The organism is Nocardia otitidiscaviarum, from assembly GCF_007362295.1.
Taxonomy (GTDB): Bacteria; Actinomycetota; Actinomycetes; order Mycobacteriales; family Mycobacteriaceae; genus Nocardia; species Nocardia otitidiscaviarum.
This window is the reverse complement of sequence record NZ_CP041695.1, coordinates 3,041,395-3,099,065: the sequence shown is the minus strand read 5'-3', so window position 1 is coordinate 3,099,065 and position 57,671 is coordinate 3,041,395. Positions and strand designations below refer to the sequence as shown.

Below are 57,671 nucleotides of genomic sequence, written 5' to 3'. Positions count from 1 at the left end.
TACCCGACGGCCGAGAACACCTTCTGTCTCACCCCGAATGTCACCCACGCCCGCTCCCGCGGCACCGTCCGGCTGCGCTCCCGCGACTTCCGCGACAAGCCGCGCGTCGACCCCCGCTACTTCACCGACGCCGAGGGCCACGACATGCGCGTCATGATCGCCGGCATCCGCAAGGCGCGCGAAATCGCCTCCACCGCTCCACTTTCCGAGTGGGTGGCGCGTGAGCTGTACCCGGGTCCGGAGACGAACTCGGACGCGGAGCTGGCCGACTACATCCGCCGCACCCACAACACGGTCTACCACCCGGTGGGCACGGTCCGGATGGGCGCGGTCGACGACACCATGAGCCCGCTGGATCCGGAACTGCGCGTCAAGGGCGTGGACGGCCTGCGCGTCGCCGACGCCTCGGTCTTCCCCGCGCACACCACGGTGAATCCGAACATCACCGTCATGCTCGTCGGCGAGCGCTGCGCCGAACTCGTCGCCGGCCGGTAGTTCTCTGTCGAAAGTTCTCTGTCGAAGCTGTGGCCCGGAACCGGTCGGTTCCGGGCCACACGCATCTCGAGCGCTGTCGGTCCCCCCGGTGCCTGCCCGCCGTATCGGCGCGCCAGTCGCGACGGAAGCGCGGCATCCCGTGCGGTGAGGTTTCGCCGCTCTCCCCGGTGTCACCCCGTCCGTATAGGTGGCGCAGACGGTGAGAGGCGGTGTGATGGTGCTACCGGCTATCTCGAGGGCCGCGGTGGTGGCCGTGGGCCTGGCATTGGCGATATTCGGGGTCGCGGGCTGCGCGACCGAGGACGACGAGTGCTGCTGGCCGACGGGTGCGGTCGGGACGCGCTACGCCGAGGTGTCGGGTCCGACCGGCCCGTTGGGCGACTGCACCGGAGACGAGCGTGATCGAGACGGCGGTCGGCAGCAGGACTTCGAGGAGGGGGCGATCTACTGGACACCCGATACCGGCGCCTGGGAGGTGTACGGGCAGATCGGTGACGAATACGAGAACGCCGGCGGTCCGGCATCCGCGCTGGGTTGGCCGGTGACCGGCGAGCTCTCCACGCCGAACGGAGTGGGCCGCTTCAACCGGTTCCAGCACGGGAACATCTACCACTCCCCGGCGGGCACCTACCCGGTGCACGGCGCGATCTTCGACGCCTACGCGCAACAGGGCTACGAGAACGGCCGCCTCGGCTTCCCCACCTCCGGTGAGCAGGACACCGACGAGGGACGCCGCAGCAACTTCCAGGGCGGCTGGATCGAATGGAACAGCAGCACCGGCGCGATCACCGTGGGTTGAACAAGGCCCCCGCCTAGTCGTGCGCCTGTGCCTTCACGCGACCTGCGGTGCAGTGGAACCCCTCTCGCGACGCACCGCGCACCCGCGCATCGAGCGCAGGATTGGTGTTTTTCCGGATTTTCGGAGCAGACTTCAAGGATGAACCGTGAAGATCGACCGCAGTCCGGCCTCTTCAGTCACCTCGAGGAACCCGCCAGCACCTCGTCGCCGACCGAGGAGGAGGTGGCCGCGTCCCGCCCCGTATTCAGCAGCGACACAGCTCACGAAGATCATCGCAACCCCTGATCACAGCCCCGTCCGCGGGCGTCGATCGAGCACCGGACCACCCGTCGGTTAGGGTTTACCGCCGCACTGTGAGATGCTGTGTGGTGAGCACGGGTTGTTGATGTGATCGCTCGGCTCACAACAGGAAAGTTAAAACAAAAGTATGTCGCAAGGCAGTGTGAAGTGGTTCAACGGCGAAAAGGGCTTCGGCTTCATCGCGCAGGATGAGGGCGGCCCCGACGTGTTCGTCCACTACTCCCAGATTTCCGGCTCCGGCTTCAAGTCCCTCGAAGAGGGTCAGCGAGTGGAGTTCGAGATCGGGCAGGGTCAGAAGGGCCCGCAGGCCCAGAGCGTCCGCGCCATCTGAGAGCGGATCAGCTCCGAAACCCGCGCCATCGGCGCGGGTTTCGTGCATTTCAGGGGTAATCACATCCCACCTCACCCCCAACGGGTGACGACCGGGCGCCGCGGGCGGGCCAGTATCTCCGGAAGACAGCCGACTCGTTCCGGAGGTGGGATTGGTGACGCGGGAATTCGAAGGCCGTATCGCACTGGACATTCGTGATTCGGTGGCCGATTGGGGGCCGTACGAGGAACCCAAGGCGCCGGAGGGAGCGCCCAATGTGCTGTACCTGGTGTGGGACGACACCGGAATGGGCACGTGGGACAGCTACGGCGGACTGGTGGAGATGCCGAATGTGCGGCGCATCGCGGATCGGGGAGTGCGATTCACACAGTTCCACACCACCGCGCTCTGTTCGCCCAGTCGTGCGGCGCTGCTGACCGGGCGCAATGCCACCTCGGTCGGGATGGCGACGATCGAGGAGTTCAGCGACGGCTTTCCCAACTGCTCCGGGCGGATTCCGGCCGACACCGCACTGTTGTCGGAGGTGCTGTCGGAGCGCGGGTGGAATACCTATGCCGTCGGCAAATGGCATATGAACCCGCTGGAGGAGGGGAATCTGGCCGCGTCGAAACGGCATTGGCCGCTGGGGCGGGGATTCGAGCGGTTCTACGGTTTTCTCGGCGGTGAGGCCGACCAGTGGTACCCGAACCTCGTGTACGACAACCATCCGATCTCGCAGCCGTACGCACCCGAGGACGGCTACCACCTGTCGAAGGATCTGGCCGACAAGGCGATCGAGTTCATTCGCGATTCCACGACGATAGCCCCGGACAAGCCGTGGTTCATGTACCTGTGTCCGGGCTGCGGCCACGCACCACATCATGTGCCGCAGGAGTGGGCGGACAGGTATCGCGGCCGATTCGACATGGGATACGAGAAGTATCGCGACATCGTGCTGGAGAACCAGAAGCGTATGGGCCTGCTGCCCGACGATACGGAGCTGCCGCCGCTCAATCCGTACTCCGACGTGACCAGCGCGGACGGCAAGCCGTGGCCCGCCCAGGACACGGTGCGCCCGTGGGATTCCCTGTCCGAGGACGAGAAGCGGCTGTTCCGCCGGCAGGCGGAGGTGTTCGCCGGCTTCCAGTCCTATACCGACGCGCAGATCGGTCGGCTGCTCGACTATCTGGAGGACAGCGGCCAACTCGACAATACGATCATCGTCCTGCTGTCGGACAATGGTGCGAGTGGTGAGGGCGGCCCCAACGGCAGCGTCAACGAGATGAAATTCTTCAACGGCTATCTCGACACCGTGGACGACGGCTTGGCGCTGATCGACGAACTCGGCTCCCCGCGCACCTACAACCATCACGCGATCGGCTGGGCAATGGCCTTCAATACGCCGTTCAAGCTGTACAAGCGCTATGCCTCACACGAGGGCGGTATCGCCGATCCCTGCGTACTCTCCTGGCCCGCCGGGCTGACGGCACGCGGCGAGACGCGACACCACTACCTCAATATCTGCGATGTGACGCCCACCGTGTACGAATTGCTCGGCATCACACCGCCGGACACCGTGCAGGGTGTGGCGCAGCGTCCCTTGGAAGGCGTGAGCTTCCGGGCGATCCTCGACGACCCGAACGCCGATTTCGACAAGCACACCCAGTTCTATTCGATGCTGGGCACCCGGGGAATCTGGCATCGCGGCTGGTTCGCCAACACCGTGCACGCGGCCTGCCCCTCGGGGTGGGGCCATTTCGAGTCCGATCGCTGGGAACTGTTCCATCTACTCGAGGACCGCAGTCAGTTGCGCGATCTGGCCGCCGACTATCCCGACAAACTCGAGAAGATGAAGGCGCTGTGGTTCGCCGAGGCCGAGAAATACCACGGTCTGCCCTTGAACGATCTCGACATCATCACCGCCAGCGCCCGTCCGCGCCCGACGCTCGGACGCGCGCGCGACAGCCGCGTCTACTATCCGGGCAGCGCGGAGGTGGGTCCGGGCGCGGCCCTGGAGATCAACGGCCGGTCGTTCGCGGTGCTGGCGGATGTCACCGTCGCCGACGACCAGGCGCACGGCGTGCTCTTCGCGCACGGCGGCAGGCTGGGCGGTCACACCCTGTTCCTTCAGGACGGGCGGCTGTACTACGTCTACAACTTCCTCGGCGAGGAGGAGCAGACCATTCGCTCCGAGCAGCCGATACCGTTGGGCGAGCACATCTTCGGCGTCCGATTCGAACGTCGGGGCACCCGGTCGGACAACTTCACCCCAACCGGGGAGGCCACGCTCTACATCGACGACCGGGCGGTGGGATCGCTCGCCGATATGCGCATACAGCCCAGTCTGTTCTCCTGGGTGGGGGAGGGCATCTGTGTGGGCCGCGACAGCGGGCAGCCGGTGTCGCAGCGGTATCGAACGCCGTTCCCGTTCACCGGCGGCACGATCCGCCGGGTCACCGCCGACCTGAGCGGCAAACCCTACGAGAATCTGGAAATGGCTGCCGCCTCGGCCTTTTCGCGGGACTGAGGGAAAGCGGACATGTCCCTCGCGGCTCCGACCGACAGCCGGCGCGGCATGGTTCACGTGCCCGGCGGCGTGTTCACCATGGGATCCGACCATTTCTTCCCCGAGGAGCGACCGCCACGCCGGAAAACGGTCGAGCAGTTCTGGATCGACCCGTATCCGGTGACGGTCGTGGCATTCCGGCGCTTCGTCAAGGACACCGGATACGTCACCGTCGCCGAACGCCGCCCCGACAGCGCCGACTTCCCCGAGGCCGATCCCGCACATCTGGTCGCCGGGGGACTGGTGTTCCATCCCACCTCGGGACCGGTGCCACTGGATGACTGGCGCCGCTGGTGGCGCTACGTGCCCGGCGCGAACTGGCGGCACCCGCTCGGCCCGGACAGCACTCTCGACGGCCGTGACAGACACCCGGTCACCCAGATCGCCTTCGAGGACGCGGCGGTGTACGCGCGCTGGGCGGGCAAGCGGTTGCCGACGGAGACCGAATGGGAGTTCGCGGCCCGCGGCGGCCGGGACGGGGCGGTGTACGCGTGGGGTGACGAGGCCGAACCGCGCGGCCGCCGGATGGCGAATGTCTGGGTCGGAGCGTTCCCCTGGCGGTTCCGGCCGGGTCGCGGACAGCCCGATACGCCAGACACCACGGCCGTCGGCTCCTATCCACCGAACGGCTACGGCCTGTTCGACATGACCGGCAATGTGTGGGAGTGGACCACCGACCGCTACGACCGGCCCGCGCCGGGAACATGCTGCACGTCCGGCCGAACAGCCGAGGAATCCTCACCCGCACAGCGGTTCTCCCGGCGCGTGGTGAAGGGCGGCTCCTACCTGTGCTCCGCCGACTACTGCTTCCGCTACCGTCCCGCGGCCCGGCAGGGACAGACCGAGGACACCTCCACCTGCCACCTCGGCTTCCGCTGTGTCGTGAGCGCGCCACGACGGTGAATGGTTCCGCCCCGCTATCGTGGCACCGCTGCCTCGCGATCGGCACGCGCCCGATCGGCGTCGGGCAGCAGCGGCAGGATCTCGGCGCGGGACCGGATCATGAGTTTGTGCAGGACGGCGGCGACCTGAGCGTCCACGGTGCGTGAGGAGCTGCCTCGCCGGGTCGCGATGGCGGCGTTGGTCCATCCGGCGGCGGCCAGCACCGCCACCTCGCGTTCGGCGGCGGAGAGTTGCTGCCACGGGGCGGGACGGTGCTGACGGACCGGATGGTCGGTCGGTATGCGCTGCGGCGACCAGGTGCCCAGTGCCAGTCGGGCGACTTCGTTGGTGGTCGGGTTCAGCAGTTCACCCTCCCGCAAGAACACCTCGAATTCGCGGTCGCCCAAGGTCTTTCGGGCGATCACCAGGGCACGGTCGGTGGCCGTGGCGAACGGGCGCAGGTTGGCCAGATCGACACCCATCTCTCGGCGCAGCGCCGCCGCGCCGCCGCCGAGCCAGCCGATCTCACGGGCTCGTTCCCGGGCCGCGCGACCGCCGCCGGTGCCGTCGGTGATCATTCGCGCCAGCGTCCAGCATCGAATATGCACCGCCCACAGCACGCCCCAGCGATCGCGCATATCCAGCTGCCAGCTCAGTGCGGCATGGATCAGCGATGCGGCCTCCTCGGCGTCGCCGTGCGCGGTAAGGGCGATGGCGCGGGCCAGTTCGGCCCAGGATTTCGCCCACTGTGGTCCCGAATCACCGATGCCGGCCAGGTGCCGGGCGGTGATATCGATTGCCTGCTCGGCGGTTCCGAGGAAGCCCGCCGCCAGTGCTTCGAACAGTTCCGCCATGATCGCGCCGCCGCGATCGCCGCCGGCGGTGAACTTGGACCGTGCCCGTGCCAGCACCGGGAGCGCGCGGACGTCGGCGGCGTCCAGCAGAAGCACACTGCCCCAGAGGTATTCGACGGCCGCGGGGAAGCCCGCGTCGGCAGTCGGCTGCCGCCGCCACCGGGCCGCCGTCTCCGGGTCGGGATCGAGCTCGGCCACGCACTCGTCCAGCATGCGCTCGGCCTCATCGGCGCGGCCCTGGCACAGCGCGACCCAGCCGATCATCGCCCGCGCCGACACCCGTACCGCTACCGGCCCGGCCCCCGCCGCGTGCACGGTCGCCAGGGTGCGCTCGGCCAATTGACGTGATTCCCGTAGCGACCCGCGCAGGAACGGGACGCGCAGCGCGATGAGGCCGATGGCGATCTCCAGCCCGGCGGCGCCGTCGCCACCGGCCTGGCTGCGGTCGATGGCGCATAGTAGGTTGTCCCAGGCCGCGCGGGCCCAGGTCAACAATTCCGCTTCCCGCCCATCGGCCCACTCGGCACGGGCGGCGGAGGCCCGATCACGGTAGTGGCGCAGGTGGCGTCCGGTGAGCCGGGCCCATGCCGTGGCATCCCGCTCGGCCAGCCGCTGCTGTGCGAACACCCGGCAGCTCTCCAGCAGTGAATAGCGCGGGAGATCGGCGTCGAGGTGAATGAGCACCAGTGATCGGTCCACCAGACGCTCCAGCAGCGGCTCGATCTCCCGTGCGAGCAGGCCGTCCGGCTCGTCGTCGGCGCACACCGCCGTGATCGCCGACAGTTCCGCGCCGGTGTCGGGCGTCGACCGGCCGTCCGCGTCGTCGGGGTGGACGTCGTACCCGGCGGCGAAGACCGACATCCGCTCGAAGAGCAGTTGTTCCTTCGGCTCGCACAGGTCGAACGACCAGGCGATCACATCGCGGATACCGCGATGGCGCTCGTCCAGGCCCAAGCGTGGGCCACCGGACCAATGCAGTCGACGGTCCGTCTCGGTGCCGCCGAGATCGCGCAGAATCAGCGGTAACGGCTGATAGCGCAGGCGCGCCGCCGCCAGTTGAATGTAGAGCGGATGGTGGTGCACCTGGCCGCAGATCGAGTCCACCAGGTCGGCATGCTCGTCGGCGACGGGGCGGCCGGTCAGCGCGGCACGCTGCCGGAACAGGTCCACGGCGTGGGTGTGCGCCAAGGGCGGAATGACTATGCGCTGCTCGTCGATCCAGCCGATGGTCTCCCGGCTGGTGGCCAGCACCGTCAGGCCCGGTACTTCGGCGATCAGACGGCAGATGACGTCTCCGGCCGCGTCGAGCAGATGCTCACAGTTGTCCACCACCAGTACCGGCGCGGGACCACGAGCGCGCTGCCCCGCGCCCAAGGTCTCGATCAGCGCCCGCCACGCCGAACGGCCCGAGAAGTCACCGTCGACCACCGACCGCACCACCTCGTCCGCGACCGCTGCCGGTGCCGAACCCTTGGCCAGACGGCTCAGCCGCACCCAGTACACGGGGGCGCGACGCGCCTTGCGCAGTCGCCGGGTCACCTCGACCGCCAACCGAGTCTTACCGATACCGCCCGCGCCGACCAGCGTGACCAGACGGGACGGGCCCAGCAGCGCCGTCACGATCCGATCCAACTCGTCGTCACGACCGATGAAATCGCAGGCTGCGGCCGCCGTTTCCATGTTCTGCGGGGAAGGCACCGACACGACGAAGTAGCCTACCCAGCTCGCTACCGATGCGCGTCATGATCGCTCACGCCGCTACCGATGCCGGGCGGCTACCTATCGGCCGACGATGTCGGAGCAGACACGAACCGAAAGGAGTCGACGTGACACGCGTTCAGGTACTGGGGGCCGGTGAGTGTGGACTACCCCTCGCTCGGCGTCTGCTCGACGGCGGCATACCGGTAACCCTGGTCACCGATCGCGACGCGGAGGCGGTGCTGTCCGGGTCGGTGACCAGCACCCAGTTGAAGTTTCCGCGCACGCTCGATCTGGAATCGACTGCGGGACTGGGTCATTGGCGCACCCTCGCGCCGGAGGTGCTCGGCATCCGGTTCACCATGGTGGTGGAGGGCAGCGTGGTGGATCAGTGGTCGGGACGGTTCAGCCGGCCCGCGCAGAGCGTCGACCAGCGGACGGCGCATGCCCGGTGGCTCACCGACTTCGTCGCCGCAGGTGGTGAGCTGGCCCTCGGATCTCCATCGGTGGCCGAGATCGACAGCCGCGCAGCGGGATACGATCTGACCGTGGTCACCCGGGTGTCCGGGGAACTGGCGGCCTGCTTCGCCGACGACCCGAGATGGACGCTGCCGACCGAACCGGCGCGGCGCATGGCCGTGTTCTACCTCGACGGCGTCGCGCCCGATCCGGACGGTCTCGGCACCTACGTGGCGCTTCCGGGTCTCGGCGAACTTGTTTCCGCACCCGCGCTGACCGGCCCGCCGGGCCAGGAACGGCGCTGTGAGACACTGCTTTTCGCGGCCATCCCCGGACGTCCGCTGGATATCGTGGATGTCCGTGGCACGGCCGCCGCGCGGTGGCAACAGGCTCGGGAGCTGCTCGACAGCCACCTGCCGCCGGCGTTCTCCGCTCGTTTCCGCGTCGGCGAATTGACCGATGCCGGGGCCACCCTGGTCGGCGGCGTGACACCGGTGATGCGGCAGCCGATCGGGACGCTCCCGTCCGGCCGCCCCATCCTGGGCGGGGCCGATGTGGTGTGCCGGATGGATCCCGGCGGCGCACAGGGCGCCAACAACGCCGTCCACTGCGGAACCCACTACGGCCGCGCGATCCTCGACAACCCGTGGGGACCGTTCGACCGGGACTGGATGGCGGCGGCCGCGGAACCCTGGCTCACCGATATCGCGCATCCGGCCGCACGCTGGACGCTCACACTGCTGGACCCGCCCGAATCGCTCGGACGGCTCATGCTCGCCGCGAGCCGGGACAGCTCGATCGCCGACGCCTTCGCCGAGACATTCGTGCACCCCGCGGGATCGGACCTACTCACGGGTACGCCGTCCTGATCCGCACGCCGTCCTGATCCGCAGCGCCACAAGCGATTCAGTGCCACGGCGGCGTCGCCGGAAACACCACCGGCAGCGCCGCCAACGCCCGATGGAACGGTCCGGGCCGCCACTCCAGGTCGGCCACCGGCACCGCCGGACGCATATCGGGCAGGGCGTCGAGCAACTGGTCGACGGCGTTCTGTGCGATCAGGTAGGCGGCGGGCTGCGCCGGACAGGCGTGCGGACCCGCGCCCCACGCCAGATGCGAGCGATTGCCGACCCGGCCACCGTCGGCGACCACCTCTGGATCGTTGTTACAGGCGGCCATGCTGATCACCACCGGCTGATGCGCGGGCAACCAGGTAGCACCGACCAGCATGGGCTGACGCGGATAGGTGACACAGAAGTTCGCCATCGGCGGGTCGGTGAACAGCACCTCGTCGAGCGCGTCGCGGGTGGAGAGGCTGCCGCCGAGCACATCACCGGCGAAGCGCTGATCGGACAGGATCAACAGCAGCGCGTTGCTGATCAGATTTTGCAACGGCTCGATGCCCGCTCCGTACAGGATGGCGACCTGGTGCAGCAGTTCCACATCGTCGAATCCGGCGGGATGGCGCACCAGCCGGGAGGTGATGTCGTCGCCCGGCCGTTCCCGCTTGGTGACGATGAGATCCCGCACCGCCTCGGAGAGCATGACGTTGCCGCGTTCGGTGTCGGTGCCGTCGAACAGCAGGACGGTGGCCTCCCCGACCCGGCGACCGATCTCCGGCGGACACCCCAGCAGGGCGTTCATCACCCCGAACGCCAGCGGTGCGGCGTACTGGCCGATCAGATCGGCGGCACCGGCGGCGCAGAAGTCGGCGATCAGCGGCACCGCGATCCGCTCCACCGTGGCGTCGAGGTCGTACAGGTCGACAGCGCCGAGCCCGTCCACACTGGCCTGCCGGTAGCGGGTGTGCGCCACCCCGTCGTTACGCAGCGCCATCGGCCGCCATTCCAGCACCTGCAGCACCGGGCAGTCGGCGGGCACACCGCGCTGCCACGTCCGCGGATCGGCCGGAAAGCGTTGCGGGTCGTGCAGGATCGCCACCGCGGTGCGGTAGCCCAGCACCAGCGACGCCGGGACGCCGGGCGCCAACTCCACCGGCGCGATATCTCCGTAGCGCCGCCGCAGTTCGCTGTAGGCGGTCGTCGGATCGGCGGCGAACGCCGCGGAGTACAGCGGAAACGGTTCGGCGGCGCGTCCCACCGCGTGGTGTGTGGTCACCAGCGAAACCCCCATGGTCGTGCGGAGATTCGCTCTCCGGCGTCCGCAACAGGGTCGCCGAATAGGTAGGTCGCGGGCATCGGTAGCCCCGCGCCGCCGGATCAGGGTTGGACGGTCACCTTGATGGCCGTGCCGCTCTCCACGGTCGAGAAGGCGTCGAGCACCCGGTCGAGCGGGATGCGGTCGGTGATGAGATCACGCACCGGGACCTGACCGGTGGCGATGTAGTCGAGGGCGCGCCTGTTGTGTTCGGGCGCGGAGCCGTTGGCGCCGTGGATGTGCAACTGGCGGTAGTGCACGACATTGGAGTCGCAGGTGATGGTCGGATTGGTTTTGGGCAGGCCGCCGAAGAAGGAGATGCGGCCGTTGCGGGCGGCCATGGCGATGGCCTGCTCCTGGGTGATGTTGGCGGCGGTGGCGGTGATGATCACGTCCGCGCCGCGGCCGCCGGTCAGTTCCAGGACGCGGGCGACCGCATCGGTCGACGAGGCGTCGATGACCTCGTCGGGTCGCACCGCGTTCGCCGACAGCTCCAGGCGTTCGGCGTTCACGTCGATGAGATAGACCGGGCCGCAGCGGTATACGCCGCGCGCGATGCGAATGTGCATACACCCGATCGGCCCCGCGCCGAATACGACGACCGTATCGCCCGCCTCGATGCCGAGCAGTTCCTGCGCGTTGATGGCGCAGGCGAGCGGTTCGGCCGCGGAGGCTTCGTCGTAGCCGACGACGTCGGGGATTCGATTCAGGCCGTCGACGCGCAGTACCTGACTCGGCACGATCATGTATTCGGCGAAACCGCCGTCGTACTGGTAGCCGACCGAGGTCTGGTTCTGGCACACCGCCATCCAGCCCCTGGCGCACTCGTGGCATTTCCCGCACGGCACGGCGGCGATCACCTGAGCCCGGTCGCCGACTCGCCAGTCGGTGCCGTACAGGTCGTTCACCGCCGCGCCGACCTCGACGACCTCGCCCGCGATCTCATGGCCGAGAGTCCTCGGGGGCGTGAGGTTCTGGTGCCCGTTGTGGCGGATCTTGACATCGGTGCCGCAGGTCGAGCAGTTGCGCACCCGGAGTTTGATCTGGTCCGGACCGCACTCGGGTTCCGGGATGTCCTCCAGCCGGAGGTCCTCGGGTGCGTAGTAGCGCAGGGCCTTCATGGATTCGTGTTCCTTCCGCCGTTTCGGGCCGTGAGCCGATCGCTCCAATCCACCGTAACGGCCATTCGGGCACAAATCCACAGAATTCGATGCCCATTTATGCCCGATCTCTTGTCAGCATGCCCGATTCTGCGGTCTACTACTGCTAGGGATGTGGCTGGCGTCACATGTCTGATCTACTGCTCAGAGGAAGTCACAATGTCTGTATCCCCACCGCATGCGGCCCCGGCGGAAGTCCGCGGCGGCACCCGCGTCCACGTGCAGCGCGTCGGCACGTTCCTGTCCAGCATGGTCATGCCCAACATCGGCGCCTTCATCGCCTGGGGCCTGCTCACCGCCCTGTTCATCGAGAAGGGCTGGATCACCTCCCTCGCCGGTGACGTGGGTGCGGGCAGCTGGGTCGCCCACATCGGCGGCTGGGGTGACTACGACGGTGGCGGCATCGTCGGCCCGACCATCACCTACCTGTTGCCGATCCTGATCGGCGCCACCGGCGGCCGCATCGTCTACGACACCCGCGGCGCGGTCGTGGGCGCCATCGCCACCATGGGCGTGATCGCCGGTGCGGATGTGCCCATGTTCCTCGGCGCGATGATCATGGGCCCGCTCGGCGCCCTGCTGATCAAGAAGCTGGATGCCCTGTGGGACGGCCGGATTCGGCCCGGCTTCGAAATGTTGGTGGACAATTTCTCGGCCGGTATCGCCGGTGCCGCCATGGCGGTCGTCGGCTTCTTCGGCATCGGCCCGCTGGTCTCCGGATTCAGCCGGTTGGCGAGCAATGTGGTGGACTTCCTGGTCGACAACAGCCTGCTGCCGTTGACATCGATCTTCATCGAACCGGCCAAGGTGCTCTTCCTCAACAACGCGATCAATCACGGCATCCTGACACCGCTGGGCACCAATCAGGCCAGCGAGGACGGCAAGTCGATCCTGTTCCTGCTGGAGGCCAACCCGGGGCCGGGCCTGGGACTGCTGGTGGCGTTCATGGTGTTCGGCAGGGGAGTGGCCCGCAGTTCCGCGCCGGGGGCGGCGATCATCCACTTCCTCGGCGGCATCCACGAGATCTACTTCCCGTTCGTGCTGATGAAGCCGAAACTGATCGCGGCCATGATCGCCGGCGGCATGACCGGCGTCATGATCAATGTGCTGTTCGATTCCGGTCTACGCGCTCCGGCCGCACCCGGTTCGATCATCGCGGTCTTCGCACAGACGGCCAATGACAGCTATCTCGGCGTGACACTGTCGGTGGTCGGTGCGGCGACGGTCAGTTTCCTGGTCGCGGCCGTACTGCTGCGGACCGATCGAGCGGTCGACGAACCCGATCTGGGCGGGGCCACCGCCGCCATGGAGGCCCTGAAGGGCAAGCGGTCGGTGGCCGCCGCCGCATTGAACTCGATGGGCACCGGTTCGACGGCCACCCTGACCGCCCCGGAGCAGATCTCGACCGTCGTCTTCGCCTGCGACGCCGGGATGGGCTCCTCGGCCATGGGAGCCTCGGTGCTGCGCAAGCGGATTCGCGACGCGGGCTACACGGAGGTCACGGTCGTCAATCGGGCGATCGCGAACCTGAGCGACGAGTACGACCTCGTGGTCACCCACCGGGATCTGACCGATCGGGCGCGCGAACGGACGCCCTCCGCCCTCCACGTGCCGGTCGACGACTTCATGAACAGTCCCGAGTACGACGAGATCGTCGCGCTGGTCGCCCGAGCCGACGGCGGCGAGGTACCGGCCGAATCCACGGAATCGGGCGAACTGCTCCCGGACGAGTCGATCGTGCTCTCCGGCACCGCCACCACCCGTGCCGGGGCCATCGACGAGGCGGGCGGGCTGCTGGTCGCCGCGGGGGCGGTCGCGGAGTCCTATGTCGCGGCCATGCATGAACGCGAAGGCTCGGTCTCCACGTTCATGGGCAACGGGCTCGCCATTCCGCACGGCACCAATGCGGCCAAGGACGACATCCGGCGCACCGGGCTGTCGGTGGTGCGTTACCGCGAACCCGTTGACTGGAACGGGAATCCGGTCGAATTCGTCATCGGCATCGCCGGAACCGGAGACGACCATCTGGCACTGCTGTCCCGGATCGCCCAGGTCTTCGCGGACACCGATCAGGTGGCTCGGTTGCGCGACGCGAACACGGTGGCGGAGATTCGGGCGGTCCTCGGTCCCCGCCACAGCTGAGGCGATACAGCAGAATGTTGCTCGTGGATTCGGATTCGCGGCAGTCGCAGATCTTGGAGTTCGCCCGGACGCGTGGCCGGGTGGACGTACTCGGCCTCGCCACCGAACTGGGGGTGGCGGCCGAGACCATTCGCCGGGATCTGCGCCTGCTCGCGGACCGTCGCCTGGTGAAGCGGGTCCACGGCGGGGCGATTCCGCTGGAGAGCGCGGCGTTCGAATCCAGTCTCGAGTACCGCAGCCGGGTGGATCTGGCCCAGAAGCACCGCATCGCCGCGGCGGCGGCCGATCTGCTGCACGGTGCCGAAACCGTCTACATCGACGAGGGATTCACCCCGCGACTGATCGCCGAGAAGCTCGCCGACCGGGAGTTGACCGTCGTCACCGCCTCCCTGCTGGCCGCCGAAGCCCTCGCCGACAGCGACACCGTCACCGTCCTCCTCCTCGGCGGCCGCATGCGCGGCCGCACCCTCGCCACCGTCGACCACTGGGCCCTGCGCATGCTCGACGAACTCACCATCGACCTCGCCTACCTCGGCACCAACGGCATCTCCCTGGCCCACGGCCTGACCACCCCCGACCCGGCCGTCGCGGCGGTCAAGGGTTTGGCGGTCCGCCGCTCGAATCGGCGCGTCCTGGTCGCGGCGGACGGGAAATTCGGTATGACCAGCTTCTGCCGCTTCGCCGAGATCGGGGACTTCGAGGCGATCGTCACCGGGGCGGAACTGGATCCGGTGCAGGCCCAGCCGTTCGAGGCGCTCGGGACGACGGTGGTGCGGGCCTGACCGACGAGCGTCGGCACCGGGGTTTCGGGGGGCGTCAGCGGGTCGCCGCCAGCGTGCGTGCACCCTCGGCCACGGTGGGCAGGGCGGGCTGCCAGCGTAGTTCGGATTTGGCCTTGGCATTGGCCACACGCATCGACATATCCAGCATCTGCGCTGCGGCGAGTGGAGCTGCCAGGCGGAACAGTCGCGCGGGCACACGCCGTGGCGGGCCCGCGCCGAGGGCGCTCGCGAGGGTGTCGAAATGCGCTGACCAGGTCACTGGTTCGTCGTCGACGATGTTGTACGCCTGACCCACGCGGCCGTGTTCCAGGGCGGCCACGGTGGCGGCCGCGGCGTCCTCGATGTGGATGAAGCCGATGGACCCGGTCTCGCCCCGGGGCAGCGGCATGAGCCGCCTCCGCAGCGGGCGCAGGAAGGGGTCGCTCGCACCGGGACCATAGAAGATCCCGTAGCGCAGGGCGATACCCGCGAGTCCGGGAGTGCGCCAGGCGCAGTCCTCGGCGGTGCTCAGAGCCTCGATACTCGCGTCGATGCGCGTACCCTGCGGTCGGCCGAACGGCGTGCGTTCGGTGACGGGCTCAGCGCCATGATCGCGCAGGCCGTACCCCAGCACGAGTGACTGGGTGAGATAGCGGGTGGCCCCGACCGCGGCGGCGAAGTCGACCAGGTGGCGGCTTCCGGCAGTGCGCAGTTCATTGGTCCGGGCCAGGCCGCGGCTGCGGTAGTGGGTGGGCGGGGAATCGCGGTAGGCGGTGAGTTCGTGCACGACCGCGTCGGCGGTCAGCCCGTCGGCGACGCGCAGCAGCTGCTCCCGGTCGAGCACATCCGCCAGGACCGGCGTCGCGCCCAGGGCGCGAGCCAGTTCCGCGCTGCGGCCGCCCCGCACGAGCGCGTACACCAGGTGCCCGGATCGGTGCAGAGCACCGATGAGAGGCCGACCGATGGCGCCGGTAGCCCCCGCCACAACGACTTTCACGCAACCCCTCCCGGTTGTGCGTCCTCAGCCCGAGCGTAGTCGTCAGTGCCGGAGGCCAGCCACCGTCGCCGGTTCGCGGCGGCCCTGGCAACTGTGGACTTCCCACAGCTCAGTCGATGCCCTCGTCGAGTTGATCCCAGGTGAGGACGATCGCGAAGGGGGTGAGCGTGTCGATCGCAGCGACGTGGTCACTGCGGTTGCGGTACCCATTGGATACGTACCGACCATCGGAATCGAGCGTCAGCATCTCGATGGAGACCGCCGGACCGTCGTCATTGGCCATACGAACGATCCAGTAGTGCTGGATGCCGTAGCGGGACCAGTCGAACGCTTCCGGCACGGCGGCGATCCTTCGGTATGCGGAACGGCTACTCGATCGATGACCAGACCGACGGCATGGACGCCGACAAGCATATCCAGCCGCGAGCCTGCCGGGCGGAACAGCCGTGCCGGTACACGTCTCGGGGTGCCCGCGCCGACGGCGTTTGCGCATGCGTCGAAATGCTGTTCCTGTCGCCGGTTCAGTGCCGGCAGAGCCAGTCGGTGCCGTAGTGCTCGGCGTTGCCGCCCTCGAGGTGTACCCAGTGGCCGTCGCCTTCACAGGGAGCGCCCTCGACTCGGTCGGTGGCGGGCTCTGTGGTGACGGTCTGCTCGACCGGTGGGGGCGTGGTCGCTTCCGGGCCCGCGCCGTGGTTGGGGTTGGTGCAGATCGTGCCCTCGCACGGGACCCAGGTGCCGTCGCCGTTGGGGTTCGGGATGGCGTCGGGGCCGACGTAGCTGCCCAGCGGGCATCCCGGATCCTGGTTCTTCGCACAGTATTCGGCGCTGAGCCCGTTGCCGGTGGAGCCGTCGGCGCCGCGTTCCCCGGTGGGTTGCGCGGGTACGGTTGTCGAGGCGACCACAGATGATGTCGTGGTCGCCGGTGCGGTGCTGCTGGGTGTCGGATCCGACGTCGAATCCTCCGAACAAGCCGCGGCCCCCGAGAACAGAGCCAAGCCCGCGAACGCGATCAGAAAACGTCTCATAGGTAACACCTTTCAGAGCGGCGCGGCGTTTCACTGCCATGAACGGTAGCTTGCCATTTGCCGAAACCGTGCTATTTCGGCAACTGCGCGGATCGCGAGCCTGGCGCTGTCGGCGAGGTCAGCCGCAGACCGCGGACTGGATGGACGTCGCAAGCGGAAGCAGCAGGCTGGACGCTCCGCCGGTGGCCTCGATCAAGAGAACGAGAGGGTACGAGACGAGAGCGCACTGCGGCGCGGGCGGCGGCGGGGTGGCGCTCGCGGCTCCGGCACCGGCGATCGCGACTCCGGCGGTCAGGGTCCCAGCGACGGCGGCGGTAGCGAATAGTTTGCGCATGATTGATTCCCAACTTCCTCAGACGGACTTATCTCTCCATTGGACAACTCTCAGCAACTATCGAATCTCCAGTGACGAGCATTTCGCAATCGACGCCCGGGATGATCCATGTCTCGAGTTGTCCAGTTGTGCGCTCTAGATCACTGGACCGTGACCGGCCGTGCGGCGCCGATTCCTACCAGGTCGTTCACGGCGTGCCCCGTTCGACGGTGGGTTCCGCGGCTGCTCGTCGCAGTTCGGACAGCTCGTGTGGATCGTGAGCGCAGAAGATGCGGACCTCGTCGGAGTGGTGGGCGTGCAGGGTGCGTAGGCGATGCAGGCTGTCCAGTCGAGCCCGGTGGTCGGTGTCGCTCAACCGTTGGAAGGCGGCCAGGCCGAGCGGGGCGCGGCCGTGGTCTCGGAGTTGATCGTGGTGGAAGTAGGCGTCGCCGCTGTGTAGCAGCCACCCGCCGGGCTGGCGCACCGCGACGCCGCTGTGGCCGTGGGTGTGGCCCGGCAGCGGGACGAGGAGGATGTTGTCGACGACGCCGGTAGCGGGGAGCCCGAACCAGGTTTCGCCGCCGAGCTCGTGGGCGACCCATTGCGGGCCGTGTCGCCAATGTCGCGACAGATAGCGGTTTCTGGCGATCGTCGTCGACCGCCGCCGGGCCGCATCGAGTTCGGGGGCCAGCACGTGCACCCGGGCATGCGGGAAGTCGGGGAGGCCACCCGCGTGGTCGAGGTCGAGGTGGGTCAGCACGATATCGCGCACGTCCTCGGGGCGGTATCCGTGGTGCCGCACCTGATGCAGTGCCGTCTGCTCCGGGCGCGGCATCGGGCGGGCCAGCATGCGCATGCCCAGGGGCAGCCGACCGGATGCCGCCGTATCGGCCGCGGCGAGTCCGGTATCCACGAGGATGAGGCCGTCCTTCGATTCGACCAGCAGACAGTGCGCCACCAGGGAACCGGTGATCAAGCCACCACTGCCGGTGAGGGCTCGTCCGCCGAGGGGACACATCGAGGCGCAATTCAGGTGATGGACGATCATCGTTGACCTCCGAACTGTCGGCGGACCACCCGCCGCACCCTTGCTTTTTCATTTACGTAGTCGTAAATGCAACCGTGCGTCACGGTAACCTTGCGAACCGCGCTCGGTCAATCCTCGGCAATCGTTAGGCGGTAGAGCCGCTGGGTGGCTGCGCGAATCGGTGCCCGATCACGCCTACACGGCATCGCCCGACGGGTCGGAAGGCAGGGCGGCGATCGCCGCGAATCGCAGCATGCCCTGCTTCACCGCCGCCCGACGACTGGGATCCGCCTGGTACTGGCGAGCGCCGGCTTGCATGGCCGCCAGCAGCATGGCGATCACCTCAGGGGCCGGATGCAAATTGGAATCCGCCGCCAGCGCCTCGATCATGCCGCTGTAGACGGCGTTCGACTCGGTGCGCAGACCGGCGACGACCGCCGGTGAACCCGCCTCCTCGGCACGGAACACCAGCAGCGCATCACCGATCTCATCGGACCAGTCCAGGTACGCGTCGATACCGGCATCGATCTTCTCCACCAGCTCGGACCGACCCGAGACCGCCGCTTCGATGCGCTCCCGCAAACGCCGATTGCACTCGGCGACGAGTTCCGACATCGCCGCCGCGCTACTCGGAAAGTACTTGTAGAAAGTCGGTTTGGACATACCCGCCGCGCGGGCGATGCGCTCCACGGTCAGTCCGGCGTGACCGTGCTCGACATACACGCCGGCGGTGCTCTCCAGAATCCGCTGCCGGACCTCGGCCCGCTCCGCGTCCGACTTGCGCGGACGCCCGCGAACGGCCCGCACATACCGGCAATCGTCCTTCACATGACCGAGCTTAACGCTGACGGAATGTCAACGAAATTGGTGCGAGCCACCGACGCCGAACCAACGCGAAAGGCCCGGAACCATCCGGTTCCGGGCCTTCGCTTAGTAGCGGGGACAGGATTTGAACCTGCGACCTCTGGGTTATGAGCCCAGCGAGCTACCGAGCTGCTCCACCCCGCGTCGGGTGAACACAACCTTACAGACAGTGGGCGTGGTTACCAAAACGCCTGGACAGAGGGGGTTTTCGAGGTCTGGTGGCGGGGCACGGTCAGCGGGCGAGTTCGTCGACGAGGACGTTCAAAGCTGTTGTGAGGGCGTCTTTTTGTTCGCGGTCGAGGCGTTCCATGGCGGCGGCGAAGCGTTGGATGCGGGCCGAGGTGAGGCCGTTGACGAGGTTGTGGCCGGTGGGGGTGGCGGTGAGGAGTTGGGCACGGCCGTCGCCGGGGTCGGCGGCGCGTTCCAGGTAGCCGGCGCGTTCCAGGCCGGTGACTATGCGGGACATGGTGGGGGCGCTGACGCGTTCGACGGCGGCCAGGTCGCCGAGGCGCAGGGGGCCGGAGCGGGCCAGGGAGGCGAGGGCGGAGGCGGCGCCGGGGGAGAGTGCGCCGGAGTCGCCGGACTGGCGCAGCATGCGGAGCAGGCGGCCGATGGTCAGGTAGAGGTCGGCGGCCTCGCTCAGGTCGGTGGCGACGACGTCGGCACTCGAGCGCTCGGACAGCGCGGCCTCCTCGGTCAGACGGCGAAATCGACGCTCATCATAATCGCGGCGCCGAGAAGGACGACGAGCAGCCGGCGGTGCGGCCGGATGGACCGCACGACGGTTCACCGCGCGGTGAGCACTCGCTTCAGGAAGTCGACCTGGTCGGCGAGAATCTGATCGCGGTGCTCGGGGTGGTAGATCTCGAAGTGACTGAGGGGGTAGCTGCGCAGCTCCGCATGCGGCGCGCGGTCGGCGAGCTGGGTGGTGCTGGACGCGACCGTCTCACGGTCGTGCTCGGCGATGCAGACCAGCAGCGGCATGCGCAGCTCCGGCGCGTGGCGGCCGGGTTTGTAGCGCATCATCTGCAGCAGGACGCGTGGCGCGATGCTGTTGCGCCAGGTCTTGCTGTCCATGGCGGCGATGGTGCCGTGCGCCTGCGGGCCGGTCATGACGGCGAGTTCGCCCGGCAGCCCGACGGCGGGGATGTAGCGGGGGCGCAGACCGAAAGTGCCACGCAGCCAATCGGATACCATGACCGCGAGCAGCGCTAGGGTATCGCGCGTGGAGCGCCCTTCGGCCCGGCGTGGGAAGCCGTTGAACGGCACCTGGGCCACCACGGCCGCGATCCGCTCGTCCCCGGCGGCCACGGTCACGACGTGCCCGCCGCCCAGGGACGTCCCCCAGAGCACGATGCGATCGGGGTCGATCCCCGGTCGCGTGCGAGCGAAGGCGACGGCCGCGCGGATGTCGTCGAGTTGTTCCGCTAGATCGGCGACCTGTCTGGGTTCGCCCGCGCTCGCGCCGAAGCGCCGATAGTCGAAGGTCATCGCCGCGTAGCCCGCGTTCGCGAAGGCGCGGGCGGCGGCCACCACCGCCGGCGTGTCCTGGGTACCGCTGAAACCGGGGCACAGCAGCACCGCGGGCACTCGGCCCGTCTCGGTCTCGCCGTACAGCGTCCCGGCGCATTCGGTTCCGGACGAATCGAAGGTCACCGCAGTCGTTTTCATGATGTATCTCCCGCTGTCAGGCGAAGTCGGTATCCAGGAGGCGTGCGAGCAGTTCCAGGACGGCGGCGCGATGTGCCACCAGATCCAGCCCGGTCCGATCGGCGTAGTGCTCGTGCAGCTCCCGCAATGCGCCGAGCAGGGCGACAGCGGTGAATTCCGGGTCGGCCAACCGGAATTCACCCGCGGACACCCCCGCGGCGAGCAGGTCGGCCATGACCGGGCGCAGCACGTTCACCGCCTCGTCCACGACCCGGTGATGCATCTCCCGGAATCGCTCACCGTGCAGCATGTCGACCACACCGGGCGCCGCGCCGCGCTCGGCCATCGCGTAGCTGTGGTCGATGTAGGCACGCAACCGATCCCGTGGCGACCGCGTCGTATCGCGCAGGATCTCGAGGTGACGCGCACACAATCGCTCCGCGTACACCTCGACCACCGCGGCGAAAAGCTGCTCCTTCGAACCGAAGTGGTGGTAGAAGCACCCTTTCGCCACCCCGAGTTCGCCGACGATCGAATCCACCGTGGTGGCGGCGTACCCGCGTTCGGAGAAGCTGCGTATCGCCGCGTCCACGATCTCCGCCTTGCGCACCTCGGGCTTTTTCACCTGTCGCATTACGCCTCCTGCATCGCACTCTACCGACCGACGGTCGGTCTGTACATGGGCATGGGAGGGATGGATGCGGTCAGCGGAAGAATTTCGCGTGTTCGAGGGCCCATTCGGCATAGCTGAGCGGGTGGCGGCCGATGATCTCGGAGACCGACGGGGATTGGTCGAGGGTCCAGGCGATGAGTTCTTCCAGATGGGTGGCGTATTCCTCGAGGGCGTAGAGGGTGACGTCGATGGCGCTGTCGGGCCAGCCGCGATCGCGCCAGACGGCACGGCTCTCGCCGGGGGTGAGTTCGGCGGTGGTGATGTCGCGACCGAGAGCGTTGGCGATGAAGCGGATTCGGGACAGGGTGCTGATGGGCATGCCCACGGCCTCGATGGTCATGCCCAGATAGTCGTCGGTGCGCAGGGCCGCGGCGGCGACGGCGGCCAGGTCGTCCTCGTGAATGAACGGATAGTGGCCGGTGTTCAGGAAGGCTTCGCGCACAATGCCTTCCGTGCGAATGGTGTCGGCCCAGTCCGAACCCGTGGCGGGATAGGTGCCTTCCAGAATCGATCCCATCACCGCCGAGGGCCGGATATGGGTCCAGCCGATGCCGGAGCGTTCGACGGCCTTCTCGATGGCCAGCCAGAACCAGGTCTCGCGCGGATAGGCCGCCTCGTACTCGGGTCCGTGCGAGGACAGCAGCACGATCTGACCGACGTGCGCGGTGCGGGCCAGGGCGAGCGCGTCGTCGAGGGTGGCCGGATCGGCTCCGGTGAGGAAGACGGCGTCGACGCCGGTGAACGCGTCCCAGATCTCCAGCGGTCGGGTGATCGATCCGGAGATCAGCTCGACCGGGTGCGGCCAATCGTGCGATTGGTCGGACTCGGCGACGATGCGGACGCGCTCACCGGCGTCGAGCAGTTGCCGCGCGAGACTGCGTGCGATGGTTCCGTAGGGGCTGCAACCCTCGTTCTTGCGTGCGGCCCCGACGGTCAGCAGATGCAATCGTCCGGGCTCGTAACCGATTCCGCTCATGGCTGATACCTCTGTCGCATATCAACGGTGATCTTGCGCCTACTGCGAGGTTGCGGATCCGAACGGCAGCGATACTAACCCAGACCGCGCGCCGGCGAACTCAACCCGGCGTCGCGGCGGTCTCCGCGAGATAGAAGGGTAGGCGATCGAAGATGAAGCGGCTCTGTGTGATTCGCCCGTTCTCCACCCGGATCAGCTCCGCGCCGGGAGCCGAGGGCACCGGAACCGAGGCGGTGTCGTACATGATCAGCGCGGTCGTCTCGTCACCGAAGGCGGCCAGCGGACGCACACCGGTGACGGTATCGGCGAACGGTTCGAGGAATGCCCGGAATGCGTCCGCGCCCCGAATCCGGCCCGCGGGCGTGTCGCAGACGATGTCGGCCGCGATGTAGGTCATGGCCTTGTCCATATCGTGCCCGGTCCAGGCGTCGAAGTAGGCGCGGGCCAGGTCGAGGGCGGGGCTGGTGTGCTGATTCATATCGGTCACCTCGTATCGAATGGGAACTGTCGATGGAATGGACACCGGCCGCCGCCGAAACGGACCGGTGCCAGAATGGCGACGTGACCGAGGCCCTCACGGCAGCCCGCTCCGGCGACCAGCGGGCGTTTCGCGAACTGACCGAACCGTATCGGCGCGAATTGCAGCTGCACTGCTACCGGCTGCTCGGTTCGTTCCAGGACGCCGAGGACGCCCTTCAGGAGACCCTGATGGCGGCGTGGCGCGGACTGGGGGAGTTCGAGCAGCGGTCCTCGGTGCGCACCTGGCTGTACCGGATCGCCACCAACCGGTGCCTGAACACACTGCGCACCGCACGGCGGCATCCGGTCGAACCACTGCCCTTCGAGGTGCCCGAACCGCCCGCGCACGACACCGTCGGCTGGTTGCAGCCCTACCCGGACACCCTGCTCGACACCGATCCGGCACTGCGCTATCAGCACCGCGAATCGGTGGAACTGGCCTTCATCGCCGCACTCCAGCAGCTGCCGCCCCGGCAGGCGGCCGTCCTGGTGCTGCGCGAGGTGCTGGAGTTCTCCGGTGCGGAGGCGGCCGAGCTGCTCGGCACCAGTCCGACGGCGGTGAAGGCGGCTTTACAGCGGGCCCGGGAGACCCTGGAGTCGGTGTGGCGCGGCCCCGCGGGACCGGCTCCCGCGCCCGGTTCGGCGGCCGAGCGGGCCTTGACCCGGCGCTTCGCCGACGCCTTCACCGATCGCGATGTCGACGCCGTCGTCGAACTGCTGACCGACGACGCCTGGTTGACCATGCCGCCCTGGCCGCACGCCTACGGAGGGCGTGCGGCGATCGGCGAATTCCTCCGGTACGTCCCGGCGTTCCGGCACGAGCACCCGATACGCCTGGTCGCCGTCCGGGCCAATACCCAGCCCGCCGTCGCGTGCTACTCCCTGCTTCCGGGAGCATCGGAGTTTCGGGCGACCGGGATGCTGGTGCTCGCCCTCACGGCGAACGGCGTCGCCGCACTCACCCATTTCCCACCCGAGGACGTCTTTCCACGCTTCGGGCTCCCCGTCTCATGGACCGACGGTCTCGCGGCGGCCGACGGCCGCGACTTTCGGTAACGACTTGTCGGAATGCCTGGATCGACTGAGACGGACTGGGCTATCTGACAATTCGAGACCAAAGCTTCCCCAGACAGCTGCCGCCGCAGCTAGCGTGCCGCCCTACAGAGGTCGACCGCGTGGCGGGCTGGCAGGGCCGCCCGCGCAGGCCGCAGGCACCCACGGGAAGTACCAGTTGATGAGGTTCCGGAAATCCGCCATACGTACATTGCTGACCGCGTCGGTCGGGGTGGCGCTCGCCCCGTTCGCTCCGCCCGGACCGGCGGGGGCCGCGCCCGCCACGGCGGACCACTGCGGCAGATGGACGGCCAGCACCGTGGCGTCGGGGTTCGGCATGCTGGAGAGCCTCGCTTTCGACGGGCGCGGCGGGCTGCTGCTCTCCGAGCAGTCGGCCACCGGGACCGGCGGGGCGGTGCGCGAAATCGCCGCCGACGGGCGGCGCGGAACCCTGGTCGGCGATATCGACGGGGTCGGAGAGTTGAGTGTCGTCGGTGACACGCTCTACTACACGACCGGGCTGAGCCTGCAATCCAAGTTCGCCGCCGAACCCGGCGGGATCGAGTCGGTGGATCTGGACACCGGCGCGCGCCGCAGCGTCGCGGCCGGACTCGATATGCCGAACGGGCTGGCGCTGCTGCCCGACGGCGACTTCGTGGTCACCAGCGATATGGGAGCCGACACTCGCATGACGCTGGTACGCGCCGGGGTGGACGCGGGCCCGTTCTCCTCGGCGGTCACCTCCACCAATGGCCTGGCCTACGATCCGCGGCGGCATCGGCTGTTCGTATCCAGCACCTTCGACCCGGTCACCGTGATCGCGATGGTGGAGCCGGATCGCCCGGAGGCGGCGACCATCATCGAACTGCCCGGGCCGGGGCCGCTCAACGCCGCCGATGGGGTGACGGTGGGTCCGGACGGATTCGTCTATGTCACTTACAGTCTGGGCGGCAAAGTGATCCGGGTGGATCCCGACCACGCCCGCTGGTGCACCGTGGCGGACGGTCTGCCGCTGTCGACGAGCGCCCGGTTCGGATCCGGCCCCGGTTGGGACCCCAACTCACTGTACGTCACCAGCTATCTGGGCACTGTGACGCGACTGACACCGCACTGAGTCCGCACCCGCGTTTTGCCGCGTATATGTGTACTGATTTACATTGCGCGTCAGTACAGTTCACGTGATCGACGTGATTCGCCGTGGCACCCAGCGCTACTCGTGGGTACTATCGGGCTATCGCCGGAGATTAACTGTGGTGTAACGCTTTTCGAACGCGCTACACCTGGTCGGTTACCGGTGAACGATCGGGAGAGCAGGGTACCCGACGGGCGTGGGGCTCACGCCCGCCTTTCCCGTCACGGGTTCGATGACGAACCGGGCTGGGGTGACTAGTCCCCTTATGCCGCAAGCATTCTCGGTGCTGTCGCACGTCTGACCGCACCGGATTCCGCTGATGCGCGCTCACGAGGCGGCGCTTCGCGCTACGGACGCCGGGCAATGGAGCCGAGGTACGCAAAGTGTGCCGTGGCAGTCGCATGCATCGAGCCATCGATACATCGATTGTGCTGTCGTGCACCGTTTTTCACGTGGGGATAGATCTCGATGAGTGTGGACCCGACGGTATTGGAGCGAGTCCGGGAGCTGTTCCGGGGGCGTTTGAACGCGCCCGCGCTGGAACTGGACCGACCCCTACTCGAGTACGGCCTCGATTCGGTCCGTTCGGCCGAGTTGGTGATCGAACTCGAGCAGCTGTTCGGCATCGACATACCCGATGCGGACGCCGCCGCCTTGCGCACCACCCGCCAGGTGGCCGAATACGTCGCGGTCGAGCTGCGCAAAGCGAGCTGACATGGCCGATCCGAGTGATGTGTACGGCCGCTACGCCCGGCCCGAGATAACCCGGCTGCTCCGGGCTTTCCATCTCGACGCCGACTACCGCGCGGCCGAGTACGACACGCTGGTCCCCGCCACGCTGGATGGTGGCGGCGGCGTTGCCGCCCGCGCGGTACTCGATCTCGTGGGCGGACACGGGGCCGGACTGTTCGGCCACAACCATCCCGCCCTGATCCGCGCGGCGGAGACGGCATTGCAGGCACGGCGGCCGTTCGCGGTGCAGGGCAGTGTGCGCGCCGGTGCCGCCCGGCTGAGTGCGCGCCTGTCCGCCCTGGTCGGGGCATCGACGGGGGCCGAGTACGTGGTCACACTGGCGTCCACGGGAGCCGAGGCGGTGGAGGCCGCCGTCAAGCACGCCGCGCTGGAACGGTCGCGGTACCTGTCGGCCGTGCGGGCGGACCTGGAGCGGACCCTGCGCCGCGCCCGACGTGACGGTGTGGCCGGGCAACCGCTGCCCGCTCCGTGGGATGGATCGGTGGAATCCCTTCTCGCCCAATCGATCAGCGACGTGACAGCGCTGCGGGAACGCGCGCCGTTGTTCGTGGCGCTGACGCGATCCTTCCACGGGAAGACCGCCGCGGCGGCGGTGCTCACCGACCGGGCCGCCGACGATGGCCGCCCGATGTTCGGACCCGAGGTGGTCCGGTTGGACGCCACCGCGCCGAACACCCTCGAACGGGCTCTGGACGGCGAACGAATCACGTTCTGCGATATATCCTTCGGACCATCCGGCACGCCGGTGCCGACCGTCCGGCACGCGTCCCGGCTGGCGGCGTGCTTCGTCGAACCCGTGCAGGGCGAGGGCGGCGTGTACGAGCTGTCCGACGACGTGCTGCGCGCCGTCCGCGCCCTGGCCGATCGTCACCGGGCCGCCCTGGTCTTCGACGAGATCCAGAGCGGCATGGGCCGTACCGGCACCTTCCTGGCCGCCGAGCCCTCGGGTGTGCACGCGGACTACTACCTGTTGTCCAAGGCACTGGGCGGCGGTCTGGCCAAGATCTCGGCGCTGCTGGTCCAGCGCGACCGGTATCTGCCCGAGTTCGGCAGACAGCACACCTCCACCTTCGCCGAGGACGACTACTCGTCCGAGATCGCGTGTACCGCACTGGATCTCATACCCGAACTGCTGCCACGCATCGCCGCCACCGGTACCCGGCTGCGCGATCGGCTGCACGCGGTGGCCGACCGCCGACCGGATGTCATCGCCGGGGTGCGCGGGCGCGGGCTGCTGCTGGCGGTGGAACTGCGCCCGCCCCGACCGGCATCGCCCGTACTGCGTGCGTTCCTGGACGAGGAATGGTTCGGGTATCTGGTCGCCGGACATCTCCTGCACCGGCACGGCATCCGGGTGCTGCCGACCCTGTCCGCCCCCGCCACGCTGCGGGTGCAGCCGTCGGCGTACCTCGGCGTCGCCGATATCGACCGCATCGCGACGGCCTTCGAGGCCGTGGCCGACCTGCTACACCGCGCGGACTACGCGGCCCTGCTCGACCATCTCACCCTGCCCGCCGCGCATCCGACCCCGCTGCCCACGCACACACCCGATTTCGAGCGCCGCCGCCCCGAGCCCGCCACCGCACTCGACGGCCCGCCGCGCGTCGCCTTCCTCGCCAATCTGGAACACCCCGGGGATCTGCGGCTGCTGGCACCGGAGCTGGCCGCGTGGTCCGACCATCAGTGCGAGGCCCTGATGGAGCGGCTGCGCGGCGTGCTGCGGCCCTTCGAGGTCACCCGGCAACGCATCCGGTCGGTATCGGGGGCCGAGGTCGAGGTCGCCATGATCGCCGTGCCGTTCTCGGCACAGCAGGCCGTCACCATGCAGCGCGACGGCGAGGGCGCATGGCTGCGGGATGCGGTGCTCGACGCGGTGGATCTCGCGATCGGCGCGGGGGCCGGTGTGATCGGTCTGGGCGGCTACACCTCGATCGTCACCGATGCCGCCCGCGCCGTGGTGGAGGACACCGCCCGCATCACCTCCGGCAACTCGCTCACCGCCGCGTGCGCCTACGAGCTCATGCGCCGGGAGCTGGCGGCGCTGCCCGCCGGGGAGCGCCGCGTCGCCGTGGTCGGAGCCATCGGCAATATCGGGGCGGTCATGGCGGAACTACTGCTCCCGCACGTCGATTCGCTACTGCTGGTGGGTCGGCGAGGTTCCGCGCGACGGCTGCGGGCCGTGGCCGAGCGGCTCGGCGATCCGGACCGGGTCGCGGTGCGCGAGGATATGACCGCGCTGCGCGACTGCCGCTTGATCGTCACCGCCACCAATGCGGCCACCCCGGTGCTCACGGCCGACCAGCTGCCTACCGACCACCCCGTCCTCGTCTACGACCTCGCGGTCCCGGGCGATGTGGATCCCGGCGCCGCCGCGCTGCCCGGGGTCACCGTGCTGTCCGGCGGTCGCATGCGCCTGCCGGACGGTCAGGTCCCCGATTTCCCGGGCACCAAGCTGCCGCCGGGCACCCTCTACGCCTGTATGGCCGAGACCATCGCCCTCGGCTTCGAACCGGACACGCCGAGCCCGTCCTACGGCGCGCTGACCGTCGCCGGGGTGCGGGCCGCGGCCGAGCTGGCGCGGCGGCAGCGGATCGTGCCCGCACCGCCCGCACCGCGAGGAGTCACCATGACCGTTCCCATGCTGTTGGGCGCACCCGACTTCCGGGTGGAGGCCGCGGGCGGCAAGGCGGCCACCCTGCACGAACTCAGCGCCGCCGGATTCCCGGTGCCGCCGGGCTTCGTGATTCCCGGTGACACCGATCCGGACCTGCTGACCGATGCCGAACTGGACGCGCTCATCGCCGCCGTCGGCGGCTACCCGGTGGCCGTGCGCTCCAGCGGGGTGCTCGAGGACCTCGACGACGCCAGCTTCGCCGGACAGTACGAGACCTACCTCGAGATCGGCGATCGGGACGCGCTGCGCCGCCGCATCGCCGACTGCCGGGCCTCGGCGCACAACGACCGGGTGCGCGGCTACCTGGAACGCCGTGGTTTCGATCCGGCCCGGGCGCGGGTGGCGGTGCTGGTGCAGCGCATGGTCGAATCCCGCACCGCCGGTGTGGGCTTCACCATCGACCCGATCACCGGCAGGGAGGAGCACGCAGTCGTGGAGTGCTGCGCCGGGCTGGGGGAGCGCCTGGTGTCCGGCCACGTGACACCGCTGCGGCTCACGGTCCGGCTGGTCGACGGCACGGTGGTGCAGCGCAGCGAGGGCGACGAACCGGTGCTGCTGGATGCCGCCGAGATCGCCGAACTGACCCGGATGCTGTTGCGGGTCCAGGCATTCCGGCATCGGCCGCAGGATGTGGAATGGGCCGTCGGAACGGACGGACGGCTGTGGCTGCTGCAATCGCGAGCCGTCACCGCCATCGCCTGGCGCACCGATATCGAACAGCTCACCGACGCCGACTTCCGTGACGGCGGCGTCTCCGCCCGCGTCTGCACCCCGCTCATGTTCTCGCTGTACGAGAACGCCTTCCAGGCGTCCATGCAGCGATTCTTCACCCGGCTCGGACTGCTCGACGACGAACCCGCCTGGATGGCCATGCACTACGGCCGCGCCTACTGGAACGTGGCGGCGGTGAAGCGGGCCTACGCGGGCGTGCCCGGCTACGACGAGCGCATCTTCGACGCCGATCTGGGCGTGAACGTGGACTATGGGCCGGACGGGCCGGACCGCACGCCCACGAACGCGCTGACGGTGGCCCGCGCGGTACCGACCGCGCTGGCACTGCGGCGGCTCACCACCCGGCAACTGACGGAGGTGGAGCGGTTCGCCGGGGGCTGGGAGGCCAAGTACGCGCGCTGGCGGGAGCGGGCGGCGCGACTGCCGAGTGTGGACACCGCGACCTTCACCGCCGAACTGGTGGACTGTCTGCTGTCGTTCCACGCCACCACCGAACGCGCCTACTTCACCACCATCTACCACAACACCACCGTCCAATCGGATTTCAAGACGCTGCTCGCCAAGATCGACGCCGCCACCGACGGCAGCACCCAGGTGCTGGCGCTCATCGGCGGACTGGCCGAGGTGAGCCACATGGCCATGCAGCGCGGCATTGTCGGGCTGTACCGGGTGGCGGACGCCGAGGGCCTGGACGGGGAGGCGTGGCGGCGGGCGCTGCGGGAGTTCTTGGACGAACACGGCTTCCACGCCGATATGGAATTGGATATCACCTGTCCGCGCTGGTCGGAGGAGCCCGCGCGCGTTCGGGCCATGATCGCGTCGATGCTCGCGGCCGGGACCCCGCCCGCGGATCCGGAGCGGTCGCTCACCGAGCAGCGGGCCCGCTTCGACGCCGAGGCGGCGGCCGTGCGGGCGCGGGTGCGGACCGATCCGCGCACCCGGGTTCGCTTCGCGCGCAGCCTGGACCGGCAGCTGGCACTGGCCCGCCGGTACCTGGTGGCACGGGAGCTGATGCGGGACTTCTCCTCCCGCTGCTACGCCATCGTGCGCGCCTACGTGGTCGAGGCCGGGACACGGCTGCACGCCGCCGGAGCCCTCGCCGACCCGGCCGATGTGTACATGCTCGACATCCACGAGATCGCCGATCTGGCACAGGGTTTCCGCGGCGGTCACGAGCTGGCGGCGGCGATCCGCTACCGGCGGGCCATGTTCGACGGCTACCGGGATCTGGTGCCACCGCACGAACTGGGCCCCGGCGTGACGGTCTCGCACACCGAAGCCGGCGACGGCGTGCTCACCGGGCTGGGGTGCAGTGCGGGCGTGGTGGAAGGCCCCGCGCGGGTCATCGCATCACTCGCCGAGATCGCCGACCTGCGCCCCGGCGACATTCTCGTCACCCGGTTCACCGATCCCGGCTGGACCCCGGCGCTGGGCCTGGTGACCGGCGTCGTGACCGAGGTCGGCGGACTGCTCTCGCACGCCGCCGTCATCGGCCGCGAGTACGGCATCCCGGCCGTGCTCAATGTTCCCGGCGCCACCGCCGCCATTCGCTCCGGACAGCGGCTCCGGATCGACGGCGGCGCGGGCACCGTCACCCTGCTCGACACCGCCCCGCCCGAGCGGGACGCGGAACCCGCGCCCGCCGCCCCGCGTCCGGTAGCGGCGCTACCCGATCCGGGGTCGACACCCACTACGTCTCGCGCACGATCAGGAGGCGCTCTCATGACCGATCGAACCTACTCCGACCGCCCGACGGTCCGGACGCTGTCGCCGCGCAAACGGATGATCTGCATTGCCGGTGGCGACGGCTCCGGAAAGACCACCCAGGTGGCGCGGCTGGCGAGCGTCTTCGAATCACAGGGGCAGACGGTGGCGGCGGTGACCATCTGGGATGCCTTCCTGGACCCCGCGGTGTCGGCCAAACTGCCGTTCGACCGACCCGACGCCATCTACGGCTACCTGAAGGTGCTCACCCCGCTCAGCCGCACCCATTTCCTCTATCACGCCATGCAATTGGCGCTCGATCTCGCCGCGCGGCGCGGCCCGGACGTCGTGCTCATGAACTCGTACTGGTACAAGTACTTCGCCACCGAGGTGGCGCACGGCGGCGATCCGGCGGTCCTGCGCGCGCTGGCATCCGGTTTCCCGGAGCCCGACCTCACCTTCCACCTGCGCATCAGCCCGCGGGACGCGTTGGCGCGCAAGCGCAAACGCAGCGACTACGAGAGCGGCTACGGCGACGAGCACGAATTCCTCGAGTTCCAGCAGCGCAGCCACGATGCCCTCGCGGGGCTGTCAGCCGAGCTGGGCTGGACCGAACTGGACGGCACCGCCCCGGCCGGCGACATCACCACCACCATTCTCGAGCAGTTGCGGAGCACGGAGCAGTGAACGACAACCCCACCCGCCGCATCGCCCTGGTCGGCATCGACGGCTGCGGCAAATCCTCGGTGCTGGCGCGCCTGCGCGAGTTGGCCCCGCGCGACCGTGGCTTCGGCAGTATGACCTGCCCGGACTTCCACACCACCGCCAACGCCCCGCTGCATCGACTCTCGCGCCAGCTCAAGGCGTTCAGTGACGGCTGCGACGAGATCGGCAGCCTGGAGTGCAAGGCCATCGCGCTGTATCTGCAAATGACCCTGTTCGGGCCGGTCGAACGGTTCTTCGTGGACACCTTCGAACCGGATGTGCTGGTGTGCGAGCGGCATCCGCTCGTCGAAACACTGGTCTACGGGCCGTTCTACGTCCTGCTCGCCGATCTGGACACCGATCCGCGCGCTCGCGAGGCGCAGGTGCGCGACGTGCTGGATCGGCACGCGCCCGGCACCCTCGACGACATCCTGGCCTGGTACGCGGGCGAGGCGGCGCGACTGGGCACCGACCCCGATATCTGGAATCTGTTGGGCGAGGTGTCCAAACTCGTTCAGCTGGAACCGGATGCGGCGGTACCGGCGTTCGCGCGGCGGTGCCGAACCAGCCTGCCGGATGCGGTGCTGTGGCTCGACGTGCCGCCCGAGCAGGCCGCCGCGCGCTGCGCCGCCCGGGTGGGCGAGGGCACGCGGGAATCCCACGAGACGCCGGAACTGCTGGCGGAACTGCGCAAGGGCTACCAGCGCGCGCAGCAGCTCCTCCCCGCGGCCTTTCCGGACCTGCGTTTCCACCGCATCGACACCGCCGACGGCGTGGACCTCGAGGAATCCGTGCGCCGCTGCGTCGAGGAAGGACGGCTGTTCGCATGACATCGACACAGGATTCGGTCGCAGACCGGGTACGCGCCATCGTGGCCGAGGCGCTCTGGGTCGCGGCCGACGATCTGGAGGGCGGCACACCGCTCGTCGACTACGGATTGGACTCGCCGACCTCCATCGACCTCACCATGCGGCTGGAGGACGCCTTCGGGATCACCATTCCCGATGCCGTGGCGGCCCGGCTGGACACGGTGAACCGCATTGTCGAACACGTCCGGGAGACCATCCGATGACCCTCACCGCCGCCGCACCCGCCGCCCTGCGGCCACGACATCCGAGTATCGTGCACGCACTGCTCGAACATCTCACCGACGATTCGCCTGCGCCCAACGAATCACAGACGGCCCGAGTGGTTTTCGTCGCGGCACCGGGCGAATCCGAGGTACTGGACTATGCCGCCCTGGCCCGTGCGGCCCGGCGCAGCGCCGCCGCCCTGGCGGACTACGGCGTGCGCCCGGGTGATCGGGTCATGGTGTGCCTGCCCACCGGCACCGAGTTCATCACCGCGTTCTTCGGCGCGCAGCTGCTGGGCGCGATCCCGGTGGCGGTCGCGCCGCCGAGCGGTTTCGGCGGCCGCGGCCTGTTCGCGGACAAGTTCGCCCGGCTGGTCGCGTATCTGGCTCCCGCCGCACTGGTGGCCGCCCCCGATGTGCTCGACGCACTCGGCGCGCACCGGCCCACCGGAACGATCGTGGTGAACGGTGTGGACCTGCACGCACGTGCGGTGACCGCGGGCGCGCCGGAGGCCGAGCCCCGGCTGCCCGACGGCACCGATCCGGCCTTCATCCAATGCACCTCGGGCTCCACTGGCAGCCCGAAGGGCGTGGTGATCAGCCACGCCAATCTCGCCGCCAACTGTGAGCAGATCACCCGCGTGTGTGGACTGGGACCCGGGGACAACTGGGCGGGCTGGCTGCCGCTCAACCACGATATGGGACTCATCGGCGGCACCCTGACCCCGCTGTTCGCGGGGGCCGGCGCGGTACTCATGCCGCCCAACCGCTTTCTGCGGGCACCGGCCGAGTGGCTGCGCAATGTCAGCGACTACGGTGGAACCGTCGCCGCGGCACCGAATTTCGGTTACGGCTACGCCGCGCTGCGAGTGCGCGACGAGGATCTCGACGGGGTCGACCTGTCGCGGTGGCGGTTCCTGTTCTGCGGGGCCGAGCCGATCCAGGCCGACACCCTGCGCCTGTTCACCGACCGCTTCGCGGCCTGGGGACTGCCGCGCGACGCGGTGGTGCCCTGTTACGGCATGGCCGAGGCGTCACTGGCGATCACCGTGAACCGGCCGCGCGCGACCTTGCGCGTGGACACCGTCTCCCGGGACCGGCTGGCGACCGAGGCCCGCGTGGTCGACGTGCCCGCGGACGCCCCCGATGCGGTGCAGGTGGTGGACTGCGGTCCGGCGGTGCCCGGCACCGAGATCCGCGTCGTGGACGAGCGGGGACGGCCCTGCGACGACAATATGCTCGGCGCGGTGCAGTTCCGCGGGCCGTCCCGCACGCCGGGCTATTTCCAGCTGCCCGACGCCACGGCGGCCTGCGTGGTCGACGGGAGCTGGTGGGACACTGGCGATCTCGGCTATCTGCGGGACGGCGGGCTGCGGATCACCGGCCGCCGCAAGGACCTGATCATCATTCGCGGGGCCAACTACTTCCCCTCCGATTTCGAACAGGCCGCGCAGACCGTGCCCGGTGTCCGGCTGGGCGGGGTGGCGGCGGTCGGAAACCGCACGGCCGACGCGCATTCCGAAGGTCTGCACCTGATCGTGGAAACCGAAGTGGACACCGCCGAGCAGGACGCGCTGCGACTGGCGATCCGATCCGCCGTCAGCTCCCGCACCGGCGTGCTGGCCGACGCGGTGCATCTGGTGCCGCCGCGCGCGCTGCCCAAGACCACCAGCGGCAAGATCCAGCGCGCGGCCGCCCGCGCGCGGTTCGTCGCCACCGAGGAGACACCGTGACCGCACTGCTCGCCCGGGACACCGGCCGCCGCCTGCCCGGACCGTCCTCCCGCCATCCGCTGGGTGCCTACCTCGACTATCGGCGCGACCCGTTGACGCTGTTCTACGAGCAGGCATACGCGCACGGCGGCAGCGTGCGCATCCGGCTCGCCCACGAACAGCTGTACCTGCTGGTAGACCCCGACCACATTCGGCAGGTCATGATGACCAATGCCGACAACTACCGCAAAGGCATCAGCTATACGAGCCTGCACCATCTGCTAGGCCCCGGCCTGCTGGTGAGCGAGGGCGAGCTGTGGCAGCGGCAGCGGGCGCTCATCAAACCGGTCTTCCACCGCCGGCACGTTCTCGACGAGGTGCCGCTCATGGTGGAGTGCGGACAGCGCATGGCCGCGCGGCTGGACCGCCACGCCGATACCGGCGAGATCGTGGACCTGGTGCCGGAGGTGCTCGGCTTCGCCGCCGACGTGGTGTGCCGTGCGGTGCTCGGCGCGGACGTGGACGATGTGCTGCCGCAGATCGAGGACGATGTGCGCCACGGCGTGGGCTGGGTCATGCGACACATGGCGGCACCCGTTCCGCTGCCGCCGTCGGTGCCGACACCGGCCAATCGCGCGTTCGGGCAGGCGCTTTCGCGGCTGCACCGGGTGGTGGACGAGGTCATCGCCGGACACCGCACCGGCTCCGGCAGCCTGCTGGATCGGCTGTCGAGCGCGCGCGACGACGACGGGCACGCCATGGACGACACCCAGCTGCGCCACGAGGTGCTGACCTTCCTGCTCGCCGGGCACGAAACCACCGGCGGGGCCATCGCCTGGGCCGTGTACGAGCTGTGCCGCAATCGCACGGTGCTGCGCGATGTGGTGGACGAGATCGACGGGCGACTGGCGGGCGGCCCGCCGACCGCCGACGATCTCACCGCCCTCGATCTGACCGGCCGCGCCCTCGACGAGGCCATGCGGCTGCACCCGCCCGCCTGGGCGTTCAGCCGCACCCCCGTGGCGGCCGACAGCTTCGACCGCTTCGACCTGCCCGCCGGATCCATCGTCGTGATCAGCCCGTTCGTCAATCAGCGCCTACCGCAGTTCTGGTCCGCGCCATTGGTTTTCGATCCCGACCGCTTCCTCCCGGCGGCCGCCCGGGACCGGTCGCCGTTCCACTACTTCCCGTTCGGCTGGGGCCCGCACCTGTGCGTCGGGCGGCATCTGGCGCTGATCGAGGCCCGGGCGGGGCTGGCCATGCTGCTGTCCCGCTACGACATCGAACTCGCGGGCGGACTGCGGGTGCGGGAGAACCCGCAGATCTCCAATCTTCCCGATCCCGTGCTGGTGCGCCTGCGCCGCCGCACCAACGGAGGTGACCTGTGACCGCCGCCGAACTGACCGCCGTCGCCGACGCGACCGCCGCCGCCCGACTGGACCCGGCCCTCATCGGGCACAAGGCCGCCAAGCTGGCCTGGCTGCACCGGCACGGGTATCGGGTACCGGCCTTCTGCGTACTCACCGCTGCGGCCTGCGCCCGCATTCTCGAACCGGTGCGCGACGAGCTGGACGCGCTGCTCGGCGCGCTCGACGCCGAGGATCCGAAGTCGTTGCGCGACACCGCCGATGCCATCGCCGAGCTGGTGACCGCGCTGTCACTGCCCGACGATCTCGCCGCCGACCTGCACCGGCGGCTCACCGAGCTCGAGGGGGCGGGTCGGCTGGCGGTGCGGTCGTCGGCGCGGGGCGAGGATTCGGCCACCGACTCCTTCGCCGGACAGCTCGACACCCTGCTCAATGTCGCGCCCGAAGCGGTACCGGATGCCGTACTGGCCTGTCTGGCGTCGGCGTACTCACAGCGGGCGCTGTTCTATCGCGCGCGGCGCGGGCTGGGCAATGCCGTCGCCGACACCGCCGTCATCGTGCAGACACTGGTGGACAGCGCCACCGCCGGAGTGGTGTTCAGCTGCAATCCGCGCAATGGCGATCCGGGCGAGGCCGTGGTCTCGGCGGGCCTGGGGCTGGGGGAGGGCGTGGTCTCCGGAACCGTGGACTGCGACACCTACTTCGTCGACACCCGCTCCCGCACCGTCACCGCCCGCAGCATCGGCGAGAAGTCCAGCGCGGTCCTGCCGACGGCGGACGGCACCGCGGTCACCGCCGTGCCGCCGGTCGACACCGCGGCCCTCACCGACGCCCAGGTGCTCGAACTCACCGGGCTGGCGGTGGAGTTGGCCGAGCGGTTGGACGCCCCGCAGGACGTGGAATGGGCCATCGACCGCGCGGGCCGAATCCACCTGCTGCAAACGCGGCCGGTCACCGCGACCGGCGCGCAGGAGACCATCTTCGACAACGTCAATGTGGCCGAGTCCTATCCGGGCGTATCCAGTCCGCTGACCTTCTCCATCGTGCGGCTGGCCTACGAGCAGGTGTTCCGGGTCTGCCACCGGGATTTCGGCGCGCGACGCGCGACCGTGCGCGCCGGTGCCGCCGATCTCTACCCGTATCTGGTGGGCACCTGGCACGGCCGGATCTACTACAACATCAGCAACTGGTATCGGCTGTTCCTCCGGATTCCCGGGCTGGACTTCGCCATCGAGGGCTGGGAGGCCGCACTCGGCATCGAGAACCGCTACCGGCGGCCCGCGCCACCGGCGGGCGGCTGGGCCCGCGCCCGCACCCTGCTGCTGCGTGCGCGAGTCGTGCTGATACTGCTGCTCGGCTGGTTCCGGCTGCCGCGCCGACTGGCGCACTTCTTCACCGAACTCGACCGATTCCGCGCCGATCTCGACCACCGCCTCGACCCGGCCACCCCGGATCGGGAGCGCACCCCGCACGCACTGCTGACCTGGCTCGACCGCGTGATCAGCGATCTCGTTCCCGCCTACGCGGTGCAGATCTTCAACGACTTCATCGCCCAGCAACTGTTCCACGCGCTCGGAAAACTGTTGCAGGACAGCGGTGTCGACAATCCGGACACCCTGCGCAACGAACTGTTCTGCGGCGAGGAGGGCGTGGACAGCGTCGAACCGGTGCGCTCGGCCCTGGCGCTGGCCACCCGCGCGGCCACCGATCCCGCCCTGCGCGCGCTGATCGACAGCGATCGGGACCCGGCGCGGGTGTGGGCGGAGCTGCACGACGACGCCCACACCGAGTTCCTGACCGCCTACCGTGCGCATCTGGCGGCCTACGGCGACCGCACCGTGGACGAGCTGAAATTGGAGACGGACTCGCTGGAACAGCATCCCGAGAAGCTGATTCCGGTGCTGCGCAACTATATTCGCCGCGATATCGACTTCCGGACCATGACCGCCGAGGAGCGGCGCATCCGGCGGGAGGCGGAGCTGCGGCTGCGCCGCGCCCTGCGCGGCCGACCGCTGCGGTGGCTGCTCGTGCGCCTGGTGCTGGCCCAAGCCCGCGCCACGGTGAAGCAGCGCGAGAATATGCGCCTGGGGCGCAGCCGCTGCTTCGGCATGGTCAAACGGGTGTTCCGCGTGTTGGGGACACAGCTGCACGAGGCGGGGCTGCTCGACGATCCGCGCGATGTCTTCTATCTCACCTACGAGGAGATCGCCGCCCTCACCCGCGGCACCTCCGTCACCGCGCAGCCCCGCGACCTGGTGGCCGCCCGCACACGCGACCACGAGACCTGGCGGGCGCAGGCGGCTCCCTCGCGCATCGTCACCGCCGGAATCGCGGCCGCGCACACGCCCGAACCGGATTTCCTGGCCTTCGACGACGCGACCGTCCTCACCGGAATCGGCTGCGCGCCGGGCCGTGTGGAAGCGCCGGCGCTGGTGTTGCCCGAACCCGACACCGCCGCCGTCACCGACGGCCGCGTGCTGGTGGCCGCCACCACCGACCCGGGCTGGGTGTTCCTGATGGTGGCCGCGGGCGGGCTGGTCAGTGAGAAGGGCAGCCTGCTCTCGCACACCGCCATCATCGGCCGCGAACTCGGCATCCCCACCGTGGTCGGCGTGCCGCAGGCGACCCGGCGCATCGCCGACGGCGACACCGTGCTGCTCGACGGCCACGCGGGCACCGTCACGCTCATCGCACGAAAGGGTTCCGCATGACCTCGCTCGACGCCCACCCCACCGGACATGCCGAGAACTTCACCCTGGAGCACTATCTCGACACCGACGCCCACTCCTTCGACCAGCGTTTCGAACACTTCCGGCCCTATGTGGAGCGGGTGCGCGGCATGGGATTCGTCCTGCGCGAGATCACCGGCCCCGCCGGACCGGTGGTGCGGGCGCGGGACCCGGAGACGGGGGACATCCGCGAGGTGATCATGCTGGGGTCCAACAACTATCTGGGCCTGGCCGACGAACCGGAGATCATCGAGGCGGCGGTGGCCGCCACCCGGAAGTACGGAATCGGCTGCGGCGGACCGCCCTTGCTCAATGGCACCACCTCACTCCACCTCGAGCTCGAGCAGCGGCTCGCGGCGGTGAAGGGCTGCGAGGCGGCCATGCTCTTCTCCTCCGGGTTCGCCGCCAATGTCGGCTGGGTGACCGGCCTGCTGCGCAGCGGCGACATCCTGATCTACGACGAGCAGAACCACGCCAGCCTCTACGACGGTATCCAACTGGGCCGGGTGCGGTCGATGGCCTTCGACCACAACGACCTCGACCATCTGCGCTACCGGCTCATGCAGGTGCGCTGGCGCAATCCGGGCGCGAATGTGGTGGTCGCCGTGGAGGGCGTCTACTCCATGGACGGCGATATCGCACCGCTGCCCGAAATCCGCTCGCTCTGTGACGATTTCGGCGCGCTGCTGGCCGTGGACGATGCGCACGGAACGGGGGTGCTCGGTGCCCGCGGGCACGGCGCGGCCGAACATTTCGGGCTCGACGGCGGGGTCGACATCGCCATGGGCACCTTCTCGAAGGTGTTCGCCACCACCGGCGGTTTCGTGGCGGGCAGCCGGGCGCTGGTGGATTCGCTGCGCTTCTTCGCCCGCTCCTACATGTTCTCCGCCTCGCTGTCGCCCGCCGTGGTCGCCTCGGTGCTGGCCGGGATCGACTTCATCGAGGCCCATCCGGAACGGGTGGCGGCCCTGCACGCCAATACCGCCCACTTCGCGGCGGCGCTGCGGCGGCGCGGGTTCGCGGTGGACCCGATGACGGCCATCGTGCCCGTCATCCTGCCCGCCACCGTGCCGGTCGCCGAGGTGGTGGCCGCGCTGCACCGGGCGGGCGTCTTCGTCAACGGTGTCGAATTCCCGGCGGTGCCACGGGATCTGCAACGGCTGCGGATCTCCATGATGGCCACGCTGAGCACCGAGCACCTGGATGTCGCCGTCGACCGGATCGACGCGGTGGCGCGCCGGTTCGGCTTCCACCCCGACCAGATCGGAGCCTCCCGATGACCGACGCCCTCATCGCGGCGGGCGGCACGCCCGCCGAACGGCTGCTGGTGCTCGCCGCCCTGGCCGCGCCCACCGACGCCGAGCGCGCCCAGTTGCGCGACCTGGCCCGCGGAGAGATGGACTGGGTGCAGGTGCTGCATCTGGCGCGGCGCAATGCGACCGTGCCGCTGGTCCAGCATCGGCTCACCGCCGAGGGCCTGTTCGACCGGGTGCCGCTGGCGGATGCGTTCCAGGCCGTCTCCGACGAGATCGCCGCGGCCAACGAACGGCGGCTGGTGGGAGCCAAGGAGCTGCTGCGGCGGTTCGACGCGGCCGGTATCCGCTGCGTCGTGCTCAAGGGCATGCTCTTCGCGTCCGAGGTCTACGGCGACGCGTACTACAAGCGCATGAACGATATCGACATCCTGCTCGATATCGAGCAGGTCGACGCCGCCGTCGAGATCTACCGGGATCTCGGCATGTTCAGCGTCTCGGAACTGCTGGGCAAGGAGCCCCGGGTGCGCGAGCGGCGTTCGCACCACCTGCCGTCGTTCGTCTCCCGCGACGGTGCGCTGGTGGTGGGCACGCACTGGGGGCTCATCACGCCGCTCGCGCCGTACACCATCGACTACGCCGCCATCTGGAAACGAGTGCGGCCCATCGACTTCCACGGCGTTCCGGCCTGGGCCATGGCGCACGAGGACAATCTGCACCACCTGTGCGTCCACCTGCCGTACTACAAGACCGGGGTGCGCGAGCTCGCCGACATCTGGAATCTGGTGCGCTACGCGGGCGACGACCTGGACTACGGCCTGGTGCGGGAGGCGGTCACCGCCGCCGGATCGCACAATCTCGTCTATCACGCGCTGTCGCTGACTCAGCGGCTCGTGCCGGACGAGCGGATCGCCGCGCTGGTGGCGTGGACGCGCCCACACACCGACCGCTTCTACCGCTACGACGTCGACCGCAAGACCCGCGACATACACACGCTGCTGCGCAGCCGGTCCACGCACACCGCCACCATCGAGAAGGCGTATCTGGAGTTCAACGCCACCCAGGCGCTGGGGGAGAAGGTGATCCGGTTCGCGACGCTGTGGCGCAATCTGCTGCTCGTGCCCGGTGACGAGGCGGCGCGGATGAGTTCGCTGCGCACCGACAACCCGCTGTCGCGGGCCGGGGCGCGGGTGGCCGCGCCCTACCGGCTCACCCGGGTGTTCCAGCGCGACCTGGGTCGATGGCTGTTTCCGGCCGCGCTGGCCAAGACCGTCGCCGATCTCGGTGTCAGCGCCGCGCGCACGGTGCGCGGATCCACCGGCGACACCGTCGATCTGGCCGCGTTCGCCGCTCGGGTGGGTATGACCCCCGCACAGCTGCGGGCGGTCGCGGACAGTCAGGAGTGAGCATGCCGCTACCGGGACGCCCGGGGGTGACCACGGTGCTGTGGGATCTGGACGGCACCCTGGTCGGGCTGCGGCAGCGGACCTTCGGAGTGCTCATGCCGTTGGTGGCCGCCGCCGCCTTCCGAGATGTGCTGCCGCCGCACCGATTCCTGCCCATGCTGCGCGCCACCCTGGATCAGGTGCGGCGCAACGACGGTGAGCTCACCAACCACGACCTGCTGGTGCGCCTGCTCGCCGAGCGGGCGGCCGTCTCGGTTCCCGAGGCCGACCGCCGTTTCCGTGCCCTGGCCGCCACCGGACTGCCCCGGCTGCGGCGCTGCTTCCATCCGGTGCCGGCGGCGCGGGTGCTGGTCGATCTGCTCGCCGAACGCGGGGTGCGCCAGGTGGTGGCGACCAATCCGCTGTGGCCGCACAGCACCGTCGTGGACCGATTGCGCTGGGGTGGCCTCGATCCCGCGGTCTTCGCGCACATCTGCAGCGGGGAGAGCATGCGGCGGGCCAAACCGCGCATCGAGTACTACGGCGAACTGCTGGAACTGCTCGACGTCGCGGGGGAGCAGTGCGTCATGGTGGGCAACGACCCGGACAAGGATCCGCCCGCCACCGCACTCGGCATTCCGGTGTACCTGCTGCACGCCCGCACCGACAACGCACTCGTCACCAGCGGCGATTGGCACGGCCTCGCCGACTGGCTCGGACTACCGGAGGACTCGTGTTTCTCGTCGTGAATCCCACCGCCAAGGGCGGAGCCGCCACCCGATGGCCGCAGGTGCGACAGGCTCTGCTCGAGCGTCGACCCGATATCGACACGGCCGCACCGGATTCGGCGGCCGAGGCGGAGAAGGCGGTGCGCGCCGCCGTCGACGCCGGACATGACGCGGTGATCGCCGCGGGCGGGGACGGCACCGTCGGGTTGGTGCTCAACGCGCTCATGGACCCGGCCGTCGACCGGCCGCGCGATCCCCGCATCGCGCTGGGGGCCATCGGTTTGGGCAGTTCCAACGACTTTCACAAACCCGCCGCCGCGGACCGGACGCTGGCCGGGGTGCCCGCGCGCATCGACCTGGAGCGGGCCCGCAGCGTGGATGTCGGCAAGGCCACCATGCTGCTGCCGGACGGCACCCGCCGGATCCGCTACTTCCTGCTCAACGCCAGTATGGGCCTGGTCGCGGCGGGCAATCACCATTTCAATACGGCGGGCGGGCTCACCGCGTGGCTCAAACCCCGCACCACCGACGCGGCCATCGCCTACACCGCGCTGCGTACGATCGCCACCTTCGACCCGCTGCGCGTGGATATCCGGGGCGAGGGGTGGCGACAGCACGCGCCCGTCACCACCGTGAGCGTCCTCAAGTCCGTGCACTTCGCCGGCGGAATGCGCTACGACACCGGGGTCACCGCCGATGACGGGCGGTTCGACGTGAACATCTGGTCGGCGGCCTCCCGGCCCGCCGTACTGCGCCTCATCGCGGGTCTGTACCGCGGGCGCTTCCGCGCTTCCGCCCTGGCGCGCTGCGAACGGTCGGCCCGGGTGGATCTGCGTCCCGAATATCCCAGCCCGCTCGAACTCGACGGCGAGATCACCGTCGTGGAGGGCGCGACCCTCGAGGTGCTGCCCCGGGCGCTGCTGGTGTGCGCCTGAACGCGAGTCGCCAGCGGGCGCTTCGACAGCCGCCCAGTCGAACAGAAGGAGTACGAGCGATATGAAAGAACAACCCGGCGTGGTGCTCATCACCGGCGCGGGCTCGGGCATCGGCCTGGCCACCGGGAAACTGCTGTCCGAGTGCGGATTCCGCGTCGTGGGCGCGGATGTCGCGGTGCCCGAGCGGTCGCCGTTCCCGATCGCGGCCGTCGACGTGCGCGACGAGGACGCGGTACGGCTGTGGGTGGACGACGCCGTGGAACGGCACCGCACCGTGCGCGCGGTGATCGCCTGCGCCGGATACGGACTCGCCGGTGCCGTGGAGGAGACCACCCCGGCCGAGGCCGCCGCCCTGCTGGACGTGAACGCCGTCGGCACCGCGCGGGTGGCGCGGGCGGTACTGCCTGTGCTGCGTCGGCAGGGCAGCGGCCGGATCGTGGTGGTGGGTTCCGGCGCGGCCGGGGTCGCACAGCCGTTCGGCGGATGGTACTCGGCCAGCAAGGCGGCGGTGGAGAAACTCGGCGAGGCACTGCGCATGGAGGCCGCGCCCTTCGGAATCGAGGTGGTGACGCTGATTCCCGGATGGACCCGCACCGGCATCCTCGCCGCGGCGCGGCATGGGGGTGACGAGCTGAGCGTGTACCGGGCAGTCAGCGCCGAAGTGTCCCGCCGCACTGCCGAACACCTGGCGAACGGCCAGGATCCGGAGGTGGTGGCCGCGGCCGTGCTGCGCGCCCTGACCCGGCGGCGGCCGCGCGCCGTGTATCGGGTGGGCCGGGACGTGCGGTCCTCGTTCTGGGCGCGCCGCCTGCTGCCCGCGGGCCTGTACGCGCGGCTGGTGCGCGACTACTACGGGCTGACCGGGACCGGTGCCGATCACTCCGCGATGGCCGCGCTGCCGCCGTTCGTCCATCCGATCACCCGGGAACCGCTGCGCGAGGACGACACCGGCGCACTGGTCACCGCCGCGGGCGAGGTCGGCCTGCGCCCGGTCGACACCCGCCTGCGGCTCTACGCCGACGCCACCGCCGACACCTACACCGGCCGCGAAATCGCCAGTGAGAAAGTGCGATTCGCCTACCGTATCTATTCCAAGGCGTATCCGATCGTGGCCACGCTGGTGTTCTGGATCGTCTGGAGCGGCAAACTCGGCGTGCTCGGGCGCTTCTACGGCGGACAGTTGGCGGCCGCCGCCGAGCGGGGCGCGGCCTTCGTGGATATCGGCGTCGGCGACGGCAGCCTCACCACCTTCGCCATCCGCTCGGCCAAGGTGCGCACGCTGCCGCCGCTGCTGTTCGTGGACCTGTCCCCGGATATGTTGCGCAAGAACGCCAAACGCTTCCGGCGGGTGCCCGGGGCGGTGTCGCTGATCCAGGACGTGAACACGCTCGGACTGGAACCGGGTTCGGTGCGCGCCCTGGGCTGCTACGGTGCGCTGCATGTCTTCCCGGAGCCCCAGCTCGCGCTGAAGCATATGGCCGCACTGCTGGCCGACGACGGGGAACTGTCGCTGTCGGTGCTGACCAGTCCCGGGGTGCCGTGGAAGGACCGGCTCATCGAGCGGTTCGTCGGAACCAACACCATCACCAGCAATTTCACCGCCGATCAGGTGCTGGAACTGGTCGCCGGGGCCGGACTGGAACCGGTGCAGACCATTCGCAACGGACATCAGCTGCTGTTGCGGGTGCGCCCCGCGACGGAAGCGGCCCCGGCATGACGGCGCTGCTGGAACTGAACGCGGTGTCGAAGTCGTACCTGCGCGGTGAGGAGCGGGTGCACGCGCTGCGCGACCTGGACCTCACGGTGTCGGCGGGGGAGTTCGTGATCGTCACCGGCCCGTCCGGCGCGGGCAAATCCACCCTGCTGCATGTGGCGGGCGGGCTCGACGCCCCCGACAGCGGCACGGTCACCGTGCGGGGGGAGGACATCTGGGCATTGAGCGCCACCGCGCGCTCGGCCTTCCGCCGCCGCAGCCTCGGCTTCGTCTTCCAGTTCTTCAATCTGGTGCCCATGCTCGACGCCGTCGAGAATGTCTCGCTACCACTGGTTCTCGACGGCGTCCCGGCGCGTACCGCGGATGCCCGCGCCCGGGAACTGCTGGAGCGGGTGGGTCTGGGAGACCGTGCCCGGCACCGGCCCGGTGAGCTGTCCGGCGGTCAGATGCAGCGGGTGTCGGTGGCGCGTGCCATGGTGGCGCGGCCCGCGCTGCTGCTGGCCGACGAACCGACCGGCAATCTCGACTCCACATCCTCCGACGCGGTGCTGTCGCTGCTGCGCGAACTCGCCGAGGAGAACGACACCGCCGTCATCGTGGTCACCCATGACCCGGCGGCCTCGCCCTACGGCACCCGCCATATCGGCCTGGTGGACGGGCGGGCCGACGAGCGGGCGCTGGAGCCGGACCGGTGAGGCGGGTCGGGGCGGGCTGGGCGCGCTTCCGCCGGGTCCATCTCACCGCACTGCTCTTCGACTGGCGCAGAACGATTTCCAGCGTCGTAGGGGTGGCGCTCGGGGCCACCCTGGTGCTGGGAATGGTGCAGTTGCAGCGCGAGGTGACCCGGCCCTTCGACGCCTTCGGACCGTCGCTCACCGCCTATGCCGGGGATCGCGCCATCCAGGTGACACCCACCGTCGCCGGGCGGCTGCCGGTGGCGGTGGTGCAGCGCCTGCGTTCGGAGATCCCGGAGGCGGAGGCCGTGGTGCCGTTCGTCGCGGGCATGGCTCCGCTCGAGGTGGGCGGTACTCGGCACGGGTTCTTCGTCATGGGTGCGCCGTGCACCATCGAACTGCTGGTGGGGCCGTTCGACTGCGAGCAGCGAGCGCGCACCGAACGCCCCGCCGACGGACCCGGGGTGCCGTTCGAGATACCCGCCGTGGTCGCCGACCGGCTCGGACTGCGCCTCGGCGACGAGGTGCGCATTCCCGGCCAGCCCGCGGGCAGCGCACACCTGGGCTGGACCTTTCCCGAATTCGATCGGGTGGCGGGCATCAACGGCGGCCATGTGCTCTTCGCCCCCGACACCGACAGCGCCGCGGATCTGCTGGGCGGCAGCGGATTCGTGACGGCGGCGTTCGTGCTGCCCGCACCGGGTGCGGACATCGCCGCCGACGTGGATCGCATCGTGGCGGACATGGCCACCGCGGGACCGCCGCGGCCACAGCTCCCGGTGGTCTACGCGGGCGCGAAGCAGAGCCTGAACCTGACGGCGCTGAGCGGGATCCTGGTGGGAATCCTCATCGCGGTCAATACGATTCTGCTCAGTATCGAGGAGCGCCGAGCGGTCATGGGCACCATCGGCGCGATCGGTGCGACACCGCGCTCACTGCTGGCCGGGTTCCTCGGCGAGGGCGCGGTCATCGGGGCGATCGGCGGACTGCTCGCCGTGCCCAGCGGATATCTGCTGGGCGATTTCCTCATCGACCGTTTCGGCCGCACCATGCTCGACGGTTCCGGGGCCGAGATCGCCGTCGGATGGAGTCCCGGGCTGGTCGGCCTCGGCCTCGGCGCGGGCGTGCTGTGCGGGGTGCTGGCCATGGCCGGACCGGCCTGGCGACTGGTCCGCGACGGGCCGCTGGCGGCCATGTCGAGCTTCGGCGTGGTGCGCGGCGGTCGCCGGATTCGGTTGTGGGTGCTCATCCTCGGCATGATCACCATCGCGGGGGCGGTGGCCCTGCTGGAACGCTTCCAACGCGGCCTGGTGGACCTGAATCTCGGCAGCAGCGGACTGTTCCTCGGACTGGCCGGGGTCGCGGCCGTCACCCTCTGGGCCACACCGCGCATCGCCACCGGCCTGACCGGCCTGCTGGCCCGTCGCCACCCGCGCATCGGACGGCTCGTGGCCGCCGACATCCGCCGCTACGCCACCCTGTTCGCCACCACCGTGGCCGTCATGACCGTGGGCACCAGCCTGGCGGTCGGCTCCGCCAGCGTGCAGCGGCTCGCGGCCGATCAGGTGGCCGAGCAGAAGGCGCAGCGGCTTTCCGACGCCCTCGTCATCGCGCCGCAGGCCATCCTGGACCAGCGGCGCGGACGCATAGCGCCCGCCACCTTCGAGCTGATCGAACGGGCCGCGGGCGGGCGGGAGATCGCCTCCCGGTGGACGGCCATGATCCCGTCCGCCACCGAACCGCGCATCGTGGTCGGGGTGGACCCGGGCGGCTGGTACGCCGAGGCCGCGGTCGACACCGTCACCGACGCGCGAGCGCTGTGGCGCGGCATGAGCGCGGGGGAGATCGGACTGAGCGACGTGGCGGCCGGACACCTCGGCGTCGGCGTCGGCGACACCGTGACGCTGCCGACACCGCAGGGGCACAAGGAATTCCGGGTGGCGGGGCTGTTCCGACCGCGCGTGATCAACGACTCCACACTCGGCGATATCGTGCTGGTCTCGGCGGCCACGGCCGAACGGGCCTGGGCGGCGGTACGGGACCAGGTGATCGTCCGATACGACTCCGCCGACGACGCGGCCGCCCACCGCGAGGACTACCTCGCACTGGGTGCGGGGCTGTCGGTCTACGACGACGACACCTGGCGGACGACCGGTGAACGCGCCATCACCCGCTTCTTCGAACCGTTCACCATCAGCGGCTACGTCATGATGATCACGGCGGGCATCAGCGTGCTCAATGTGTTCGTCCTCGCCCTGGTGCAGCGGCGGCGCGAGCGCGCGGTCCTGCGGGCCATCGGCAGCACCGTGGGCACCGAGCGCGCCGTGGTGCTGACACAGGCGGCGCTGCTGGCCGGGCTCACCATCGCCTTCGCAACCGCCGGGGGACTGGGCCTGATCCATCTCCAGGCCACCGCGTCTCCGGTGTTCTACGGGTTCCAACTCGCCTGGGGCGTGGTGGCCGGTCCGCTGCTCGTGACCGCGGGGGCGGTGCTCGCCCTGGTGGCCCTGGCCAGCCTCTATCCGGCTTATCGGGCCGGACGGTTGGAGACCGTGGAGGTACTGCGGTCGGAGTGACAGCGACGAAAGGCCGCCGCCCCCACCGCGTTCGGATCGGTGATGTGCCCGAGGAACAGTCGGGCGGTGGGGGTGGGGGTGCGGGTGGTGACCGCATGCCACGGGCGGTCGAGGGGAGTGCCCTCGACCGCCAGCAGTTGCAGTGAACCCTCGGCCAGGTCGCTGTCGATGGCATCGCTGTGAATCAGGGTGATGCCCAACCCTTCTCGCGCCGCCGCCAGCACCGCGCCGTGCGTGCCCAGGGTGAGGGTGGGCGGCGCGATCTCCAGGCGGTCCAGCAGCGCGAGGGTGGTGTCACGGGTGCCGGATCCCTTGCCGCGCAACAGCCAGGTCACGGTAGCCGGGTCGGTAAACTGTCCCGGCGCGCCCACCACCACCAGGCGGCTCGGGCGCAGCGCCCGGGTGATCAGCCCGCCGTCGCTGGGCGGCCTGCCCGCGATGACGAGATCCGTTTCGTGATGGGTCAATTCGAGGAACAGCACATCGCGCGGGTGGATCGACAAGCCCACCTCGACATCCGGATAACGAGTGCGGAACGACGCCAGCAGCCGCAGCAGCACGTACTCCCCGGCGGTGGCGACCACCCCGATGCGCAGCCGACCGGTCTCGGCCCGCTGCACCGCCGCGTGCGCCTCGTTCATCAGGCCCAGGATGCTGCGGCAGTAATCAGCGTAGATGCGGCCCGCCTCGGTGAGGGCGATGCCGCGACCGGATTTGGCGATGAGTTTGGCCCCCAACTGCTTTTCGATGTGCGCCACGGCGGCCGATGCGGCGGCCTCGGTGATGTGCAGCTGCGCGGCGGCGCGGCGAATACTGCTGTGCCGCGCCACGGCCAGAAAGGTTTCCATCCGCACCGCACTGACCGTACCCATCGTCAGACGGTAGCAAACTCGACGAAATAGTTGAGCGAGACGAGAAACAATCGAATTGTTTGTCGATAACGCCGCCGTCATCCTGGAATTCGCAAGTCGACCACCGGCGCGAGCAGGAGGAACAATGGCTGACACACCAGAACGTGACCGGTGGGATCCGGGCGTGCAGTCCTATGCGTCGATGGGATACTACGCTCCCGACTATCAGCCCAAGGATACCGACGTGCTGGCCGTCTTCCGGGTGACCCCGCAGCAGGGCGTCGATCCCGTCGAGGCGTCCGCCGCCGTCGCCGGCGAATCCTCCACCGCCACCTGGACGGTGGTGTGGACCGATCGGTTGACCGCGCACGACCGGTACCGCGGCAAGTGCTACCGGGTCGACGAGGTGCCCGGCCGCCCCGGCGAGTACTTCGCCTATGTGGCCTACGATCTCGATCTCTTCGAGGAGGGGTCGATCACCAATCTCACCTCCTCGGTGATCGGCAATGTTTTCGGCTTCAAACCACTCAAGGCATTGCGGCTGGAGGATATGCGCATTCCGGTGGCCTATGTCAAGACCTTTCAGGGTCCGGCGCACGGAATCGTTATGGAACGGGAGTATCTCAACAAATACGGCCGGCCACTGCTCGGCGCCACCGTGAAACCGAAACTCGGACTCTCCGCCCGTAACTACGGACGTGTGGTATACGAAGCGTGCAAGGGCGGTCTCGATTTCACCAAGGACGACGAGAACATCAACTCGCAGCCGTTCATGCGGTGGCGGGATCGCTATCTGTTCGCCATGGAGGGCGTCAACCGCGCCATCGCCGAAACCGGGGAACTCAAGGGGCATTACCTCAATGTGACCGCAGCGGACATGGAGGACATGTACGAGCGGGCCGAGTTCGCCAAATCCCTGGGCAGCGTGATCATCATGATGGACCTGACCGTGGGGTACACCGCCATGCAGTCCATGGCCAAGTGGGCGCGCCGCAATGGGATGCTGCTGCACCTGCACCGCGCCGGACACTCCACGTTCACCAGGCAGAAAACCCACGGCGTGAGCTTCCGGGTGCTGGCCAAGTGGTGCCGCCTCATCGGTGTGGACCATGTGCACGCGGGCACCGTCGTCGGCAAGCTCGAGGGCGATCCGCACACGGTGCGGGGCTTCTACGACACCTTGCGCGACAACTACATTCCGGCCAATCCCACCAACGGCATCTTCTTCGACCAGGATTGGGCCAGCCTGCCCGGCGTCATGCCGGTGGCCTCCGGCGGCATCCACGCGGGGCAGATGCACCAGTTGCTGGACCTGTTCGGCGACGACGTGATCCTCCAGTTCGGCGGCGGCACCATCGGACACCCGTTCGGCATCGCCGCGGGCGCGGAGGCCAACCGGGTCGCACTGGAGGCGGTCGTGAAGGCACGCAACGAAGGTCGCGACCTGCTGAAGGAGGGGCCGGACGTGCTGCGCCAGGCGGCCGAGCACTGCCGTCCGCTCGAGGTGGCGCTGGCCACCTGGGGTGATGTCACCTTCGACTACACCTCCACCGACGCGCCCGACGCCGTGCCCACGGCCAGTCGCTGACCGCTCGACGACAAGGAGTCGCAATGTATCTGCGTCAGGGCACCTTCTCCCATCTGCCCGAACTCAGCGATGCCGATATCGCCGCCCAGGTGCGCTACGCCCTGCTCGAGAACTGGCCGGTATCCATCGAGTACACCGACGATCCGCATCCCCGCAACAGCTACTGGGAGATGTGGGGGTTGCCGCTGTTCGATCTCGACGAACCCGACGGGGTGCTCGCGGAGATCAACGCCTGCCGGGCCACCTTCCCGCGCCACTACATTCGCGTGAACGCCTACGACGCCGGCTACGGGCGGCAGACCACCGCCCTGAGCTTCCTGGTGCAGCGCCCACCCACCGAGCCGGGATTCCGGCTGGATCGCACCGAGGATCGAGATCGATTGCAGCGCTATGGCTTTCACTCCTACGCCACCGAGGCTCCACCCGGTGAGCGGTATCGAGACTGACCGTATTACTCTGCGGGAGGCCGATTGTGAGTACCGATCGCCACACGGCGCCGCCCGTTCGGAAGCCTGCATCCGAACGTCCGGCGACCGGGTTTCAGATGCACCGTCCCGGGGTCACGAGCCCCGGCCCGATGCGCGGTTCGGCCGCGCCGGATCCTCGATCCGAGGATCCGGCGGCCGACCACCTGCTCGCCGACGACGCCCTGCTCGACCTGTCCACCGATATCGCGGGCAAGGACGTCGAGGACACCCTGGCCCGGCTGGACGCCGAACTCATCGGCCTCGCCAATGTCAAACTCCGGGTGCGCGAGATCGCGTCCCTGTTGCTGATCGACCGGGCTCGTGAGCGCTTCGGCCTCTGGGCGACCCGGCCCACCATGCACATGAGTTTCACCGGCGGCCCGGGCACCGGTAAGACCACCGTCGCACTGCGCATGGCCGAGATGTTGCACGCGCTGGGCTATATCCGGAAACCCAAGGTGCACACCGTCACCCGCGACGATCTGGTCGGCCAGTTCATCGGGCACACCGCACCCAAGACCAAGGAGGCCCTCGCCAAGGCCGCCGGGGGCGTGCTGTTCATCGACGAGGCGTACTACCTGTTCCGGCCGGAGAACGAGCGCGACTACGGCCAGGAGGTCATCGAGATCCTGTTGCAGGAGATGGAGAACGAGCGCAACACCCTCGTCGTCATCTTCGCGGGCTACCCGGACCGGATGGAGACCTTCTTCTCCGCCAATCCGGGCCTGTCCTCCCGGGTGGCCCACCACATCGAGTTCCCGGATTACACCCACGCGGAACTGCTGAGCATCGCCCAGCTCATGGTGCGACAGGAGAACTTCCGCTTCGACGAACCCGCCGTGGCCGCGTTCTCGCGCTACCTCGAACTACGGATGGCGCGCCCGCGTTTCGCCAATGCCCGCAGCGTGCGCAATGCCCTGGACCGCTGCCGCCTGCGCCAGGCCAAGCGGCTGGTCGAACTGCACCGTCCCGTCGGTCGGGACGACCTGATCACCCTCATCGACAGTGACGTCTACGGCAGCAGTGTATTCGCGGACGCCCCGCAGGAAGGGCCGTCCCCGTGATGAAATGAGAGGGCCCGTGCCCGAAGGACTGAAAACCCTCACCCGCTACACCATCGAGCAGGAGCACCGGCATCCCGGATCCTCCGGGGAGTTCTCGGCCCTGGTGAATGTGCTGGCCACGGCAACCAAGATCATTGCCAATCGGGTCACCCGGGGTGCCATCGTGGGCTCTCTCGGGGCCGCCGAGGCCGACAATCTGCCGATCACGGTGCACCGCAAGATGGATGCCATCGCCCACGACGTGATGGTGGCCGAAACGCAGTGGACCGGGCCACTGGCCGCGCTGGTCTCCGAGCAGCTCAGTGGTGTGCACACGGTGCCAAGCGAGGTGCGGCGCGGCAAGTACCTGCTGGCCTTCGATCCACTCGACGGGTCCAGCAATATCGATGTGAACCTGCCCGTCGGAACCATATTCAGCGTGCTGCGCGCCCCCGAGGACGGGCGCGAACCGACGGCCGCGGACTTCCTGCAACCCGGCGCACAGCAGGTGTGCGCCGGGTTCACCCTGTACGGGCCCGCCACCATGCTGGTGCTCACCACCGGCGACGGGGTGGACGGATTCACCCTGGACCGGGAGATCGGCGCGTTCGTGCTCACCCATCCGCGCATGCGCATTCCCGACGACACCGCCGGATTCGCCATCAACGCCTCCAACGAGCGATTCTGGGAGCGGCCGGTACGCCGGTACGTGCACGAATGCCTGGAAGGCGTGGACGGGCCGCGCGAGCGGGACTTCAATATGCGGTGGGTGGCCTCGCTGGTCGCCGACATCTTCCACATCCTCACCCGCGGTGGGGTGTACCTGTACCCGCGCGACACCCGCAAGCGGCCGCCGCGGGTCTCGCTGCTGTACGGCGCCAATCCGATCGCCTTCGTCGTCGAACAGGCCGGAGGGCGGGCGACCACGGGCGACGAACGGGTGCTCGAGGTGCGGCCGGAAGAGCTGCACCAGCGCATCCCGTTCATCTTCGGCTCCCGCAACGAGGTCGAGCGCATCGAGCGCTACCACCGCGAACCCGAGGAGGGGCCGTCCTTCGACGCCTCGCTGTTCGGAACACGCTCGCTGTTCCGGTCGGCGGGCCGCTGACCGGGCCGCTCCATCGGGGTCAATTCCGTTGTCCGGCAATCGAGGAGGTTCCATGTCGGTCAAACATCCCGTGGTCGCGATCACCGGGTCGTCCGGTGCCGGGACGACCAGCGTCACGCGGACGTTCCAGGAGATATTCCGCCGTGAGGGGATCAACGCGGTGATCGTGGAGGGGGATTCGTTCCACCGCTACGACCGCAACGAGATGCGCATGGCCATGGCCGAGGCCGAACAGCAGCGGAATCTGTCCTTCTCGCACTTCGGTCCGGAAGCGAACCTGCTCGCCGAACTGGAGGCGCTGTTCCGCGATTACGGGGAGACTGGCGTCGGCATGGTGCGCCGCTATCTGCACGACGAGAACGAGGCCAAACCCTACGGGCAGCCGCCGGGCACCTTCACCCCGTGGGAGGAACTGCCGCCCGGCAGCGACCTGCTGTTCTACGAGGGCCTGCACGGGGCGGCCGTCACCGACACCCTCGACGTCGCGCGGTACACGGACCTGCTGGTGGGCGTGGTGCCCATCGTGAACCTGGAATGGATTCAGAAGGTGCACCGCGACAAGACCGAACGCGGATACTCCAGCGAAGCCATCATCGACACCATCCTGCGACGCATGCCCGACTACGTGAAGTACATCTGTCCCCAATTCTCCCGGACCTACGTGAACTTCCAGCGGGTGCCGACCGTGGACACCTCGAATCCGTTCACCGCGCGCACGATACCCACCGCCGACGAGAGCTTCGTGGTGATCCGCTTCGCCGACCCCAAGGTGATCGACTTCCCGTATCTGCTGTCCATGCTGCACGATTCGTTCATGTCGCGGCCGAACTGCATCGTGGTGCCGGGCGGCAAGATGGATCTGGCCATGCAGCTCATCTTCACCCCGCTCATCCTGCGGCTGATGGACAAGCGGCCCAAGCGATCCCGGTAGGTCCCGGCACTCGATGCACAATCGCACGGCGTGCGTCAGGTCTGGCGCACGGTGACGCCCAGGTCCGCGCAGGCGCGGGCCGCGCTCTCCAGCGCACCCTCGATCCAGGCACGGCCGCGGGTGGAGGTGCCGTCTCCGGCGAAGACGACCCGGCCGTCCATTTCCGGTGTGCGGGTGTCGGGACCGATCTCCACGGCCTGCCCGGGCAGGTACACCGCGGCCTCGCCGCCCGCCCAGCGGTCCTGCGCCCACGAGTGCGAGGCGTAACCGCCGGTCCAGGCCGCGCGGACCTGGTCGCCGTAGCGCTCGACGAGGTGGTCCAGACATTCGGCGGCGCGGTGCTGCGGGGTCAACGCGTCCCAGGCGCGGGCGTCGTCGGACCAGGTGTAGGAGGCGATGACGACGCCGCCGTCGCCGACCGGATGCGACGGGTACACCGTGACCCGGGGCGCGGTATCGGTGACATCCACCCCGCCGTGTCCTTCCCACCAGCGGGTGGAGAACTCCAGGAAGGTCTTGGTGGCGGCGTCGTGGTGCAGTTCGGCGATGGCGCGCTGCTTGCCGTAGGACAGATGCGGACGGAAGGTCAGATGCCGCAGCAGCGAGAACGGTGCGGTGACCACCACGCGGTCGGCCTCGAGCACGGCCGCGTCCGGTCCGTGGGTCACTCGCACGCGGGCGTCGCCGCCGTCGATGGCGGTGACCTCCGCGCCGGTGCGCAGGTCCACCCCGGCCGCCACCGCCGCGAAACCCAGCTCCGAGGTCAGCCGATCGGTGCCGTCCACCAGTTCGACGAGTTCGGTGCCCGGCTTCAGATAGGTCGCGGTCATCATGTTGTGGGTCAGGCTCAGACCCATGCGCGCCGTCAGGCCCTCGGTGGATCCCACGTAGTCGATCTGGTTGTCGGTCAACCCCCGCGCGGTGAGCCAATCCCGCAGCGACAGTTCGTCGTAGCGGGCCAGGAAGCGGGCCCAGTCCTCGACATCGGATCCGGCGTCGATGCGCGCCGCCGTCAGCGCGTCGTCGAGCAGGGCGCGTCCGGGGACCGCGTCCAGGCCGAAAACCGCGGCGATGGTGGCGGGATCCCGATCGTATTCCGCCCGGGTCGACAGCCGCCCGCCCGCCTGCACCATGCGCTCGGGGTGGCCGAGCAGGAACGGCCGCGTGGGCAACTGCAGTCGACGCAGCATGCCGATGGTCAGGGCGTGCGTGGTGGGAATGCGCATGGCACCCGCTTCGGCGTGACCGCCGGTGCGGGCGAACTCGTCGCGCAGTGTGCGGATGCGGCCGCCGATGCGGTCCGAACCCTCCAGCACCACCACCCGGTGACCGGCCTGGGCCAGCACCCAGGCCGAGGCCAGACCGGCGACGCCCGCGCCAACGACCGCGATATCGAGGGGCTGCGCCGTCGGTTCCGGGCCGCCGCCGTAGAGCAGATGGCCGTAGCGGGTGCGCAGATTCGCGCCCGACTCGTCCACGCCCAGGATGTCCCGCGCGACCAGCCGCGCCCGGTCCAGCCGGGCGTCGGTGATTCTGGTCGGGGCCAATAGCATCGCATTGCGCTCCCGCCCCGCGACGGTGGCACCGAGCACGCTGCCGAGCGCCAGGCTCACACCGCCGACAGCGGTGGTACGCAACAGATCTCGCCGTCGAATGATCACACGTGCACCTCCGAACATCGGCCGGCGGCCGTCTCACGAGGAATACGGCCGCCGGAATGGACGTGACAATGCTGATTGCTAGAGCTCGCGGGGAAGTCCCTTGGCGTCGCTCTTCACCTGGAACGCGGAGATGATCTCCATGATGCCGATGGCGATGAGCCAGCAGCCCACCACCAGCGTCAGTGCGCTGATCGACGCGAACGGCACCGCGATGAGCCAGCCGCCGGCGATGGCGAGCAGGATGCCGAAGAAGATCGACCAGCCTCGGCCCGGCATGCCCTCCGCCGCGATCGCCGTGACCAGCACGGTGACGCCGCGGAATATCCAGCCGATGCCGATCCAGATGGCCAGCAGCCAGATCGCGTTCAGTTCATCGCGGAAACAGAAGAAGCCCAGGATGAACGACAGAATGGCGCTGATGAACGCCAGAATGCGCATCCCGGTACTGATATGCCCGCCGAAGGCGGCGATGAGCTGGAAAATACCGGAGACGATCAGATAAATACCGAAGAGGACACCCGCGACCACCAGGGTTTTCCCGGGCCAGACGAGGATGATGATACCGAGCGCCACCGAGAGAACGCCGGTGACCAGAATCCACTGCCAGGCACTGCGGGCCAGCATATTGAGCGGCCCTTCCGACACTTCCTCTTTGCTGGTTGTCATGGCGACAGAATAAGCACAGGTGAGGCCATTAGCGGGGAGGTTGCCTTGTGTTGTAAGACCGTTGTGACCGGGCGTCCCGCCCCTTCTGCGGTAGAGTACCTGAAGTTAACCGGGATTCTCATTGTTCCCGGCGGCACCGAAGAAGGAGCAGTCATGACCTCGGCCGTCATCGTCGACGCTGTCCGCACCCCGTCAGGCAAGGGCAAACCCGGTGGTGGCCTCTCGGATATCGCCCCGGCCACGCTGCTGGCCGGCGTGCTGGAAAGCCTCGTCGAGCGCACCGGAATCGATCCGGCACTGATCGATGATGTGATCGGCGGTTGCGTCACGCAGTCGGGTGAACAAGCGGGCAATATCTCCCGCATCGCACTACTCGCGGCCGGGTTCCCGGAATCGGTGCCCGCCACCACCGTGGACCGGCAGTGCGGGTCCAGTCAGCAGGCCGCGCATTTCGCCGCCCAGGGCGTGCTGGCCGGTGCCTACGACATCGCCATCGCCTGCGGCGTGGAATCCATGTCGCGGGTGCGAATGTTCTCCAATACCCAGGGCGTCGACATCTACGCACCCATCGCCGGGCGGTATCCGGAAGGGCTCGTACAGCAGGGTATTTCGGCCGAGGTGATCGCCGCCCGCTGGAAGCTGAACCGGGCCGCCCTGGACGAATTCGCCGCCCGCTCACACCGGCTGGCCGCCGAGACCGCCGCCGCCGGCGGCTTCGACCGGGAACTCGTCGCGGCCGGAACGCTCACCGCCGACGAGACCATCCGCGCCACCACCACGCCCGAGGGGCTGGCCGGACTGCGGCCCGCATTCGTCGACGAGCGGTATCAGGCGCGGTTCCCGGAGATCGAATGGTCGATCACACCCGGCAATTCGTCGCCGCTCACCGACGGGGCGTCGGCCACGCTCATCATGAGCGAGGAGAAGGCGAACACACTCGGCCTCACCCCGCGCGCCCGCTTCCACTCCTTCGCCGTGGCCGGGGACGATCCGCTGCTCATGCTGACCGCGGTCGTGCCCGCCACCCGCAAGGCGCTCGCCAAGGCGGGGCTGAGCATCGACGATATCGACGTCTACGAGGTCAACGAGGCATTCGCGCCGGTGCCGCTGGTATGGGCGCACGAACTGGGCGCGGACCCGGCCAAGCTGAATCCGCGCGGCGGTGCGATCGCGCTCGGGCACCCGCTGGGCGCCTCCGGCACCCGGATCCTGGCCACCATGCTCAACCATCTGGAGCAGACCGGCGGGCGATACGGGCTGATGACCATGTGCGAGGCGGGCGGGCTGGCCAACGCCACCGTCGTGGAACGCCTCTGAGAGCTCCCGCATCGGCACCGTCCCGCAGCGGAGTCCGCCTGGGTGTCGGTCGATCGCCGTAGGGTGAGAGCCGCTTCGATCGGTGGTTGGAGGACAAGCGGTGCGGGTGTCGTGGGAGCAGGTGTTCGCGTGGCGGATGCGGCGGCAGTTCGTCGATCCGCGCGGCGAGGTCGGGGTCGTGGAGATCGCACGGCGGCTGTGCGGAGTGCAGGCGCAGGTCACCTCCGCGGCCGAGACCGCGATGGCGGTGCGGCGATCGACGGGGGAGCCGGGCGCGGTGGTGCGGGCGCTGGACGAGGGCACGCTGGTGAAGACGTGGGCCATGCGGGGCACCCTGCACGCGCTGCCGCCCGCGTCGGCGGCGGCCGTGCTGTCGCTGATGGCGTCCGCGCGGACCTGGGAGAAAGGGTCCTGGCAGAAGGCTTTCGGGGCCACACCCGACGACGTGGCGGCGCTGGTGGAGGTCGTCTCCGGAATTCTCGACGGGGCGGTACTGACCCGCGAGGAACTGGTC

Annotated in this window: 48 protein-coding genes, 1 tRNA gene and 1 pseudogene (2 of these 50 only partly in view); 31 read left to right on the top strand and 19 right to left on the bottom strand. The window is 69.1% G+C overall.

The features are described 5' to 3' along the window. The 5 genes from FOH10_RS13640 to FOH10_RS13620 all read left to right on the top strand — a co-directional run. Nucleotides 1-495, top strand: partial view of a GMC family oxidoreductase gene (locus FOH10_RS13640; protein WP_143980977.1) — the 3' end only. 1,053 nt of this gene lie to the left of the window's left edge; only the last 495 of its 1,548 coding nucleotides appear in the window; its start codon lies off the left edge, out of view; it ends in the stop codon at nt 493-495. Nucleotides 496-709: 214 nt separating this feature from the next. Beyond that, a complete protein-coding gene (locus FOH10_RS13635) occupies nt 710-1,294 on the top strand; it encodes an LGFP repeat-containing protein (RefSeq protein WP_143980976.1) in 585 nt (194 codons plus the stop codon). A gap of 427 nt (nt 1,295-1,721) precedes the next feature. After that, nucleotides 1,722-1,925, top strand: coding sequence for a cold-shock protein (locus FOH10_RS13630; protein ID WP_029927571.1), 204 nt, complete (start codon nt 1,722-1,724; stop codon nt 1,923-1,925). 154 nt (nt 1,926-2,079) lie between these two features. Next, on the top strand, nt 2,080-4,431 hold the full coding sequence (locus FOH10_RS13625; protein WP_143980975.1) for a sulfatase-like hydrolase/transferase: 2,352 nt from the start codon (nt 2,080-2,082) through the stop codon (nt 4,429-4,431). A gap of 12 nt (nt 4,432-4,443) precedes the next feature. Next, nucleotides 4,444-5,373, top strand: coding sequence for a formylglycine-generating enzyme family protein (locus FOH10_RS13620; RefSeq protein WP_143980974.1), 930 nt, complete (start codon nt 4,444-4,446; stop codon nt 5,371-5,373). Between the two features lie 14 nt (nt 5,374-5,387). Here the strand turns inward: FOH10_RS13620 and FOH10_RS13615 are convergent, their stop codons facing one another. Further along, a complete protein-coding gene (locus FOH10_RS13615; RefSeq protein ID WP_143980973.1) occupies nt 5,388-7,910 on the bottom strand; it encodes an ATP-binding protein in 2,523 nt (840 codons plus the stop codon). Nucleotides 7,911-8,032: 122 nt separating this feature from the next. Here FOH10_RS13615 and FOH10_RS13610 point away from each other — a divergent pair, with 122 nt between their 5' ends. After that, entirely contained in the window at nt 8,033-9,232 is a 1,200-nt protein-coding gene (locus FOH10_RS13610; protein WP_143980972.1) for a styrene monooxygenase/indole monooxygenase family protein, read from the top strand. A gap of 37 nt (nt 9,233-9,269) precedes the next feature. Here the strand turns inward: FOH10_RS13610 and FOH10_RS13605 are convergent, their stop codons facing one another. After that, nucleotides 9,270-10,481 (bottom strand): cytochrome P450 family protein, encoded by a 1,212-nt coding sequence (locus FOH10_RS13605; protein ID WP_244961967.1) that lies wholly within the window; start codon nt 10,479-10,481, stop codon nt 9,270-9,272. Between the two features lie 101 nt (nt 10,482-10,582). Beyond that, nucleotides 10,583-11,641: a zinc-dependent dehydrogenase gene (locus tag FOH10_RS13600; RefSeq protein WP_143980970.1), complete on the bottom strand. Its 1,059-nt coding sequence runs from the start codon at nt 11,639-11,641 to the stop codon at nt 10,583-10,585. A 198-nt stretch (nt 11,642-11,839) separates the two neighbouring features. On the opposite strand from FOH10_RS13600, the gene FOH10_RS13595 reads away from it, so the two are divergent. Together FOH10_RS13595 and FOH10_RS13590 are read left to right on the top strand one after the other, a co-directional pair. Then, nucleotides 11,840-13,822, top strand: coding sequence for a PTS mannitol transporter subunit IICBA (locus FOH10_RS13595; RefSeq protein WP_143980969.1), 1,983 nt, complete (start codon nt 11,840-11,842; stop codon nt 13,820-13,822). A gap of 23 nt (nt 13,823-13,845) precedes the next feature. After that, complete coding sequence (locus FOH10_RS13590) at nt 13,846-14,604, top strand: DeoR/GlpR family DNA-binding transcription regulator (protein ID WP_143980968.1); 759 nt, start codon at nt 13,846-13,848, stop codon at nt 14,602-14,604. Between the two features lie 34 nt (nt 14,605-14,638). On the opposite strand, the gene FOH10_RS13585 is transcribed toward FOH10_RS13590, so the two are convergent. From FOH10_RS13585 to FOH10_RS13530, 12 genes and pseudogenes are all read right to left on the bottom strand, one after another. Continuing rightward, nucleotides 14,639-15,580 carry an NAD-dependent epimerase/dehydratase family protein gene (locus tag FOH10_RS13585; protein ID WP_143980967.1) on the bottom strand — a complete coding sequence of 314 codons (942 nt, stop codon included), beginning with the start codon at nt 15,578-15,580 and terminating at the stop codon, nt 14,639-14,641. Nucleotides 15,581-15,689: 109 nt separating this feature from the next. Then, nucleotides 15,690-15,920: a hypothetical protein gene (locus FOH10_RS13580; protein ID WP_143980966.1), complete on the bottom strand. Its 231-nt coding sequence runs from the start codon at nt 15,918-15,920 to the stop codon at nt 15,690-15,692. A gap of 181 nt (nt 15,921-16,101) precedes the next feature. After that, nucleotides 16,102-16,446 (bottom strand): annotated as a pseudogene (locus FOH10_RS13575) (hypothetical protein); the annotation flags it as partial. A gap of 277 nt (nt 16,447-16,723) precedes the next feature. Further along, nucleotides 16,724-16,939 (bottom strand): hypothetical protein, encoded by a 216-nt coding sequence (locus FOH10_RS13570; protein WP_143980964.1) that lies wholly within the window; start codon nt 16,937-16,939, stop codon nt 16,724-16,726. A 187-nt stretch (nt 16,940-17,126) separates the two neighbouring features. After that, nucleotides 17,127-17,894: an MBL fold metallo-hydrolase gene (locus FOH10_RS13565; RefSeq protein ID WP_244961965.1), complete on the bottom strand. Its 768-nt coding sequence runs from the start codon at nt 17,892-17,894 to the stop codon at nt 17,127-17,129. Between the two features lie 246 nt (nt 17,895-18,140). After that, nucleotides 18,141-18,773: a TetR/AcrR family transcriptional regulator gene (locus FOH10_RS13560; protein ID WP_143980962.1), complete on the bottom strand. Its 633-nt coding sequence runs from the start codon at nt 18,771-18,773 to the stop codon at nt 18,141-18,143. A gap of 106 nt (nt 18,774-18,879) precedes the next feature. Next, nucleotides 18,880-18,953 (bottom strand) — tRNA-Met (locus tag FOH10_RS13555). Nucleotides 18,954-19,041: 88 nt separating this feature from the next. Continuing rightward, nucleotides 19,042-19,599: a MarR family winged helix-turn-helix transcriptional regulator gene (locus tag FOH10_RS13550; RefSeq protein ID WP_221937967.1), complete on the bottom strand. Its 558-nt coding sequence runs from the start codon at nt 19,597-19,599 to the stop codon at nt 19,042-19,044. After that, nucleotides 19,596-20,480: an alpha/beta hydrolase gene (locus tag FOH10_RS13545; RefSeq protein ID WP_143980961.1), complete on the bottom strand. Its 885-nt coding sequence runs from the start codon at nt 20,478-20,480 to the stop codon at nt 19,596-19,598. The genes FOH10_RS13550 and FOH10_RS13545 overlap by 4 nt, the downstream gene beginning before the upstream one ends. Nucleotides 20,481-20,496: 16 nt before the next feature. Continuing rightward, entirely contained in the window at nt 20,497-21,093 is a 597-nt protein-coding gene (locus FOH10_RS13540; protein WP_186000828.1) for a TetR/AcrR family transcriptional regulator, read from the bottom strand. A 70-nt stretch (nt 21,094-21,163) separates the two neighbouring features. Next, nucleotides 21,164-22,108: an SDR family oxidoreductase gene (locus FOH10_RS13535; protein WP_143980959.1), complete on the bottom strand. Its 945-nt coding sequence runs from the start codon at nt 22,106-22,108 to the stop codon at nt 21,164-21,166. Nucleotides 22,109-22,208: 100 nt separating this feature from the next. Further along, nucleotides 22,209-22,586 (bottom strand): nuclear transport factor 2 family protein, encoded by a 378-nt coding sequence (locus tag FOH10_RS13530; protein ID WP_143980958.1) that lies wholly within the window; start codon nt 22,584-22,586, stop codon nt 22,209-22,211. A gap of 83 nt (nt 22,587-22,669) precedes the next feature. On the opposite strand from FOH10_RS13530, the gene FOH10_RS13525 reads away from it, so the two are divergent. Beyond that, entirely contained in the window at nt 22,670-23,683 is a 1,014-nt protein-coding gene (locus tag FOH10_RS13525; RefSeq protein ID WP_244961963.1) for an RNA polymerase subunit sigma-70, read from the top strand. A gap of 102 nt (nt 23,684-23,785) precedes the next feature. Here FOH10_RS13525 and FOH10_RS35630 read toward each other — a convergent pair whose 3' ends face one another. Beyond that, complete coding sequence (locus FOH10_RS35630) at nt 23,786-24,019, bottom strand: hypothetical protein (RefSeq protein ID WP_244961962.1); 234 nt, start codon at nt 24,017-24,019, stop codon at nt 23,786-23,788. On the opposite strand from FOH10_RS35630, the gene FOH10_RS13520 reads away from it, so the two are divergent. From FOH10_RS13520 to FOH10_RS13450, 15 genes are all read left to right on the top strand, one after another. Next, nucleotides 24,018-24,794: an SMP-30/gluconolactonase/LRE family protein gene (locus FOH10_RS13520; RefSeq protein ID WP_244961960.1), complete on the top strand. Its 777-nt coding sequence runs from the start codon at nt 24,018-24,020 to the stop codon at nt 24,792-24,794. The genes FOH10_RS35630 and FOH10_RS13520 overlap by 2 nt on opposite strands. 486 nt (nt 24,795-25,280) lie before the next feature. Further along, nucleotides 25,281-25,526, top strand: coding sequence for an acyl carrier protein (locus FOH10_RS13515; protein WP_039814248.1), 246 nt, complete (start codon nt 25,281-25,283; stop codon nt 25,524-25,526). Nucleotide 25,527: 1 nt separating this feature from the next. Continuing rightward, a complete protein-coding gene (locus FOH10_RS13510) occupies nt 25,528-31,362 on the top strand; it encodes an aminotransferase class III-fold pyridoxal phosphate-dependent enzyme (RefSeq protein WP_186000827.1) in 5,835 nt (1,944 codons plus the stop codon). After that, a complete protein-coding gene (locus FOH10_RS13505) occupies nt 31,359-32,210 on the top strand; it encodes a hypothetical protein (RefSeq protein WP_143980954.1) in 852 nt (283 codons plus the stop codon). Before FOH10_RS13510 ends, FOH10_RS13505 begins: the two co-directional genes overlap by 4 nt. Then, nucleotides 32,207-32,452 (top strand): acyl carrier protein, encoded by a 246-nt coding sequence (locus FOH10_RS13500; protein ID WP_143980953.1) that lies wholly within the window; start codon nt 32,207-32,209, stop codon nt 32,450-32,452. Before FOH10_RS13505 ends, FOH10_RS13500 begins: the two co-directional genes overlap by 4 nt. Further along, the gene (locus tag FOH10_RS13495; protein WP_143980952.1) at nt 32,449-34,185 is read left to right on the top strand and encodes a fatty acyl-AMP ligase; all 1,737 of its coding nucleotides are present in this window, start codon (nt 32,449-32,451) and stop codon (nt 34,183-34,185) included. The genes FOH10_RS13500 and FOH10_RS13495 overlap by 4 nt, the downstream gene beginning before the upstream one ends. Then, nucleotides 34,182-35,552: a cytochrome P450 gene (locus tag FOH10_RS34800; RefSeq protein WP_186000826.1), complete on the top strand. Its 1,371-nt coding sequence runs from the start codon at nt 34,182-34,184 to the stop codon at nt 35,550-35,552. The genes FOH10_RS13495 and FOH10_RS34800 overlap by 4 nt, the downstream gene beginning before the upstream one ends. Beyond that, on the top strand, nt 35,549-38,242 hold the full coding sequence (locus FOH10_RS13485) for a PEP/pyruvate-binding domain-containing protein (RefSeq protein WP_143980950.1): 2,694 nt from the start codon (nt 35,549-35,551) through the stop codon (nt 38,240-38,242). Before FOH10_RS34800 ends, FOH10_RS13485 begins: the two co-directional genes overlap by 4 nt. Continuing rightward, on the top strand, nt 38,239-39,540 hold the full coding sequence (locus FOH10_RS13480; RefSeq protein WP_143980949.1) for an aminotransferase class I/II-fold pyridoxal phosphate-dependent enzyme: 1,302 nt from the start codon (nt 38,239-38,241) through the stop codon (nt 39,538-39,540). Before FOH10_RS13485 ends, FOH10_RS13480 begins: the two co-directional genes overlap by 4 nt. Then, nucleotides 39,537-40,919, top strand: coding sequence for a nucleotidyltransferase domain-containing protein (locus FOH10_RS13475; protein ID WP_143980948.1), 1,383 nt, complete (start codon nt 39,537-39,539; stop codon nt 40,917-40,919). The genes FOH10_RS13480 and FOH10_RS13475 overlap by 4 nt, the downstream gene beginning before the upstream one ends. Nucleotides 40,920-40,921: 2 nt before the next feature. Then, on the top strand, nt 40,922-41,647 hold the full coding sequence (locus FOH10_RS13470; RefSeq protein WP_186000825.1) for an HAD family hydrolase: 726 nt from the start codon (nt 40,922-40,924) through the stop codon (nt 41,645-41,647). After that, complete coding sequence (locus FOH10_RS13465; RefSeq protein WP_186000824.1) at nt 41,632-42,561, top strand: diacylglycerol/lipid kinase family protein; 930 nt, start codon at nt 41,632-41,634, stop codon at nt 42,559-42,561. Before FOH10_RS13470 ends, FOH10_RS13465 begins: the two co-directional genes overlap by 16 nt. A gap of 61 nt (nt 42,562-42,622) precedes the next feature. After that, the gene (locus FOH10_RS13460) at nt 42,623-44,278 is read left to right on the top strand and encodes a class I SAM-dependent methyltransferase (RefSeq protein WP_143980945.1); all 1,656 of its coding nucleotides are present in this window, start codon (nt 42,623-42,625) and stop codon (nt 44,276-44,278) included. After that, complete coding sequence (locus FOH10_RS13455; protein WP_143980944.1) at nt 44,275-44,970, top strand: ABC transporter ATP-binding protein; 696 nt, start codon at nt 44,275-44,277, stop codon at nt 44,968-44,970. Before FOH10_RS13460 ends, FOH10_RS13455 begins: the two co-directional genes overlap by 4 nt. After that, nucleotides 44,967-47,525, top strand: a complete 2,559-nt coding sequence (locus FOH10_RS13450) for an ABC transporter permease (RefSeq protein WP_143980943.1) — start codon at nt 44,967-44,969, stop codon at nt 47,523-47,525. The genes FOH10_RS13455 and FOH10_RS13450 overlap by 4 nt, the downstream gene beginning before the upstream one ends. Here FOH10_RS13450 and FOH10_RS13445 read toward each other — a convergent pair. Next, nucleotides 47,477-48,397 carry a LysR family transcriptional regulator gene (locus FOH10_RS13445; protein WP_244961958.1) on the bottom strand — a complete coding sequence of 307 codons (921 nt, stop codon included), beginning with the start codon at nt 48,395-48,397 and terminating at the stop codon, nt 47,477-47,479. The two genes, FOH10_RS13450 and FOH10_RS13445, sit on opposite strands and share 49 nt — an antisense overlap. A gap of 124 nt (nt 48,398-48,521) precedes the next feature. On the opposite strand from FOH10_RS13445, the gene FOH10_RS13440 reads away from it, so the two are divergent. The 5 genes from FOH10_RS13440 (at nt 48,522) to FOH10_RS13420 (ending at nt 53,513) form a co-directional block, all read left to right on the top strand. Continuing rightward, complete coding sequence (locus tag FOH10_RS13440; RefSeq protein ID WP_029927633.1) at nt 48,522-49,964, top strand: form I ribulose bisphosphate carboxylase large subunit; 1,443 nt, start codon at nt 48,522-48,524, stop codon at nt 49,962-49,964. A gap of 23 nt (nt 49,965-49,987) precedes the next feature. Beyond that, entirely contained in the window at nt 49,988-50,410 is a 423-nt protein-coding gene (locus FOH10_RS13435; protein WP_143980942.1) for a ribulose bisphosphate carboxylase small subunit, read from the top strand. A 131-nt stretch (nt 50,411-50,541) separates the two neighbouring features. Further along, on the top strand, nt 50,542-51,495 hold the full coding sequence (locus FOH10_RS13430; RefSeq protein ID WP_143980941.1) for an AAA family ATPase: 954 nt from the start codon (nt 50,542-50,544) through the stop codon (nt 51,493-51,495). A 16-nt stretch (nt 51,496-51,511) separates the two neighbouring features. Next, nucleotides 51,512-52,582: a class 1 fructose-bisphosphatase gene (locus FOH10_RS13425; protein ID WP_143980940.1), complete on the top strand. Its 1,071-nt coding sequence runs from the start codon at nt 51,512-51,514 to the stop codon at nt 52,580-52,582. Nucleotides 52,583-52,634: 52 nt separating this feature from the next. Next, entirely contained in the window at nt 52,635-53,513 is an 879-nt protein-coding gene (locus FOH10_RS13420) for a phosphoribulokinase (RefSeq protein WP_029927640.1), read from the top strand. Nucleotides 53,514-53,548: 35 nt separating this feature from the next. Here FOH10_RS13420 and FOH10_RS13415 read toward each other — a convergent pair whose 3' ends face one another. Both FOH10_RS13415 and FOH10_RS13410 read right to left on the bottom strand, forming a co-directional pair. After that, nucleotides 53,549-55,174: a flavin monoamine oxidase family protein gene (locus FOH10_RS13415; protein ID WP_186000823.1), complete on the bottom strand. Its 1,626-nt coding sequence runs from the start codon at nt 55,172-55,174 to the stop codon at nt 53,549-53,551. Nucleotides 55,175-55,252: 78 nt separating this feature from the next. Then, nucleotides 55,253-55,840: an HdeD family acid-resistance protein gene (locus FOH10_RS13410; protein ID WP_143980938.1), complete on the bottom strand. Its 588-nt coding sequence runs from the start codon at nt 55,838-55,840 to the stop codon at nt 55,253-55,255. Between the two features lie 153 nt (nt 55,841-55,993). On the opposite strand from FOH10_RS13410, the gene FOH10_RS13405 reads away from it, so the two are divergent. Both FOH10_RS13405 and FOH10_RS13400 read left to right on the top strand, forming a co-directional pair. Further along, nucleotides 55,994-57,157: a thiolase family protein gene (locus tag FOH10_RS13405; RefSeq protein WP_143980937.1), complete on the top strand. Its 1,164-nt coding sequence runs from the start codon at nt 55,994-55,996 to the stop codon at nt 57,155-57,157. A gap of 82 nt (nt 57,158-57,239) precedes the next feature. Then, on the top strand, nt 57,240-57,671 hold the beginning of the coding sequence (locus tag FOH10_RS13400) for a winged helix DNA-binding domain-containing protein (RefSeq protein ID WP_244961956.1). Its footprint extends 690 nt past the window's final position; the window shows 432 of its 1,122 coding nt (coding positions 1-432); its start codon is at nt 57,240-57,242; its stop codon lies off the right edge, out of view.

Coding starts and splice junctions, on each gene's coding strand:
- FOH10_RS13635 (WP_143980976.1), top strand. CDS start 710: ATGGTGCTACCGGCTATCTCGAGGGCCGCGGTGGTGGCCGTGGGCCTG.
- FOH10_RS13630 (WP_029927571.1), top strand. CDS start 1,722: ATGTCGCAAGGCAGTGTGAAGTGGTTCAACGGCGAAAAGGGCTTCGGC.
- FOH10_RS13620 (WP_143980974.1), top strand. CDS start 4,444: ATGTCCCTCGCGGCTCCGACCGACAGCCGGCGCGGCATGGTTCACGTG.
- FOH10_RS13600 (WP_143980970.1), bottom strand. CDS start 11,641: ATGAAGGCCCTGCGCTACTACGCACCCGAGGACCTCCGGCTGGAGGAC.
- FOH10_RS13595 (WP_143980969.1), top strand. CDS start 11,840: ATGTCTGTATCCCCACCGCATGCGGCCCCGGCGGAAGTCCGCGGCGGC.
- FOH10_RS13570 (WP_143980964.1), bottom strand. CDS start 16,939: ATGCGCAAACTATTCGCTACCGCCGCCGTCGCTGGGACCCTGACCGCC.
- FOH10_RS13545 (WP_143980961.1), bottom strand. CDS start 20,480: ATGAAAACGACTGCGGTGACCTTCGATTCGTCCGGAACCGAATGCGCC.
- FOH10_RS13540 (WP_186000828.1), bottom strand. CDS start 21,093: ATGCGACAGGTGAAAAAGCCCGAGGTGCGCAAGGCGGAGATCGTGGAC.
- FOH10_RS13535 (WP_143980959.1), bottom strand. CDS start 22,108: ATGAGCGGAATCGGTTACGAGCCCGGACGATTGCATCTGCTGACCGTC.
- FOH10_RS13530 (WP_143980958.1), bottom strand. CDS start 22,586: ATGAATCAGCACACCAGCCCCGCCCTCGACCTGGCCCGCGCCTACTTC.
- FOH10_RS13520 (WP_244961960.1), top strand. CDS start 24,018: ATGCTGGAGAGCCTCGCTTTCGACGGGCGCGGCGGGCTGCTGCTCTCC.
- FOH10_RS35630 (WP_244961962.1), bottom strand. CDS start 24,019: ATGCCGAACCCCGACGCCACGGTGCTGGCCGTCCATCTGCCGCAGTGG.
- FOH10_RS13515 (WP_039814248.1), top strand. CDS start 25,281: ATGAGTGTGGACCCGACGGTATTGGAGCGAGTCCGGGAGCTGTTCCGG.
- FOH10_RS13510 (WP_186000827.1), top strand. CDS start 25,528: ATGGCCGATCCGAGTGATGTGTACGGCCGCTACGCCCGGCCCGAGATA.
- FOH10_RS13500 (WP_143980953.1), top strand. CDS start 32,207: ATGACATCGACACAGGATTCGGTCGCAGACCGGGTACGCGCCATCGTG.
- FOH10_RS13495 (WP_143980952.1), top strand. CDS start 32,449: ATGACCCTCACCGCCGCCGCACCCGCCGCCCTGCGGCCACGACATCCG.
- FOH10_RS13480 (WP_143980949.1), top strand. CDS start 38,239: ATGACCTCGCTCGACGCCCACCCCACCGGACATGCCGAGAACTTCACC.
- FOH10_RS13475 (WP_143980948.1), top strand. CDS start 39,537: ATGACCGACGCCCTCATCGCGGCGGGCGGCACGCCCGCCGAACGGCTG.
- FOH10_RS13470 (WP_186000825.1), top strand. CDS start 40,922: ATGCCGCTACCGGGACGCCCGGGGGTGACCACGGTGCTGTGGGATCTG.
- FOH10_RS13460 (WP_143980945.1), top strand. CDS start 42,623: ATGAAAGAACAACCCGGCGTGGTGCTCATCACCGGCGCGGGCTCGGGC.
- FOH10_RS13455 (WP_143980944.1), top strand. CDS start 44,275: ATGACGGCGCTGCTGGAACTGAACGCGGTGTCGAAGTCGTACCTGCGC.
- FOH10_RS13445 (WP_244961958.1), bottom strand. CDS start 48,397: ATGGGTACGGTCAGTGCGGTGCGGATGGAAACCTTTCTGGCCGTGGCG.
- FOH10_RS13440 (WP_029927633.1), top strand. CDS start 48,522: ATGGCTGACACACCAGAACGTGACCGGTGGGATCCGGGCGTGCAGTCC.
- FOH10_RS13435 (WP_143980942.1), top strand. CDS start 49,988: ATGTATCTGCGTCAGGGCACCTTCTCCCATCTGCCCGAACTCAGCGAT.
- FOH10_RS13430 (WP_143980941.1), top strand. CDS start 50,542: ATGCGCGGTTCGGCCGCGCCGGATCCTCGATCCGAGGATCCGGCGGCC.
- FOH10_RS13420 (WP_029927640.1), top strand. CDS start 52,635: ATGTCGGTCAAACATCCCGTGGTCGCGATCACCGGGTCGTCCGGTGCC.
- FOH10_RS13410 (WP_143980938.1), bottom strand. CDS start 55,840: ATGACAACCAGCAAAGAGGAAGTGTCGGAAGGGCCGCTCAATATGCTG.
- FOH10_RS13405 (WP_143980937.1), top strand. CDS start 55,994: ATGACCTCGGCCGTCATCGTCGACGCTGTCCGCACCCCGTCAGGCAAG.